The organism is Streptomyces sp. 184, from assembly GCF_045781775.1.
Classification (GTDB): domain Bacteria; phylum Actinomycetota; class Actinomycetes; order Streptomycetales; family Streptomycetaceae; genus Streptomyces.
In genome coordinates this window covers 3,382,171-3,439,369 of the sequence record NZ_CP123230.1, presented here as the reverse complement: position 1 = coordinate 3,439,369, position 57,199 = coordinate 3,382,171, and the positions used below count along the sequence as shown (strand labels likewise).

The following is a 57,199-nucleotide window of genomic DNA, read 5'->3' as shown; positions in this document are numbered from 1 at the left end:
ACGACGAGCTGCTGGACTTCTTCGGCGTGCCGAAGGCGATGCTGCCCGAGATCCGCTCCTCCACGCAGACGTACGGCACGACCACCACCGTCGTCCCCGGCATCCGCATCGCCGCGGCGCTCGGCGACCAGCAGGCGGCGCTCTTCGGCCAGACCTGCTTCGCGCCGGGCGAGGCCAAGTGCACGTACGGCACGGGCAGTTTCCTGCTGCTCAACACCGGCGAGACGCCGGCCTCGTCCCGGCACGGGCTGCTGACCACCGTCGGCTTCAAGATCGGGGACGAGCCCGCGGTGTACGCGCTGGAGGGCTCGATCGCGGTGACGGGGTCGCTGGTGCAGTGGTTCCGGGACGGGCTGCGGCTGATCGGCAGCGCGCCGGAGATCGAGACGCTGGCGCAGACGGTCGACGACAACGGCGGCTGCTACATCGTGCCGGCGTTCTCGGGGCTGTTCGCGCCGCACTGGCACAGCGAGGCGCGGGGCGTGATCGCGGGGCTCACGTCGTACATCACCAAGGGGCATCTGGCGCGGGCGGTGCTGGAGGCGACGGGCTGGCAGACGCGGGAGGTGGTGGACGCGATGAACGCCGACTCGGGGCTGACGCTGTCCGGCCTGCGCGTGGACGGCGGCATGACGGCGGACAACCTGCTGATGCAGTTCGTCGCCGACGTCCTCGACGTGCCCGTGGTACGGCCCATGATGGCGGAGACGGTCTCGCTGGGCGCGGCGTACGCGGCGGGGCTCGCGGTCGGCTACTGGCCGGATCTGGAGGGGCTGCGGCGCAACTGGCACCGGGCGGCGCAGTGGCTGCCAAAGATGGCGGAGAGCCGCCGGAACGCGGAGTACGCCAACTGGCGCCACGCCGTGAGCCTGACGTTCGGCTGGACCAGGCCGGCGGAGAGCCCGCCGCCCGCGGGAGCCGACGTGGTCGACCTGGTGCTCGCCGACCACCGCAGGGCCGAGCACCTGCTGAGCGCGCTGCGCGGCGAGGACGCGGACCGGCAGGCGGTGCTCGGGGAGCTGGCGGCGCTGCTGGTCGCGCACGCCGGGGCCGGCCGGGCGGCGGCGCACTCGGCGGCGTACGCGCCCTGCCCCGACGACGGCGACCACGGGCCGGCGGCGCTCGCGCGCGCCCTGCTGGCGCTGCTGCGTCTGGACGCCCTCGCCGGGCCCGAGTTCGACGCGGCGCTGGACCGCCTGGGCGCGGTCGCCGCCGGGCATATCGCCGCGGGTGAGCGGGTCCAGCTCAACGCGCTGCGGCGCGGCGCCTCCGCGCAGGAGCGCGCCGTCCTCGGTCGGGCGTACGCCGTGGAGCGCGGGCGGCTGCTCGCCTCCGGCGGCGACAGCGCGGCCCGGGCCGGGGTGCTGGCGGGTGAGTCCGGGACGTAGCGGAGGGCCCCGGCGGCGCCCTCGTCAGCCGCCGGGGGTGCCGCGGCCGGTGACGAGGTCGTCGAAGTCCCCTTCCTTGGCGGCCTTCAGGAAGGCGGCCAGCCCGGCGGCCCCGTAGACCAGCGCCGGGCCCTGCGGGTCCCGCGAGTTGCGGACCGCGATCTCCCCGCCGGACAGCCCGGCCAGCTCCACGCACTCGCCGTTGGGGTTGCTGTGGTGGCTCTTGCGCCACTCGACGTTCCCCAACCGGCCCGCGGGCACACCGTTGTCGACCTGCATGGCAGCTCCCTCCGACTGATCTTTTGCGTACTGTACTTGCGTCTGTGCTTGCGGATGCAATTACAGATGAAATTTCATCCAGCTATCACCGAGCGCTCAGAAAGCGTGGGCGCACGGTGATCGAATCGGCCCGAAGTGCCGTACGCCAGAAGGGAGTAGCCCGGCGCGCAGCGGCGGACGGGCGGGTTCCGCCGGGGCCCGGGAGGCCCCGGCGGCCCGGGAGGCCCGGGTGCGTCAGGTGGCGTGCAGCAGCTCGCCCAGGAACGCGTCGGTGCGCGTCTGCTCCGTCACCGGCGCGGCCAGCCGGTCGACGGCCAGCCGGTGCCGCTCGACGTCGTCGGGGTCGTCGAGGTAGAGCGCGCCGGTGAGCTGTTCCAGGTACGCGATGTCCGGCAGGTCCGCCTCGGCGAAGCGCAGCAGCGTCACCGAGCCGGCCAGCGCCGTGGCGGCGGCGGACCGGAGCGGCACGATGTGCACCGCGATCTCCGGGAACTCCGGGCTGTGCAGCCGGATCAGATGCCGGATCTGCTCGCGCATCACCGCCGGGCCGCCCACGCTGCGGAGCAGCGCGCCCTCGTCGATGAGCTGCCAGCAGCGCGGCGGATCGGACCGGGCGAGCACCTGCTGCCGGCGCTCCAGTAGGTCGACGCGGCGGGCGACGGCGCTCGCGCTGTCGTCCGGGTAGGTCAGCCGCGCCAGCGCGGCGGCGTACGCGGGGGTCTGGAGCAGGTCGGGGACGCGGTGCGACTGGTAGCCGCGGATGAGCGTCGCGCCCTCTTCGAGGCCGAGGTACGTCTCCAGCCAGCGCGGCGTCAGATCGCCGTACTGCTGCCACCAGCCGGGGGTGTTGGCGCCGCGGGCGAGCGCGAGGTACGCCTCGCGGTCCCGGAGGTCGCTCACCCCGTACAGCGTCAGCAGGTCCGCTATGTCGCGCTCCTTGCAGCCGCCCTGGCCGCGCTCCAGCCGGCTCATCTTGGGCACCGACGCCCTGATGGCCTGCGCCGCCGCGTCGAGTCCGACGCCGCGCCGGATCCGGAGCCTGCGCAGCCGGGAGCCGAGGACGATCCGGCGGATCGTGGGCCCGCCCCGGCCGGGTTCCGCGCCGCCGGGCAGACGCCGGCCGCCGGCCACCGGTACTGACGCCATCTCCCCTCCCCCGCCGGTCCGTTCAGCATCCCGTCGCCAGCGCGGAATCATACCCCGTCGAACGCCGCTTCCCGAACCTTCGTCCGGATTTCGCCTACCCGACCGATACCTGCGGACCGCCCGGCGGGACGGCGGCGCTCGGCCCGGTATCAGCCGTTGACGCCGGGTTCGTCCACGGACTCGTGCCAGCCCCCGACCACGAGCCGGGCGAGCCGGCCGAAGAACCAGAAGACCAGCACGCCGAAGAGCGAGGAGATCAGCACCGCCGCGAGCAACTGCTCGGACTGGAGCCGCGACTGGTAGAGGTCGATGAGCACCCCGATGCCCGGCTGTCCCTGGCGGAAGAAGAAGTCGCCGACGATGGCGCCGACGACGGACATCCCGGCGGCGATGCGCAGCCCGGTGAAGATGCTCGGCAGCGCGGCCGGCAACTGGAGCTTCCACAGCCGGGTCAGCCGGCCGGCGTTCTGGAGCCTGAACAGGTCGTGGTACGCGGCGTCGGCGGAGCGGATACCGAAGAGCGTGCTGGTCAGGATCGGGAAGAAGGCGATGATCACGCAGACCAGCACCCGGGTGCCGAACCCGTAGCCCCACCAGAAGCCGAAGAGCGGCACCAGGGCGAGGATCGGCGTCACCTGGAGCACGACGAAGTAGGGGAAGAGGGAGCGTTCCAGCCACCGGGCCTGGCTCATCAGGATCGCCATGGCGATCGCCCCGGCCGCCGAGATGAGCAGGCCCAGCGAGGCGACCTGCGCGGACAGCCACAGGGCGTCGAGGAGTTCGGCGCGGTTGTCGCCGTCGAGGAACCCGACGCGCACCACGTCGTGCGGCGGCGGGAACAGGAAGCGCCGGTCCTCGGCCAGCACCACCATGCTGATCAGGTACCACACCCCCACGGCGGCACCGGCCACCAGCACGGCGGGCAGCCTGCGGAGCAACGGCCGCATCTTCATGGCTTGACTGCCACCAGGGTGTAGGCGTTCCCCTCGGCGCGGTTGGTGTCGCGGGGGCGCCAGCGGTGCGCGACCACGATGCCGGGGTCGACCGGCTCCCACCCGTCGATGATGCGCTCCAGCTCGGCGCGGCTGCGCTGCACCATCGGCGTGGCACCGCGCGCCCAGACCTTGGTGAGCCGCTCGACCCGGGAGTCGAGTTCGGCGGAGATCTGGGACACGGCGAGGTGGCTGCCGGACGGCACCCCGCGGCGGATCCGCGCCACCAGGTCCGCCGGGTCGTCCTTGTCGGGCAGGAAGTGCAGCAGCCCCACCATGAGCACGCCCACCGGCCGGTCGAAGTCGAGCACCGCGCGCGCCTCCGGGTGGGTGAGGATCAGCTCCGGCTTGCGTACGTCGCCGGCGAAGGCGACGGTCAGGTCGCCGTCGGACTGGAGTGCCTGCATGTGCGCCACGGCGACGGGGTTGAAGTCGGTGTAGACGATCCGGGTGTCGGGGGCGATGCCGTGCGCGATCTCGTGGACGTTGGGCATGCGCCGCTGCGGCAGGCCGCAGCCGATGTCGAGGATCTGGCGGATGCCCGCCTCCTCGACGAGGTAGCGCACGGCCCGCTCCAGGAAGAGCCGCTGGGCGCGCACGCGCATCTTCACGTCCGGCATGAAGGTGGACTCGACCTCGTCCACCAGCGCGCGGTCCGGGCCGAGGTTGTCGCTGCCGCCGAGGTGGTAGTCGTACGTGCGGGAGGCGTGGGCCGCCGTGGGGTCGGGCAGCGGCGACGTGCCGTGGGGCCCGTCGGCTATGCCGTTGTCGCTCATGAACCTCTCCGCGTCGGCCGCGTGCGGCTGCGGCTGATCCGGCGCGCACCGCGGTACGGGCCGACAGGGCAGCGTACTCCACCGCGCCGCCGGGGCCCGCGGTGCGCGGCCCCGGCGGTCGGGCGGCCGGTCATCCGCCGTGCCCGATCTCGGGGTCGAGGAACTCGTTGGTCACGACGTCGGCCGGTTCCAGGCCGTCCTTGACCGGTTTCTTCTGTTTGTCGAAGATGGGCTTGTCGATGTCGATGATCTCCTGGACCCGCGGGGTCTCGAAGTTCCCGACGGTGGCGTCCTTGCCCTCGGCGTCGTCCGCGGCGATGCCGAGCTTCTTCATCTCGCCGATGCCGTACGTGGCGATGCCCTCGGTGAGCACGTCGCCGCCCTTGTACTGCTCGGCGATGTCGACGATGGTGGCGATGGTCGCGTCCGGGTCGCGGAGGTAGTCGACCTGCGACTGCTGGATGACCGGCACCAGCTTCTCCAGGCAGGGCGCCAGTTCGTCCTTCCGCTCGTTGCGGACGACCAGCGAGGGCCCGTAGATCGGGTAGCCGGCCTCGTAGACGAGCTGGCCCTTGATGGGCTTTCGCCAGTCGTCGATCTCGTGCTCGTACATGTACGGGTCCTCGGCCGCGTAGCCGGAGGAGGCCAGCTTGCCGCCGGACGCCACGAAGCGCGCGGGCGAACCGTCGAAGGAGCCGTCCACCTGGTCCCTGTCCAGGATCCCGGTGCCGGTCAGGTACTCCATGTACGTGTCGCCGCCGAAGTACAGCACCGTGGTGTCCGACTTGCCGACGTCCTCGATGGTCTCGAACTCCGGGTACGTCTCCGGGTCCCAGTAGATCATCGTGGGGTCCTTCTCCAGCAGCGCCAGCACCGCGGTCGTCGGCTGCGTGGCGGAGAGCTGGACGATCTCGTCGAAGCCGCCGACCACCCCGAGGTCGATGTCCTCGTCCGTGTACATCTGCGCGGAGGTGGTGGAGAAGCCGATCGCCGGGCCGCCGGCGCGCAGTTCGAGGGAGATGCCGGTGTCCTTGCCGTCGGCGACCAGCGGCGCGGTGGCCCGTTTGCGGTTCGCGTCCACCTCGGGGGAGTCACCGAGGAGCGCGTACAGCGGGCCGAAGGACGTGGCGTTCGGCAGCCACGAGGTCTGCACGGTCACGGTCTCGGGGCACACGCCGTCCAGGGCGACTGCGCCGCTCTTCGCCGGGAGCGCCGACGGTCTGTCGTCGGCCCCGCCGTCGCCGTCGTCCCCGCAGGCGGCGGCGGTGAGCATCACACCGGCGACGAGCGGCACGGCTAAGGAGCGAAGGTGGTTCTTCACGGGCATCGGGGGTTCCTCCGGAGGGGGTCGGGGGCGGTCGGGTCAGCGCGCGGACGCGCGCATGCACGCGGACACGTCGGCCGCGATGCGGTTCAGCTCGGGGTCGTAGCGCAGGCTCTCGGTCCGCGGGTAGCCGAACGGGACCGTGAACTCGCCGCAGATGCGGCCCGGTCGGGGGGACATCACCACGACCCGGGTGGACAGGTAGACCGCCTCCAGCACGGAGTGCGTGACGAAGACGGCGGCGAACCGCTCGGCGGCGAACAGCCGGAGCAGGTCGTCGTCCAGCCGCTCGCGGGTGATCTCGTCCAGGGTGCCGAACGGCTCGTCCAGCAGGAACAGCTCCGGGCGCAGCGTGAGGGAGCGGGCCAGGGAGACGCGCATGCGCATGCCGCCGGACAGGGCGCGCGGCCGGTGGCCGGCGAAGTCGGTGAGGCCCACCAGCTCCAGCGCGTCGTCGGCGCGCTTGCGCCGCTCGGCGCGCGGGACGCCGCGCAGTTCGCCGAAGAGCTCCACGTTCGTACGCACCGAGCGCCAGGGCAGCAGCGTCGGGTCCTGGAAGACGTAGCCGAGGCGGTCGGCGCGCGCGGCCACCGCGCCGGCGGTGGGCTCGACGAGGCCGGCGGCGATGCGCAGCAGGGTCGTCTTGCCGCAGCCGGAGGGGCCGACGACGGAGACGAACTCACCGGCCGCGACGTCGAGGTCGACGGGGTCCAGGGCGCGGGTGCCGTCGGGGAAGCGCTTCTCGACGGCGCCGAGGGCCAGGACCGGTCCGGCGCCGGGCACGGGTGCGGCCTCGTCGGCGTCCGCGACGGTCATGGGTCCACCTCCCGTGCGCCCCGGCGGGGGCGGCACACCGCGCCGGGCGAGTCCGTGTGCCGCGGCGGGTGCCGCGAACTCGGGGCCACAGAGGCTACGTGACGGGGGTGCGCGCCCGTACGCGGGGTGCCCCCCGGGACGGCGGCCGGTGAGGGGGCGGCCGGTGAGGGGCACCGCGGGCCGGGGCGGGGGTTCAGCGGTGGCCGTGGTGCGGGTGGTGTGGATGATGCGGGTGGTGCGGGTGGACCGTGCGGCGCCAGACGTCGAGCAGGCGGCCGGCCGAGCCGCCGACCGGGCCGACGGCGTCGGCGAGGACGTCCGGCGCGGGCAGCCGCGCGGAGGCGACGGCCGGCACCGCCTCCGCCGGGTCGTCGATGGTCGAGGAGCAGACCGCCAGCAGGTAGTCCGGCACGGTCAGTCCGGCGCCGGTGACGCCGACCAGCGGCACGCCGACGGCGGCGACCAGCGGGAAGACGGTGCCGGGGATGCCGACCGCGGCCTCGGCCCGGGCCGCCGCCCGGATCGACGGCACGTCGCTGATCTCGTACGCGTCCCAGAGTTTGGGGTCCTCGCGCGGGTGCAGGCCCACCAGGATCCGCTTGCCCGCGGCCCGCAGCTTCCCGGCCGCGGCGAGCAGCAGTTCGGTGCCGGGCGCGGCGCCGCCGGTGCCGTCGGGGCGGGTGACGCTGGTCAGTACGAGGACGAGCCCCGGCTCCGGCCGGTGGGCCGGCAGCGCGTCGGTCTGCGGCGAGCCGACCGCCCGGATCCGGCGGCGCAGGCCGAGGTAGCCGGCGAACGCGCGCGCCTCGGCCGGCGAGGAGGAGGTGACCGCGCGCAGCCGGGGCCGCAGCAGCCGGGCGCCCGGGGCCTCCTGCGGGCCGAGGTAGGCGAGGGAGCCGGCCGCCACCGGCAGCCGCGGGAAGCGCGCGAGGCACTCCAGCGGCCAGTCACCGGCGCCGGTGACGACCAGCAGATCGGCGCGCGGCGCGGTCCGCGGGGTGGCGACGGGCACGGGGTCGCCGGGCTGCACTCCGGAGGTGTCGGGCACGAGCTGCGTGATCCGTACGCCGCGCCGTCCGGCCTCCGCGAGCAGCGGCCTGACATGGTACGTACCCCAGGGCTCGTTCGTGGCGACGAGCACCCGCAACGGCCGCCCGGGGCGCCCGCGGTGACCGCCGCCGGCCAGTGCGGGGCCGGCGCCGAGGGCGGCGAGGCCGGCGGCACCGGCGGTCGCGGTGAGGCCGCGGAGCACGCCGCGGCGGGACGGCGAGGACGGGGGGGACGCGTCGGGCGCGGCGGATCCGGCCGCGGCGACGGGGACTTCGGGGACGTTCGGGCCGGCGGGGACTCCCGTGCCGTACGTGGTGGGCATGGGCGGCACGCTAGGCAACGTCACGAACTCGCAGGTGAACGCGGCACGAACAGCTTCCCCGCGCCCGCCTCGCGCGACTTTGGTCCAGACCTCTTGACGAAAGGTCTGGACCAACTTACGTTGTGCCGCAGCGCAACACGTACCTCTCCTGGCAACCCCACAGCCCAGAAGGCGAGCGTGTCATGCAGTCTGCGATCAGCCGGACGCTGCGTCTGTTCGGCATCGGCCTCACGCTGGTGCTCGCCGCCCAGCTCCCCGCCGCGGCGGCGACCCCGCCCGAGGCGCCCGGGCCCGCGGCGGCACAGCCCGCGGCGGCAGCACCAACGGCGGCCGAGACCTGTCCCACCAAGCCCAAGCCCGCGGGCAAGATCCTCCAGGGCTACTGGGAGAACTGGGACGGCGCCGCCAACGGCGTGCACCCGCCGTTCGGCTGGACGCCGATCACCGATCCCGGCATCCGCACCCACGGCTACAACGTCATCAACGCCGCCTTCCCCGTCATCCTCTCGGACGGCACGGTCAAGTGGGAGGACGGGATGGACAACACCGTGAAGGTCGCAACCCCGGCCGAGATGTGCGCGGCCAAGGCGAGCGGCGCGACCATCCTGATGTCCCTCGGCGGCGCCACGGCCGGCGTCGACCTCAGCTCCAGCGCCGTCGCCGACCGGGTCGTCGCCACGCTGGTGCCGATCCTCAAGCAGTACAACTTCGACGGCATCGACATCGACATCGAGACCGGCCTCGTCGGCAGCGGCAACATCAACCAGCTCTCCCCCTCGCAGACCAACCTCATCCGCATCATCGACGGCGTCCTCGCCCGGATGCCCGACGGCTTCGGCCTGACGATGGCCCCCGAGACGGCGTACGTCACCGGCGGCAGCGTGGTCTACGGCTCGATCTGGGGCGCGTACCTGCCGATCATCAAGAAGTACGCGGACAACGGCCGGCTGTGGTGGCTCAACATGCAGTACTACAACGGCAGCATGTACGGCTGCTCCGGCGACTCGTACCAGGCGGGCACCGTCCAGGGCTTCGTCGCCCAGACCGAGTGCCTGAACCGCGGCCTCGTCGTCCAGGGCACCACCATCCGCGTCCCGTACGACAAGCAGGCCCCCGGGCTGCCGGCGCAGCCCGGGGCGGGCGGCGGCCACATGTCGCCGGGGCTGGTCTCGCAGGCGTGGAGCCACTTCGGCGGCGCGCTCAAGGGCCTGATGACCTGGTCGATCAACTGGGACGGCTCGCGGAACTGGAGCTTCGGCAACAACGTCAAGTCGATCCAGGGCCGCTGACCAGCCGCGCCGGCCGGACCCCCGCCGGCCGGCGCGGCTCCCGGAGAGCGAGGGGACCGGGACGGAAGTCCAACCGGTGTCCGAAAAGTCCAACGGATGAGGGCGCGGCGTCGGTTGTGCCGCGCCCCTCGGCGGGATCAGATGGATCTCATGCGCGATCCGGCCCTCCCCGCCCACGAAGACCCCGCACCCGGCACCGGCACCCTGCCGCCGCGCGCCTGGTATGCCCGCTCCGACGCCGCCCGGCTGCCGCTGAACGGGGCCTGGCGCTTCCGGCTCTCACCCGCCGCCGCCACCCACGACACGTCCTTCGCCGACCCCGGCCACGACACCTCCGGCTGGGACGAGATCGCGGTCCCCGGCCACTGGGTGCTCCAGGGCGGCGGCCGGCACGGCGCGCCCGCGTACACCAACACCCCCTACCCCTTCCCGGTCGACCCGCCGCGGGTGCCCGCCGAGAACCCGACCGGCGACCACCTGCGCACCTTCGACCTGCCCGCCGGCTGGCCCGCCGCCCCGCTCCCCGCGGGCGGCCCCGCAGACGGAGAGACCCTGCTGCGCTTCGACGGGGTCGACTCGCACGCGCGGGTGTGGCTGAACGGCACGGAGCTGGGCGAGTTCAAGGGCTCGCGGCTGCCCCACGAGTTCGCCGTCGGCGCGCTGCTGCGCCCCGCGGGCAACGTGCTGGCGGTCCGCGTCCACCAGTGGTCCTCCGGCTCCTATCTGGAGGACCAGGACCAGTGGTGGCTGCCCGGCATCTTCCGCGACGTCACGCTGCTGCACCGGCCCGCGGGCGCCGTGCGCGACTTCTTCGTGCACGCCTCGTACGACCACCTGGCCGGCACGGGCACGCTGCGCGTCGACTGCGCGCCCGGCGGCCGGGTCACCGTGCCCGAGCTGGGCCTCGACCTCGCCACCGGCGAGTCCGCCACGCTGCCGGTCGAGCCGTGGACCGCCGAGACCCCGCGGCTCTACGGCGCCGAACTGGCCACCGCGGGCGAGCGGATCCCGCTGCGCGTGGGGTTTCGCACCGTCGCCGTCGAGGACGGCGTGCTCCGGGTCAACGGCCGCCGCATCCTGCTGCGCGGCGTGAACCGGCACGAGTTCCACCCCGAGCACGGCCGCGCCGTCGACGAGGCGACGATGCGCGCCGACGTGCTGCTGATGAAGCGGCACAACATCAACGCGGTACGCACCAGCCACTACCCGCCGCACCCCGCGTTCCTCGACCTCTGCGACGAGCTGGGGCTGTGGGTGATCGACGAGTGCGACCTGGAGACGCACGGCTTCCACGCCCTCGGCTGGCGCGGCAACCCCGTCGCCGACGAGCGCTGGACCCCGGCGCTGCTGGACCGCGCGGAGCGGATGGTCGAGCGGGACAAGAACCATCCGTCGGTCATCCTGTGGTCGCTCGGCAACGAGTGCGGCTCCGGCGCCGGCCTGACCGCGATGGCCGACTGGATCCGCGCCCGCGACCCCGGCCGGCTCCTGCACTACGAGGGCGACCCCACCAGCCGCGACACCGACGTCTACTCGCGGATGTACGCCGACCACGACGAGGTCCGCCGCATCGGCGAGCGCACCGAGGACCCGCTCGACGACCCGGCGCTGGACGCGCGCCGGCGCTCGCAGCCGTTCGTGCTGTGCGAGTACGCGCACGCCATGGGCAACGGCCCCGGCGGACTGGCGGACTACCAGCGGCTGTTCGAGACGTACGAGCGCTGCCAGGGCGGCTTCGTCTGGGAGTGGATCGACCACGGGATCGCCCACCCCGAGCTGGGCTTCGCCTACGGCGGCGACTTCGGCGAGGAGTTGCACGACGGCAGCTTCGTCTGCGACGGGCTGCTGTTCCCGGACCGCACGCCCTCGCCGGGGCTCACCGAGTTCGCCCACGTGGTCCAGCCGGTGCGCATCGAGGGCGGGGACGCCCCCGGCCAGGCGGTCGTCACCAACCTGCACGACTTCGCCGGCCTGGACCACCTCGCGTTCTCCTGGACGTACGCGGTCGACGGCGCGGAGGTCGAGGGGGGTTCCGCCGCGGTGCCGCCGCTGGCGCCGGGCGAGAGCGCGAAGGTCGAACTGCCCGCGCCCGGTGTGCCCGCCGCGGGCGAGGCGCAGTGGACCGTCACCGCCCGGCTCGCCGCGGACACCCCCTGGGCACCGGCCGGGCACGTGGTGGCGCGCGGGCAGTGGACCGCCGCGCCGCGCCCGCCGCTGGCGCGGCCCTCGGGGGCGGCGCCCGTACGCGACGACGCGCTGATCCGGCTCGGCCCGGCGGTGTTCGACGGGCTGACCGGCGAGCCGCGGACGCTGGCCGGGGTGCCCGTGGAGGGCCTGCGGCTTGCGGTGTGGCGGGCGCCGACGGACAACGACCTCGGCGCCGACTGGCAGCCGGAGACCGAGCTGGCGCGGCGCTGGCGCAAGGCCGGGCTGCACCGGCTGCGGCACCGGACGGACGCGGTGGAGGCCGCGGACGGCGCGCTGACGGTCCGTACCCGGGTGGCGCCCGCGGCCACCGACCTGGGGCTGGCCGCCGAGTTCCGCTGGACCGCCGACGCGGACCGGGTGGCGCTGACCGTGGCCGTGACGCCGGAAGGCGAGTGGCCGGTGCCGCTGCCGCGGCTCGGGATCCGCTTCGCGCTGCCCGCGGCGTACGGCGCGGTGCGCTGGTACGGCGGCGGGCCCGGCGAGGCGTACCCGGACACGGGCACCGCGGCGCTGCTGGGCCGCTGGTCGGCGGGGGTGGACGAACTGCACACGCCGTACGTGCGCCCGCAGGAGAACGGCGCGCGCGCCCGGGTGCGCTGGGCGGAGCTGACGGACGCCGGGGCCGGGCTGCGGGTCGAGGGCGAGCCGGAGTTCGCGCTCACGGCCCGGCGCTGGACCACCGCGGAGCTGGACGCCGCCACGCACCGGACGGACCTGGTGCCGGGCGACCGCGTGCACGTGACGCTGGACCACGCCCGGCACGGCATCGGCTCCGCGTCCTGCGGTCCTGGCGTGCTGCCCCGGTACGAACTGACGGCGCGCCCGGCGGCGTTCACGTTCGTCTTCGCCGCCGCCGGCGGGCGCTGACGCGCGGGGCCCGCCCCGCCCGGGTCGTCCCGGGCGGGGCAGGCCGTGGCGCCGGTCTCCTGGAGGGGTGGCGTCGCCGGCGGGGCCTGCGACGCCGACAAAAGTGTCGGCGCTGTCAGCGCGGTCGTCTCTGCCGGATCTGCCGGATCTGTCGGTTCGGTCAGAACAGCGAGTAGAGCAGGCGGTTCGGCGAGCCGGTGCGCGGGTCCTGCACCTTGTTCGGCGTGGTGTTGTTGACGATGGCCTGGCCGACCTGGGCGGGCGTGGCCGAGGGGTTGCCCTGGAGGTACAGCGCGGCGACGCCCGCGGTGTGCGGGGTGGCCATCGAGGTGCCGGAGATGGTGTTGGTGGCGCTGTCGGAGGTGTACCAGCCGGAGGTGATGCTCACGCCGGGCGCGAACAGGTCCAGGCAGGTGCCGAAGTTGGACCAGGAGGCACGCCGGTCGGTCCGGTCCGTGGCGCCGACCGTGATGGCCTCGGGCACCCGGGCGGGCGAGTAGTTGCAGGCGTTCTGCGGGGTGCCGAAGATGTCGCCGTTGCCGGCGGCGATCGCGTACGTCACGCCGGAGGCGACGGAACGCTTGACGGCGTTGTCGAGCGTGGTGCTGGCGCCGCCGCCCAGGCTCATGTTGGCCACGGACGGGCCGGAGGCGTTGGCGGTCACCCAGTCGATGCCGGCCGCGACGCCCGCGGTGCTGCCGGAGCCGCTACAGCTCAGGACGCGTACGGCGACGAGCTTCGACTGCTTGGCCACGCCGTACGTGCTGCCGCCGACGGTGCCCGCGACGTGGGTGCCGTGGCCGTTGCAGTCCTGGCCGTTCTGGCCGCCGCCGACGGTGTCGGTGCCGACCGAGGCGCGCCCGCCGAACTCGTTGTGCGTGGTGCGGATGCCGGTGTCGATGATGTAGGCGGTGACGTCGGCCGCGGTGGTGTTGTACGTGTACGTGGTGCTCAGCGGCAGGTCGCGCTGGTCGATGCGATCCAGGCCCCAGGTGGCGTTGTTCTGGGTCTCGGCGAGCCGCATGACGGCGTCCTGCTCGACGTACGCGACCCGCGGGTCGCGGGCCAGCTCGGCGGCCTCCGCCTTGCTCATCTCGGCGGAGAAGCCGCGCAGCGCGGTGCGGTAGACGTGCTCGGGCGCCGCGTCCGCGGTGCCGGCGAGGTCGCGGGCCACGGAGCGGGTCTCGGACTTGGTGACCTCGCCGTTCTTCAGCACGACGATCCACTGGCCGTCGATGGCCGTCGCGGCCGGGGCGAGACGGAGGTCGCCGTCGGCGGGAGCGCTGTTCGCGCCGGTGCCGGCGGCCAGTTGGAGACCGGCGGCCAGACCGAGCGCGGTGAGCACCGTCGCCGCGCGGCGCAGGGGTGTGGGGGTGAGTCTCATCTCGTGCACCAGAACCTTTCGTTGACCGGATCACGGGCAATGAGGGGTAGTGCGGTGCGGGTGGCACGGCCCGGGTGCGGGCGGTGCACCGGCAGCGTCTCGCATGCCGGACGCCTCGACAAGTGGCAGGTTCACGCCAAATCGACGGGCGGAAGGCGCCCGTGGCGGCGGTGCGTACGGCCGCCCGGGGGCGGCGGGATCTCAGGTCGGGACGGACCGCGCCGCCGCGGCGCCGGCCGCCAGGGCGTCATGCAACTCCCGGGCGGCGGGCGGGATGACCCGGGTGCGGCTGCGCCAGAGCACCAGGTGCACGGCCGGGGCCGCGGCGCCCGCCAGCGGGCGCCAGGTGACCGCGCCGTGCCGCTCCAGCGGATCGCCGACCACCCCGAAGTCCGGCAGCACCGTCACCCCCAGCCCTTCGGCGACCAGTTGCTTCGCGGCGTCCGGGGAGTCGGCCGCGTACGCGGGCAGCGGCGGGCGGCCGGCGCCCAGGCGGTGCAGCAGCCGGTGCACGAGGCAGCCGGGGCGCACCCCGATCAGCGGCTCGGCGAGCAGTTCCACGGCGCCGATCTCGTCCAGTTCCGCCAGCGGACTGCCCGGGCTCAGGCACACCACCGGCCGGCCGCGCAGCAGTTCGGTGTCGTACAGGTCGGAGTGCGGGTCGTCGCCCGCGAGCCGGACGACGAGGCCCAGGTCGAGACCGCCTTCGACCAGCCCGCGGTGCACGGAGTCCGGCGTACCCGAGACGATTTCCACCCCGGTCTGCGGATGGGCCCCGCGGAACTCCCTGACGGCCGGCGCCAGCAGCGGCGCGGCGATCGCGCCGCCGGTGCCCAGGCGTATCGACCTGCTGACCCGGTGCTGCTCGTCGGCGGCCCGGCGGAGCCGGTCGACGGCGTCGAGCACGGCGGCGATGTGCGGCAGCAGCTCGCGGCCCGCGTCGCTGATCCGGGCGCCGGAGCGGCGCCGGTCCAGCAGGTCGACGCCCAGCTCGCGCTCCAGGTTCCGTACGGTCTCACTGAGCGCCGGCTGCGAGAGGTGCAGCGATTCCGCGGCGCGCCGCAGAGAGCCGAACCGGGTGACCGCGGCCACGTACTCCAGTTGCTGTATGCGCACCCCGACTCCCTGCTCCGCCGCAGGTCGAACACCCTAGCGCGGGCGGCGGGCGGGAATTCGGGCCGCGCCGGGGGCCGTGACCGGAAATCGGCGGAAGGTGCCCCGGAAATGCTTTGGCGGGAGGCGGAAATGCCTTGTCACAAAGGTTTGTGAACACGGTATTTCGAGTCTGTGCAACCTCGGGCCCGCGCCCCGCGCCCCGCGCTCCCGCTCCGTTGTCCGATTCCCCTGCCGGCGGACGCAAGATCGGCGATCCTGGTCCGATGCCCGATCCTCCCGCCGCCGGCACCGAGACGCCCGACCCGTCCGAGGACGAGATCGCGCGGTTCCTACGGCAGCGGTTCCGCTGGCGGATGACCGCCCTGGTGCTGTTGTGCGTCGTGCTGGCGGTATCCGGGGGCCTGCTGGTCCCCGCCCTTGAGCAGACGAAGTTCCGCCTCGCCCGCGCCACCGAACGGCTGGTCCCCCGCGGGCCGGTCGAATCCGGGGGCACGGCTTCCTACACCGCCCAGTTGGCCGGGCCGTCCGACAAGGTCAGGATCGAGCTGGGCGTCAGGCCCGCGGAGTCGCCGGTGACGTGCGAGCCCAGGACGGTGGACCTGGTGGTCCGCGGCCAGGGCGTGGACGGCGGGACCTGGCGGGGTACGTACCCCGGACCGGCAGCCGGCGGATTCGCGGCCGAGGTGCGCGTCTCGGAGCGGGCACGCACTATCTCCTGGGACATCACGCCGCTTGCCGGGGAGCAGGGGGACTCCTGCCGGTACGAGACCGCCGTGTTCGGCGTGAGTTCCGCGCGCGACTCGGACACGGGGACGATCCTGCTCGCCGTGGGCGTGCTCGGCGTGGGCGTGCTCGTCCTGGCCGCCCTGGTGTACCGCAAGCGCCACCTGCTCCGGCGGCCCCCGTGGCTGGCCCCCCTCGTCGAGGTGCAGCAGGCCCGCGCCCGGGAGCGGGCCGCGGAGCAGGGGATCGAGGACGCGCTGCGGCGCGGCCGGGGGCGCCCGGCGGAGCCCTGGCCGCCGGATCTGGACGACGAGGAGGACACCGAGCCCGTGAGCGGGGCGGGCGGGGCGGACCGGCCCGCCCGCCGGCGCCGGCGGCCCGCGCCCGCCGGCGAGCCGGACGCGCTGGTGCTGGCCGACCTGTGGACCGTCACCCACGCGCGGCTCGACAAGTACCACGGGATCGCCCAGACGCAGGCCCGGCACGCCTTCCGCAACGCCCAGGTGGCCATGGGCATCGGCTTCGGCATGCTGGTCGGCTTCACCGTCCTCGCCCTGATCGCCGACAACACCGCGACCAGCATCGTCGCCGGCGTGCTCGGGGCCTCCTCGGCCGCGCTCGCCGGGTTCATCGGCCGCACCTTCGTACGCTCCCAGGAGTCGACGGTCGAGACGCTGCGGGCGTACTTCACCCAGCCGCTGGAGTTCTCCCGCTATCTCGCCGCGGAGCGGCTGGTGGACGGCGCGGACCTCACCCGCGAGCAGCGCGCGGAGATCCTCGGCGCGATCGCCCAGGCCATCGTCGCCCAGCCCGGCGCGGCCCCGCAGGACCCGCAGCAGCAGAACCCCGGCAACGGCCGCTGACGCACGGCGGGTCCCCCTTCCGTACGGCCCCGGCCCCGGCGCGGAAAAGCGCAGTGGTACAGACCTCTTGACGCAATGGTCTAGTCCTTTTAGCCTGCTCCGCAGCCTCAGAGGTGCCGGACCGGGCGTGCACGCCCGGTCGGACGCGCATGCCCCGCTCGATCGACGAACCCCCTACGGGAGGAATGATCGTGCCATTTCCCAGTCGCGCGAGACGCACCCTGGCGGGAGTCGCCGCCGGCCTGGCCGGGCTGGTGCTCGGCCTCCTGTCCCCGCACACCGCCCAGGCCGCCGCGGCGGACGACGCGGCCTGCCGCCCCGACGGGCTCTACCAGACCCCCGGCGTGAACGTGCCGTACTGCACCGTCTACGACACCGAGGGCCGCGAGCTGCTGCCCAACGGCAGCAAGCGCCGCACCATCGGCTACTTCACCAACTGGCGCACCGGCCAGAACGGCCGCGACCGCTACCTCCCCTCCGACATCCCCTGGAACAAGGTCACCCACCTCAACTACGCCTTCGCGCACGTCTCCCCCGCCAACCGGCTCTCCGTCGGCGGGAACACCCCCGCCAACCCGAGCACCGGGATGACCTGGCCCGGCGTGCCCGGCGCGGAGATGGACCCGGCGTACGCGTACAACGGGCACTTCAACCTGCTGAACAAGTACAAGAAGCAGCACCCGGGCGTGAAGACGCTCGTCTCGGTCGGCGGCTGGGCGGAGACCGGCGGCTACTTCGACGACAGCGGCAAGCGCGTCGGCTCCGGCGGCTTCTACACCATGACCACCAACGCCGACGGCTCGGTCAACCAGGCGGGCATCGAGACGTTCGCGAACTCCGCCGTCGACTTCGTGCGCACCTACGGCTTCAACGGCGTCGACATCGACTACGAGTACCCCACCTCGATGAAGGACGCCGGCCACCCGCTGGACTGGCCGATCGCCAACGCCCGCCGCGGCGGCCTCAACAAGAGCTACTCCGTGCTCATGAAGACCCTGCGCGAGAAGCTCGACCGCGCGAGCGCCGCCGACGGCAAGCACTACCTGCTGACCGCCGCCGGTCCCTCCTCCGGCTACCTGCTGCGCGGCATGGAGACGTACGACACGGCGAAGTACCTCGACTACGTCAACATCATGTCGTACGACCTGCACGGCACCTGGAACGAGTTCGTCGGCCCCAACGCCGCGCTCTACGACGACGGCAAGGACGCCGAGCTGGCCCGCTGGAACGTCTACAACACCCCGCAGTACGGCGGCATCGGCTATCTGAACGGGGACTGGGCGTACCACTACTTCCGGGGCCTGATGCCCCCCGGCCGGATCAACCTCGGGCTGCCGTACTACACCCGGGGCTGGCGGAACGTCACCGGCGGTACCGACGGCCTCTGGGGCACCTCGAAGACGTCCACCTGCCCGGCGGGCTCCGGTCTGACCAGTTGCGGGGACGGCGCGGTCGGGGTCGACAACATCTGGCACGACCTCGACGACAACGGCCGGGAGTCCCCGGCCGGGTTCAACCCGATGTGGCACGCCAAGAATTTGGAGCGCGGCATCGTCGGCGACTACCTGCCGGACTTCGGGCTGCCCGCGGACACGAAGCTGACGGGCACGTACGCCCGCAAGTACAGCGCCGCGATGGAGGCGCCGTGGCTGTGGAACGCCGAGAAGAAGGTGTTCATGTCCACCGAGGACGAGCAGTCGATCGCCGCGAAGGCGAAGTACATCGTCGACAAGGGCCTCGGCGGCGCGATGATCTGGGAGCTGGCCGGCGACTACGGCTGGAACGCCGCCAAGGGCCAGTACGAGGCCGGCGACACGCTCACCACCACGCTGCACGACGCCTTCACCGCCGCGCCCGGCTACGGCGCGAAGCGGGCGACCACGCAGCTCCCCACCGAGACCGTGGACATCGGCGTGGACCTGCACGGCTTCGCGCTCGGCGACTCCAACTACCCCATCAACCCCAAGGTCCGGTTCACCAACAACACCAAGGTGACCATCCCCGGCGGCACGGAGTTCCAGTTCGACTACGCCACCTCCGCGCCGAACAACGCCGGCGACCAGTCCGGCTGGGGCGCCCGGGTGATCCGCAGCGACCATCCCGGCACGGGGAACGCCGGCGGGCTGAAGGGCGACTACCACCGGGTCTCGGTGAAGCTGCCGGGCCACCAGTCGCTGGCGCCGGGCGCGTCGGTGGACATGGCCTTCGTCTACCACCTGCCCGTCTCCACCCCGTCGAACTGGACCGTGACGCTCGGCGGCAAGTCCTTCGCGCTCGCCGGCGACCTGGCCCGCGGCACCACGCCCGGCGACCCGGGCGGCGGCGGGGGCAACCCCGGCACCTGCACCGCGCCCGCCTGGGCGGGCGCGACGGTGTACAACTCCGGCGCCGAGGTCTCCCACGGCGGCCGCACCTGGCGGGCGAAGTGGTGGACGCAGGGCCAGGAGCCCGGCACCACCGGTGAGTGGGGTGTCTGGCAGGACCTCGGGGCCTGCTGACCCCGGCCCCGCGGACCGCGGAAGGCCCGGTACCCCTCCGCCCCGGGCCTTCCGCTCCGACCGCGGCGGGCGCGCGTCACCCACCCGCCCCGCGCCCGCCGCTCGCTGCCGCCCGCGCCGTCACCGCGGGCGGCAGCGCCCGTCCTCGCGCACTCCCGAATCCGGGAACACGGGAATACGGGAATACGGAGCCCCCCTCCTGTTGTCGGCATGGTGGGAAACCACAGACATCGGACGACCAGGAGGAACACGTGGCGGCACCGGACGTGACGGCACCCGACGCGCAGGACGAGATACGGGGCCGGGTGGCCGGCTCCGCCCCCGTCCCGCTGTCCGTGCTGGACCTGGCCACCGTGGGGGCCGGGTACACCGCGGGCGACGCCCTGCGCACCGGGGTGGCGCTGGCCCGGCTCGCCGAGGCGCGCGGCTTCCACCGCTACTGGGTGGCCGAGCACCACTCGATGCCGGGCGTGGCCTCCTCCTCCCCCGCCGTGATCCTGGCGCATCTGGCCGCGCACACCCGGACCCTCAGGCTCGGCTCCGGCGGCGTGATGCTGCCCAACCACGCGCCGCTCGTCGTCGCCGAGCAGTTCGGCACGCTGGAGGCACTGGCCCCGGGCCGGGTCGACCTGGGCCTGGGCCGCGCGCCCGGCACGGACGGCGCCACGGCGGCGGCGCTGCGGCGCACGGAGCGGCTGCACGAGGGTGCGGAGGAGTTCCCGCAGCAGCTCGCGGAGCTGATCCGGTTCCTCGACGACGACTTCCCCGACGGCCATCCGTACCGCAGGATCCACGCCGTGCCGGGGCCGGTGCAGGGCAGCGCGCCCGGCGGTGTGCAGTCGGCGCACCGGCCGCCGGTGTGGCTGCTGGGCTCGTCGATGTTCAGCGCCCGGCTCGCCGCGGAGCTGGGGCTGCCGTTCGCCTTCGCCCACCACTTCGCCGGGCAGCACACCGGGCCCGCGCTGGAGCTGTACCGCGAGGCGTTCCAGCCGTCGGCCGCGCTCTCCGCCCCGTACGCCCTGATCGGCGTCTCGGTGCTGGCCGCCGAGGGCGCGCGGGAGGCGCGGCGGCAGGTCACCGCGGGGGCGCTGAGCATGCTGCGGCTGCGCACCGGCCGGCCCGGTCTGGTGCCGGCGCCGGAGGAGGCGGAGGCGTACCAGTTCAGCCCGCTGGAGCGGGAGTTCGCCGACTCCTGGATCGGCAACGTGGTGCACGGCACCCCGGACGAGGTGTGCACCGGCCTGGACGACCTGCGCAAGCGCACGGGGGCCGACGAGCTGATGCTCACCACGAACGTGCACGGGCCCGAGGCGCGGCTGCGTTCGTACGAGCTGATCGCGGACGCCTACGCCATGCCGTCCGCCGCCGCGGCGGACGCGGCCGGCGCCGGCGCGTAACCGGCGGACCGCGGCGGTGCCCGGAGCCTGTGCGGGACGGGCTCCGGGCACCGTCGTCAGACGCGTTCGCCGAGCAGCGCGCCGGGGCGCTCCCGGCCGGCGGTGACGTCCACGCGCTCGCCGGTCTCCTCGTCGACGACGCCGACGCGGATCACCGGCGGACGCGGGCTGTCGAGGCCGGCCCTGGCATCCATGGCGAAGACCACGGACACCGGCCGGCCGGGGCCCTCGGCGCCGGCCTGGCCGGTGTCGTAGAACCCGGTGTAGCGCAGGAAGCGCCAGCCCTCCTCGTCCCAGTGCTCGCGCAGCCCGGAGCGGACGATATGGATCACCGTCTGCCAGGCCAGCGAGCGTTCCAGCAGTTCGACGGAGCCCTCGACGGGCACCGCCTCGGGGTCGCCGCCGGGCCCGTGCAGCGGGTTGCCGAAGAGCCGCAGCCGCAGCCGGCGCAGCGGCAGCCGGACGGCCCGGTCGGGGTCGCCGAAGAGCAGCCAGGCCAGCGCCGTGCCCGCGGCGAGCAGGCCGAGCGCGGCGCCCGGCCGGTCCCGCAGCGCCTCCCACCAGGGCCCGCCGGCCGGGGCCGGGATGCCGTCGGCGGCGGCGCCGTCGGCCAGCACGACCGTCCCGCCGGCGAGCACGAACCCGGCCCTGGCGAAGGCCCGTACCCCGATGGGCGCCTTGTCCCGCGCGGTGCAGCCGCAGGACGAGTCGGGCGCGGTGGCCCTGGCGTAGCCGAGGTACGCCGCGAAGGCGGCGCCGGTGAGCGCCGCGACCGCGCCGGTGACCAGCGGCACCGGCAGGGCCACCAGCGCGAGGGCGACGAGCAGTTCCGCCGCCCCGACCGCGCGCAGCGCGACCGTGGCCCGCGGCAGCCCGCCGAGCTTGCGCTCCAGCACGGTGCCCGACGCCTGCACGGGGGTGTTGCGTCCGAACAGCTTGGTGCTCCCGGTCCAGCCGAGCACGCCGCCGACCAGCAGTGCGATCATGCTGCCTCCGTCCTCGTAGTGGCCGCGCCGGTCAGTGCCCGACGGTGATCCTGGCGATGTCGACCGCCCCGTCCTTGGGGCGCCAGGCGCCCAGCACCAGCGCGTGCTGCCCCATCCGCACCCCCGACAGGTCGTCGGTGAGCGCGGCGCCCGCGTACGAGGCGGTGGAGCGGCCCGGGACGATGCGGCCGATCAGCTCGCCGCCGTGGTAGCCGAGGGCCAGCCGGTCCTTGGAGATGCCGCGGACGGTGACGTCGATGTTGACGATGTTCACCCAGACCGCGTCGGCGGCGATGGTGCCGTCGGGCATCTCCAGGCCGCGGGCGTAGAGCCCGTCGCCGGTCTCGACGTCGTCGGCGGTGGTGGGGTGGAGCTTCCAGATGCTGGTGGCGTTGGTGAGCTGGATGCGGTGCCGTTCGCCGTACGACCCGGTGACGTGCAGCAGGGTGCCGCCGTCGATGCCGGTGATGAGCCCCTCGGCGAACGAGGTGGCGGCGACCGCCGGGTCGAGCGGCGGGGTGGGCGCCGCGAACGCGGCGTCGGGGTCCACGGCGCCCAGCGCCGTGGCGCCGACGACGGTGGCGCCGCCGAGTGCGCTGGCGGACAGGAAGCGCCGCCGGTCGAACGTCGAGCCCGTTGCTTCGTTCATGGCCGCGCCTCCTTCACTCGTAGATCCACACGCCGGTCTTGCCGGAGCTGAGGCTGGCGATCTGGGAGTACGCCGCGGGCGTCAGGTCCAGGATGCGGTTGGTGCGGCAGACGCCGTTGCAGCAGGCCGCCTCGCCGCAGAAGCTCTTGGTGCGCGGGCCGCAGTCGGTGATCGTGATGCAGACGGCCGCCTTGGAGCACTCCTGGACGACGCGCATGACGGCGCCGCAGCCGCGGCGCGGGATGCCGCCCTCGCCGCACAGGTCGGGCCGGGTGATGTCCCAGCAGGCCGCCGAGGCGTTCGGCCAGGCGCCGTGGTTCGAGGCGGAGCGGCAGTTGCCGCAGGCGCCGCCGCCGGCGGAGCCGCAGGGGCCCCAGGCAGCGCCGCAGCAGAACCAGGTGGCCTCGCCGCGCCAGAGGTAGTTCGTACTGCAAGCCATGTGTTCGAGCTCCCTTCAGATTGGCCCGTACATGACAGTCCGAGGTGCCATGTGGGGGTGCCGTACGGGTGCCGAGAGCCCGCCGTGGGGGCACGTGTGGCGGACGGCCCGAGCGTGACGCGCCGTATCCGCACCGTCAAACCGGCGCCGCGGCGCCAGTGGACCGGTCCTCTGGTGTAACCGCGGCGCAAGGGCGGCCGGACCGCCGCGGGCGCTCCCGTGCGCGCCGTGCGCGCCCGCTCCCCGCGTGCCGCCCCGCGCTCCCCGCACGCTGCTCCCCCGGGCGGCGGGACGTGACACGATAGGGGCAACCGGCGGACCGCGCCGGGCAGTTGTGCCGCAGGCACGCGGGATGACGGGAGAGGGGAGCCCGGTGACCGGTCTCAACAAGGGTGTCGGCAAGGTCGAGATCGCGCTGAAGTGGGACCCCAGTCCCCTCGGCGCGCCCTCCCACGACCTGGACCTGATCGCGGCGACGTACACCGCCGACGACCCGCGCGGCGAGCCGGCCTACCTGGTCCACTTCGACAGCCGCGCCCCCGACGGCACGATCACCCTCCAGCGGCACAGCGAGACCGGCCAGGGCTTCGGCGCCGACGAGGTGCTGACCCTGGAGTTCGAGCGCATCGCCCCCAGGTACGCCCGCGTCGTCGTCGGCGTCGCGATCCAGCAGGGCGCCGGGCGGATGACCTTCGGCGCGGTGACGGGCACCCGCGTGTACGTCCGCGACGGCCACGAGGAACTGGCCGCCGACGACTTCGCCTCGGTCGCCGGCGCCACCGCCGCCACCGTCGCCGAGTTCGTCCGCGTGGACTCCGGCACCTGGCAGTTCCGCCCCGTGCTGCACGGCTTCGACGCCGACCCCGCGTCGTTCTCGGCCCTCATGGGGAGCGTGCCCGGCAGTTGACGGCCGGCGCCGGCCCCGGGGGGGTACCACCGCGCCACGCAAGGCTGACGGTGGCACCCCTCCGGGCCGGCGCTAACGCCGCCAGGTGCTGAGCGAGTCGGACAGCTCCGCCGCGGCGGCCACGACGCGCTCCGTGATGTGCCCGGCGCGCTCGTCGTCGATGCGGAAGTGCGGCCCGGCGACCGTGACCGCGGCGACGACCTTCTCGCCCACCCCGATCGGCGCGGCCACCGCCCACACGCCCTCGTCGACCTCCGCCTCGCTCTTGGACCACCCCTGCGCGGCCACGGCCTGCACCTCCGCAAGCACCGCGTCCCGCTCGGCCGGCGACGGCGCGGGGCGCAGCCGCTCGAAGTAGCGCTGGGCCCACGCCTCGCCCATCGCGGCGAGCAGCACCTTGGGCCCGGCGCCGCGGTGCAGGCTCATGATCTGCCCCGGCTCGAACGACAGCCGGATCGTGTGCTCGGGGTGGCTCATCTCCACGCACGTCGCGAAGTCGCCCACGCGCCGGATCACGAGCGCCGCCTCGCCGGTGTCCTTCGACAGCCGCTCGACGAGCGGGCGGAGCACCCGGGAGACCGGGAACGCCTGCTCCGCGCTGCGGGCCAGCAGGAAGATCCGCGGCGAGAGCACGTACGTGCCGCCGCCGTTGTCCTCCACCATGTCCATCTCGCGCAGCAGCGAGACGAACCGGTACGCGGAGGGGACCGAGATCCCGACGGAGTGCGCGATCTCCTCCACGCTCAGCTCCGGCCCCTTCTCCGTGAAGAGAAGAAGGATCTTCAGCACCCTCCTGGCGCTGTCCACGCCGGGGGTCCGCTCCCGCCCTTCTGACACGATGCGCTCGCCCTTCTGTGCTCGTGGTGTGGCCCCGGGTGCGTCAGGCGGAGTACGTGCCGACGAGCCGGTTCTGCTCGATGACGCGATCGCCGTACGCGGCCAGGAACTCCTCGCGCGACGGCTCGCCCTCGACCGGGGTGTCGAGGGCGTACACCCAGAAATAGTAGTGATGGGTGCCGTGCCCGGGGGGCGGCTGGGGCCCCGAATACGCCCTGTCGCCCAGCGAGTTGGGCCCTTCACGGACGGCGGAGCCGTCCTGCCCGGGCGCGGTCACGACGGGCGCGGCCGGGTCGATGCCGTAGACCACCCAGTGGGTGAAGCCGAGTGGCAGCGGCGCGTCGGGGTCGTGGAGGACCAGCGCCAGCTCGGCCGTGCCCGCGGGGACGCCGGTGATCTCGACGACGGGGGCGGCGTTGCCGTGGTCGGCGGCGTGCCGGTCCGGGATCCGCTCGCCGGGGCCGAAGCCGCGGACGGCGACGGCGAGGTCCTTGATGTTCAGTGGCATGGCTCTGAAGTCCTCTCGGTGGGCGTACGCGGGCGGGGTCAGCCCGCCGTCCGGTCGAGCATGCGGACGATCTCGTCCGCGACGGTGTGCGGGTCCTCCTCGGGCACGTAGTGGTCGAGCCCGGGAAGCTGCACGGCACGGAAGTCGGGGCGCAGTTCGCGGGTGGCGGCGAAGGCGCGCGGGGAGACGATCGCGCTGTGCTCGCCGCGCAGCAGGGTGACGGGGACCCGCACGTCGCGGGTCTCGGCGGCGAAGTCGCGGCGCAGTCCGTCGACGGTGCGGACCATGGCCGCGGGGTCGGCGAGCGGGCGCAGCGTGCGGCCGGTGCCGGCCGGGGCGTAGCCGTAGCGGCGCCTGCGGTGGACGGCGTCGGCGGGCAGCAGCGGGTAGCGCTCGCGCAGGTAGGTCTCGACGTCCGTGACGGAGGCGAAGACGCGGTCGCCGCCGCGCACCCGCCGGTCCAGGGCGTCGAGCACCTCGGTTTCGACGTACGGGGTGTAGTCCACGGCGACGACGCCGGCGACCAGGTCCGGGTGGGCGGCGGCGAGCACGACGGCGTTGCGGGCGCCCAGGGAGTGCCCGACGGCCACCACGGGGCCGAGTTCCAGCTCGCGGACGACCGCGAGCACGTCGGCGGTGTACGCGGCGGCGTCGTAGCCGGCGGCGGGCCGGCCGCTGCGGCCGTGGCCGCGCTGGTCGACGGCGACGGTCCGCACCGTCTCGCCGAGCCGCTCGACCACCGCGTCCCAGACGCCGAGGCTGGCGGTCGTGCCGTGCAGCAGCACGACCGCCGGGCCGGCACCGGCGTCGCGTACGCACAGCTCGACCTCGCCGGCGCGCACGTACGCAAGGCCCGGCAGCGCGTCGGGGAGCGCGGCGGGCGGTACGTACGGCGCCGGGTGGCCCGGCTGCGGTTCGCGGTTCACGGTTCTGTGCCCGTCCGCTCAGACCGGCTTGATCGCGGAGAGCGCCTTGCGGACGCTGACCAGGCCGTCGACGATGTCGGCGCGCTTGGCGGCCACCTCGCCCTCGCCGTACTCGTACAGGCCGCCGCCGGTCTTCATGCCGAGCTTGCCCTCGGCGGTCAGCTCGGTGACCAGGGAGGAGACGCCGGTCTCGGTGGACAGGTCGCGGTTGAGGTAGGAGCCCACGGCCTGGTAGATGTCCAGGCCCGCCATGTCGACCAGCCGCATCGGGCCGATGACGGCGAGCTTGTAGCCGACGCCCCACTTCACGACCGTGTCCAGGTCGCGCTGGGAGACCACGCCCTCCTCGACCAGGGCCATGCACTCGCGCAGGACGGCGTACAGCACCCGGTTCTCGACGAAGCCGGGCACCTCCTTCTCGACCACGGCCTCGTAGCCGAACGCCTCGACGATGCCGACGAGCCGGTCCTCGGCGGCGGCGTCGGTGCGCTCGCCCCGGACGATCTCGATCATCGGGATCAGGTGCGGCGGGTTGGACCAGTGCATGCCGATCAGGCGCTCGGGGTGGGCCATGTCCACCGCCATGTCGGAGATCGGGATGCCGGAGGTGTTGGTCGCGATGATCACGTCGTCGCGCACCGCGGCCTCGACCTGGGCCAGCACCGTCTTCTTCAGCTCCAGTTGCTCCGGCACCGCCTCGATGACGAGGTCGGCCCCGTCGAGCGCCCTGGCCTGGTCGCGTTCGAAGGCGACGGAACCGCCGGGCGTCACCGGCACGTCGAGGCGGTCGAGGTGCGCGACGACGCCGGCGCAGGTCCCCTCCGCCCGCGCCAGGGCCTCCTCGCTGACGTCGTAGAGCCGTACGTCGGATCCGTAGCGGGCGAGCAGCGCGGCGATGCCGGGCCCCATGCTCCCCGAGCCGAGGACGGCGCTGGTGGTGGGAATGCTCACGATGGTTCCTCTCGTGCTGTGCTGCTTCGGCTGCGGTTGCGTGGGCGGTCTCAGCGGGCCGCTTCGTGCCGGTCGAGCTTGCGGTTGAAGTACATCCAGTAGTTGTCGCGGGCGCGCTCGGGGTAGATGCGGCGGTTCTTCTCGACGCTCTCGTCCGGGTCCGGCGGGTCGTACGGCAGGCCGGAGGCGGCGAGGGCGAGCTGGAAGGCGGACGCCTTCTCCAGGAAGATCCCGGCGAGCGTCGCGTCGCGGACGTTGCGGCCGACGAACGAGGCGCCGTGGTTGGCCTGGAGCACGGCGTCGGCCTCGCCGAGTACCCGGGCGAGGTCCCTGCCCAGCTCCTGGGTGGTGATGATGTGGCTGGTGGCGTCGAAGCGCGGGACGCCGTGCTCGGCGAACCACACGCCGTGGTTGTTCACCGGCTCGATCCGCGCCCGGCCGGCGCCGAAGACCGTGGCCTGGAACGGGTGCGAGTGGCCGACGACGTTGACGTCGGGCCGGGCGAGCATGATCTCGGCGTGCAGCGGCCATTCGAGGTGGCGCAGGCCCTGGCCTTCGAGTACGGCGCCGTCGAAGTCGATGAGGATGTGGTCGCCGGCGGCCACCTCTTCCATGCCGAGGTTGCCGCGCTTGAGCCACAGCCCGCGGCCGTGCGGGTCCCGGTAGGACAGGTGGCCCATGGACATGTCGCCGTGGCCCTCCATCTCCAGGATCCGGTGGGCCCTGGCGAGGTTGTCGAGCACGTTGGCGACGGAGTCGTCCTGGGCGTACAGCGCATCGCTGGTCTGCATCGGGTCAGCTCCTTCTCACCGGGCGGAGCCGGACGCGGCCCGCTCGCGCGCCTCGGCGACGGTCAGGCCGCCGACGCGCTCGTGGATCCGGCCGCCGCTGGCGACGGCCACGCAGACGAACAGCTCGTCGGGGCGCGGCACATCGGGTACGGAGACGGTGACGGCGTCGTAGTGGGAGCGGACGTAGACCTCGTCCTTGTACGCCAGCGGGACGTCCAGGGAGGCGCCCGCGGCGGCGGTCTTGGTCGCGGAGGAGATCCACGCCGCGCCGCCGCCGACCGCCTCGCGCAGCGCGTTGCCGAAGACGGTGGTGACGCAGGCGACGACGTGCTCCTGCTCGCCGTCGAGACCGGCCAGCCCGCCCTTGCCGTAGCTCTCCACCGGCGCGCCGCCGAGGAGCGCCGCGGCCCGCCGGCCGAGCGCCGTCCCCAGCGCGGCGCTCGGCGCGGTGAGCGCGGACAGGTCGTCGGCGTAGGTGCCGGCGAACGGGTTCTTGACGACGACGCCGCAGACCGCCTTGACCAGCGGCCGGGCGGGCACGGGGCCGTTCTCGTGCAGCGTCTCCTCGACCAGGCCGACCCAGCGCCGTACCCGGTAGTCCTTCGTCACCTGCTCCTCGGGGGTCATCAGGTTGTCTCCTTCTCGTCCTTCTAGCTCCGCACGACGGACAGGGCGTGGCGGTTGGGGTTGGTCGGGTCGTACAGGGCGGTTTCGAGGTTCTCCAGCGTGAACTGGTTGCCCTCGGACATCGCGCGGGAGGCGGCGAAGCCGGCGGAGCGGCGCTGGCAGCGGTCGGTGAACGGCCGCTCCACCTCCTCCCAGCGGGCCAGGGCCTCTTCGAGTTCGCCGTCCGCGGCCTCGGTGGCGGCGACGGCCAGGGTGTAGGCGTTGGCCATCGCGCAGCCGGCGCCCTGCGCGAGCGCGGGGGGCATGGCGTGGGCGGCGTCGCCGACGAGGGCGACCGCGCCGCGGCGCCACTCGGCGACGGCGGTGGTCTCGTAGCCGTAGTAGCGGGGGTCCGCGGCGGTCGCGGCGGCCTGGAGGACGGGGGTCAGCTCGGGGTACGCGGACGTCCACAGGTCCAGGTCGATGGGGGTGCGGCTGCCCTGCTCGTCGGCGCGGGGCGCGCCGAGGGCGAGGTACAGCTCGCGGTCGTTGCAGGGCACGTAGAGCACCCGCAGGTAGCGGGGTTCGAGGTTCCAGAAGTCGATGACGTTGTCCCACTCGCCGGGGCCTAGTTCGGCCTTGCGGCGCGGCACGAGGAACCGGGTGATCCCGTCGCGGGACTTCCAGCGCTCCTGCTCGAAGCCTATGGAGTCGCGGACCTTCGACTTCACCCCGTCGGCGCCGACGACCAGGTCCGCGTAGAGGGTCTCGCCGGAGGCCAGGGTGACCCGGCCGCGCGGGTCGGCGGCGACCACCTCGGAGCCGGTACGGATCTCCACGCCGGCCGCGAGCGCGGCGTCCAGCAGGCACTTGTGCAGAAAGGGCCGGGTCATGGTGCGCCAGGGCAGACCGCCGAAGTCCTCGTGGGACACGCTGGCGTGCTGGAAGCGGGTCTCGTAGTACGGCGGCGTCATCGAGTCGGCCATCACCGCCTCGTACGCGCCGATGGCCTTCAGCACCTTGAGGCTGTTGTGCCACAGGACGATGCCCGCACCCTGCTCGCGCAGCTCGGCCCCCTTCTCGTGCACGCGCACCGACCACCCGCGCCGGGCGAGCGCCGTGGCGGCGGTCAGGCCCGCGAACCCGGCGCCGGACACCTCCGCGTGGCGCCCCCGCCTGTCAACCGTGGATTCCATAGCTCCGCTCTCCGTCGTCGTGCCGGCCGCCCGGGGGCGGCCGGCTGCGCCTTCAGTTGCCGGCGTCGTTCCCGGCACCGGAGCCGGCGCCGGCCTTCGCGGCCTTCTCGACGAACTTCTCCTGGTGGACGTCCTTGACCTCCGGGGCGCCGCCCTTCAGCACGTCCTGGTCGGCGAGGGTGTCGATGGTCGCCTGCCACGTCTGCGGGTCCATCGCCCCGAGGCCGTGCTGCTCGGTGGCGTCGCTGGTGAAGGTGTGGTCGATGTCCGCCTGGATCTGCCGCTCGAACAGGTCGGCCTTGTCGCGGTTCTCGGGGGCGGACTCGGCCAGGATCTGGGCCGTCTTGTCCGGGTTCTCCATCACGTAGCCGAACGCCTTGATGTAGGCGTTGGTGAAGCGCTGCACCAGGCCGGGGTCGTTCTCGACCATCTCGTCGCTGGTGAACAGACCGGAGCCGTAGCCCTCGTAGCCGTGGTCGGAGCCGAGCAGGATGTCGAGCGAGCCCTCGCCGCCGGCGGCGTCCTCCAGCAGCGGTTCCTCGGCGTCGATGTAGCAGGGGACGGTGTCGACCTTGCCCTGGATCAGGTAGTTCTCGTACGGCGGGGTGACGCTGACCTCCTTGAGGTCGTCGCGGTCCAGGCCGTTGGCCGCGAGCAGCGCCTGGTAGAAGAGGAACGTCGAGCCGGCGGCGTGGATGCCGACGGTCATGCCCTCCAGGTCCTCGATGGACGTCAGCCGGTTCTTGTCCTTCACCGAGCACATGGCAAGCGGCGAGGTCTGGTTGACGGCGGCCAGGGTGGTGACGGGCACGTCCTGGGAGCGCGCGGTGACGAGCGACGGCAGGTCGCCGAAGCCGAAGTCGGCGCGGCCGGTGCCGACGATGCGCAGCGCGTCGGGCGAGCCGGTGCCGGTCTTGATGTCCTCGACGTCGATGCCCTCGTCCTCGAAGTAGCCGAGTTTGTCGGCGACGTAGAACATGCCGTGGTTGCCGCGGAGTTGGTAGTCGAGCTGTACGGAGACCTTGTCGAGCCCGCCGTCGGCGGAGTCGTCTCCCGAGTCGCCGCCGCAGCCGGCGAGAAGCAGTGCCGCGGTCGTCGCACCCGCGATACCGGCGGCGGTTTTCCTACTCTGCCTGATTTTCTTTCCGGAGGGGAACATGATGGGCTCCTAGTGCAGGAGAGAGAATGCAAAGCCGGATTCAACGGGTGGTGTCGGCCGTGATGTGCGGGAAACGTTTGCGGAGCACGAACTCCAGCAGCGACATCCCGTAATAGAGGATCAGGCCGAGCAGGGACACGAGGGTCAGGGCCGCGAACATGAGCGGGGTGTCCAGTTGCGTCGAGGCGAACTGGATGAGATAGCCGAGGCCGTTCTCGGCGCCGGAGAACTCCGCCACCACCGCGCCGATGACGGCGAGGGTGATCGCGATGCGCATGCCGGCGAAGAGGTACGGCAGGGAGGTGGGGATCTGGATGCGAGTGAGGATCTGGTTCCGCGACGAGCCCACGGACCGCATGAGCAGCAGCAGGTCCTGATCGATGGCCTTGAGGCCGACGATCATGTTGAGGGTGATCGGGAAGAACGTGATCACCACGATGAGCAGCAGCTTCGGCGCGAGACCGTAGCCGAACCAGAGGATGAAGATCGGCGCCAGGGCGACCTTGGGGACGACCTGGAAGAGCACGATCAGGGGGTAGAGCGCGCGCTCCAGCCAGCCGAAGCGCACGATGAGCACGGCGAGCAGCACGCCGATGGCGAAGCTGAGCAGGAAGCCGTACAGGATCTCCTGGGTGGTGACCCAGGCGGCGTCCCACAGCATGTCGCGCGAGTGCCACATCTCGGCGAGGAACTCGCTCGGCTTGGCCAGTTCGAAGCTGGAGATGCCGAAGACCTCGACGGCCAGCTCCCAGAGCACGAAGCCGGCGACGAAGACCACCAGGCTGGGCCAGACGCGCCAGATCCAGGTGCGCACCGCGCCGCCGCGGGACGGCCCGCCGCCGGGGCGGCGCCCGGCCGGCTTCTTCACGTCGTCCTGTGCGAGCACCATGTCAGACCGTCGCTTTCGGTTCCAGGTGGCCGCGCAGCCGTCCCGTGTACTCGGCGAACACCGGGTCGTCGAGCACCTCGCGGGTGCGGGGCCGGGGCAGGGCGACGTCGAGCGACTCCAGGAAGCGGCCCCGGTCCAGGCCCATCACGTGCACGGTGTCGGAGAGGAAGACCGCCTCGGAGATGGAGTGGGTGACGAAGACGACGGTCTTGCCGGTCGTCGCCCAGATCTCGGCGAGCTTCAGGTTCATCTCGTCCCTGGTGATGGCGTCCAGGGCGCCGAACGGCTCGTCCATCAGCAGGATGGCCGGGTCCATGGCCAGCGCGCGGGCGATGGACACGCGCTGCGCCATGCCGCCGGACAGCTCGTGCGGCAGCTTGTCCTCCGCCTCGGCGAGGCCGACCAGCTCCAGCGCCCGGCGCGCCGCGGGGGCGGCGTCGGCGGCGCGCTCGCCCGCGGCGATCTGCCGCAGCATGCTCGCGTTCTGGAGCGAGGACTTCCACGGCAGCAGCGCGGGCCGCTGCGGTACGAGGCCGATGAAGCGGCCCTTGACCGCGTCGGCGGCCGGCTTCCCACCGATCCGCACGGTGCCGTCCGTGGGTTCGAGAATGCCGCCCAGAATTTTCAGCAGCGTGCTCTTGCCGCAGCCGGACGGGCCGAGCAGCGTGACAAAGCTGCCGGGGGTGATGTCGAGGTCCAGGTTCTCCAGAACCGTCTGTTCCTGCTCGCGCCGAGCAAAACGCATCGCGATACCCTGCGCTGAAATCCCCATGGATTCCATGGAAAGCTCCTCTCCGCGCATCAGAGCGACACCGGAGTTGGCCGATCGGGTTATCACTATCTAAGAATGTGTTATCAAGCACGTTAGGCACGTCACCCGGAGGCCGTCAAGGGATACGACACGCGTTTCCCCCTAACCGACCAGTAGGGACACACGAAGGGGCGGTCGGAGCCCGGTGGTCGACCGGGCTCCGACCGCCCCTTCGGTGCGGCCGGCCCGCGCTCGGGCGCGGGGTGGATCGGGTGGATCGGGTGGATCGGGTGGATCGGGTGGATCGGGTGGATCAGGCGGTCAGGGCAGGTCGCGCTCCAGCTCCAGGACGCCGCTGCGGCAGCCGAAGAAGACGCGCGTCGCCGTCACCTCCGCGCGCCGCGCGTCCGCCGGCCCCGCCGGGCCGGGGAGCAGGCGGGCCGCGCGGACCGGGTAGTCCGTGTCGCCCACGGAGACGAAGGCGCGCGGGTACGGGCCGAGGAGGGCGCGTACCAGCGCGTCCGCCTCCTCCGCGGTCATCGCGTGGTCCAGCCGCCCGTCCGCCGGGCGCCGCCTGGACCACCGCGTCGCCGCCGCCGGGTCCTGCACGTCGCCCCGCACCCGGCGCTCCGCCAGCGCGGGGGCCAGCTCCAGCCCGGCGGTGAAGTGCGTCTGCGCCATCCGGTGGAACAGCGACGACGCCGTCTCCCGGGCCCGTACCTCCATGTCGTACCGCGCGATCACCGGTCCCGTGTCCGCCGCCGGCTCCAGGAAGAACACCGAAAGCGCCGTGCTGCGCAGCCCCTTGATGACCGTCCACGGGATCGGCGCCTGCCCGCGGCCCAGCGGCAGCTTCGTGGGGTGCATGCCGATGCCGCCGTACGGGGCGATGTCCACCACCTCCGGGTGCACCAGCCGCGACCAGCCGACGACCAGCAGGTAGTCCGGCTCGCACGCCCGTATCGCCGGCGCCAGCTCCCGCAGCGTGCCGTCCTTCGCGGCGGCGAACTGCGCACCCTGCTCCCGCGCGAGGCCGGCGACCGGGGCGTAGCCGACCGTGCCGGCGGCCCGCTCCTCGGGCAGCCCGACCATCAGCGGCACCTCGATCCGCCCGTCGAGGTACGCGGAAGAGGCGAACACGCCCTCGTACGCGCGCAGGCCGAAGGTGTGGCCGGTGATCAGGACCAGTCGTGCGGTCATCGTCGGGCTCCTCACAGGGGTGGTGTGTCGCTGCCGTGCCGTACCTCGACGAGCGTCAGCCCGCCGGTCACCGGGTCCACCGCGTAGGCGACGTGCGCGGCGGGCTCCCGGTCGAAGACGTCGAGGAGCCCGGGGCAGCGGCCGGGATCGGCCAGCAGCCCCAGGCCCGCCCTGGTGGCCGCTTCCGTGGCACCGCCGGCGACCACGGCGTACCCGCCGCGCCGGAACGGGTTCTCGATGCGGGCGACGCAGCCGAGATGGCGGCGGGCGCCGCCGCGCAGGAGGCGGCCGGTGCGCAGGTCGCGCAGCCCGCCGCGGCCGGCCCCGTCGGTCTCCGCCGCCCACACGAGCCGCCCGGACGCGCGCAGCCTCGCGGCGATCCGGTTGTCCTCGGGCCCGCAGGTGGTGACGACGCTGCCGGCCGCGGCGACGGTCAGCGCCTCGTCGGTGTCCGCGAACTGCTCGCGCAGCGGGTACGGCGGCGGCCAGCAGTCGATGAACGCCCGGCGCAACTCGTCCTGCGCGGCGTGCCGGTGCACCAGCGACTCCCGGTCCCCGCGGTCCGGGACGCCGTAGAGCAGCGTGACCGTGCCGTCGGCGACCACCGGCTGCCAGAACCGGTGGAACGCCGAGTCGCTGAGGCCCACCGTCCGTAGCAGCGCGTCGGGCGTCCCGTACTGCACGGCGACCTCGAAGCCCTCCGCCCGCCCCAGCCGGGCCGACTGCCCCAGCTTCTCCTCGTACTTGGCCAGCTCCAGCCGCCCGATCCGGCGCGCCTGCGAGCCGTAGCAGGCCAGCGCGCGGCTCTTCGCACGCAGCCGCTCGGGGGTGAGGCGGACGAAGACGCGCGGCGAGAAGCGGTCGCTCTCGGCGGAGATGTGGATGGAGAAGTGCAGGTACGCGGTGTCGCGGAAAGCCGCGTGCGCGAGCCGGCCGGCCTCGGCGTGGTCGTTGTGGCTGTCCGCCTGGGTGTGCGTGACGACCACGTCGGGGCGGATGCCGTACCGCCGCACGAGTTGCCGCACCCGGCCGACCGAGGGGCCGTCGGCCCGCAGCCGGCCGTCCGGGAAGCCCGCGAAGTGCACGTCCCCGGGCGCGACGCCCAGCGCCCCGGCGGCCCGCACCGCCTCGCGGCGCCGCTGCGGGCCGTGCGCGCCCTCGTCGGTGAGGATCAGGAACGCCACCCGGTGGCCCTGCTCGTGCGCCTTGGCGACGAGGCCGCCCGCGCCCAGCTCGATGTCGTCGGGGTGGGCCCCGACGGCCAGCATCCGCAGCCGGCCGCCGTGGGCCGGCTTCCCCGGGGATTCGGCCAAGGCCGCACCACCTTCCGTCCGTTCGTTGCCGCGGGTCGGGCTACAGCGCGATCTCGCGCACGTGCCGCAGCCGCAGGCGCGCGTAGAGGTCGTCGTCGGCGGAGAACTCCGGGTCGTCGTGCGGCCAGAGCCGGCGCGGTGTGCCGCCGGCGGCGCGGCAGGCCGCGGGAAGGGTGACGGTGGCGCCGTCGCCGGCGGCGAAGCGGCGCTCGGCGTCGTCCACCGCCGCGGTCAGCGCCGCGCCGCGCAGCCCGGCGGCGCGCAGCCGGGCCGCGGTGGCGGCGCGGGTCTCGACGGTGCCCTTCCAGCCGCCGTCGATGAGCGCGGCGAGGCCGGCGAGCGGGCGGGGTTCGAGGCGTTCGCAGGCGAGGACGGCGAGCGTGGAGTCGCCGGCGACCTCGCTGAGGTGTTCGCCGAGCCAGCGCACCGGCAGGTCGCGGGTGGGCAGCGCCGGGTCGGCGGCGGGGTGCTCCGGGCAGGGCACGACCTTGAGCCGGACGTCGGGCAGTTCCTCGGGCGCGGGACCGAGCAGGAGGCTCGCCTCGCGGCGGGCCATCCGCGCCACGGCGGCACGGTGGGCGGTGGCGCGGCGGGTGGCGTCGGCGGCGCCGTCGCGGTCCGCCGTGCGGTACGCGCCGGGCGCGTCCTCGTACGGCGTGGCCGCGTCGTACGCCGCGGGGGTGTCCCCGTACGGCGCAGGCACCACGCCCTCGTACGCCGCGGGCACCCTCTCGTACGTCCCCGGCGTGTCCGTTCCGTGCGCCGGTGCCTCGCCCGCGTCGCGCGCCGCCCGGCCCGCGGCCACCGCGCGCGCGGCCCACCCGGCCGCCGCCGCGCATCCCTCCTCGCCCAGCTCCGCCCGGTCGTCGGCGCGCAGCCCGGAGGTGATCCAGCTCCGCAGCGCCGCCGCGCGGGCCTCCTCGCGGACGCGCCGGTGCCCGGGACGCTCGTCCCCGCCGTCCGGGGTGAGCGCCCCGAGCAGGTAGCCCGCGGCCCACACCTCGCCGGCCAGCTCCGCGGGCAGCGCCCCCGGCGCGGGTCCGGCGGCGCGGGCGGCGGCGGTGACGGTCTCGTGCGCCACGCCGAGCAGCGCCGACCAGGGCCGCCACGGCCAGGTGAACGGCTGCTCCGCCGCCTCCTGCGCGCCGCTGCGGCGGATCCGTATGTGGCAGCGGGACGCGACGAGTTCGACGGCGTAGCCGAGGCCGCCGTGGTGCGCGGGGTCGGCCAGTTCGGGGCCCGCCCAGTGGCCGGTGCCGACGGGCCCGTCCGCGCAGGCGACGGCGAGGCGGATGCCGTGGTGGTCGTTGCCCGCCACCGAGGGCCCGACGCCGTGGTCGAGCACGTGCGGCACCGGCGCGACCACCGGGATGCCGCGCTCGGCGCAGAACACCGCGATGTGCTCGTCGTCGTCGCGGGTGACGTCGGGGAACTCCGCGAGGAACGCGGCGAGTTCGCGGGCGGTCTCCGCGGGCAGCGCCAGGGCCAGCGACGGCACCCACTCCCACGGCGCCAGCCGCACCGAGGCGTAGCCGCCGACGGCGCCCTGCCGCACCCGGTAGGAGTTGTACGGCGACACCCACAGCACGCTCAGCGACACCGCGCGGTCCGGGTGGCGTTCGAGCAGCGCGGTGACGTGGTCGGCGAAGCCGGGGACGAGGCTGACGTCGTCCTGCACCACCAGGTGGTGGGTGGCGCCGGGCGCGATCGCCGCCCACGCGACCTTCGCGGTGCGCAGCGGGCTGGGGAAGCCGTCGGGGTCCGGGTCCCGGACGATACGGGCGGGCAGCGGCGCGCACTCGGCGGCGACCCGCTCGGCGCCGGCGAGGCGCGAGGGGTGGCACATGACGACGGTGCTGAGCCGGACGGCCGGTCGCGTCATGCGAGCGCCGCCCGGCTACGGCCCGTGGCACCCGCGTCCGCAGCACGCCCGGGGACGTCGCCGGCCGGCGGCCCGGCGGCCTTGGCCGCCCGCGCCGCGTCGACGATCAGCGCCTCGAACCCCGTGAGCATCGCCTCCGCGGCGGGCTCGTCGATCAGGCCGGTGTCGATGGTCAGGGACACCGGCATGAAGTGCCTGCTGCTGTACACGTGCCAGGCCACCGACGTCTCCGACTGCCGGCCGAGCGTCTGCCACTCGATGACCGACTTCTCCGGCCGCACGCCCTCGTGTTCGCGCCGGTCCACCGAACGGGCGTCGGTGATCATGTCGCGCAGGTCGTTGTACCAGCAGGTCCTGTCCACCGGCCGGCCGCGCCGCTCGTCGAGCCGGCGCAGGTCGTCCAGGAGCGCGGACTTGTCGTAGTAGGCGTGGTAGTACGTCTTCATCGCCGCCTGCGCCGCGCGCCGGGCGAGCGCCTCGAAGGCCGCGGGCCCGGCGTCGGGTCCGAGCCCCGCGTCGAGCGTGAACAGGCCCTCCAGCGTCACCGTGCTCACCGCCTCCCGCAGCGCGGGCTGGAACCGGTTGCTCACCATCACCTGGAACACGGCGCGGTCGTGGCGCGACTGCCGGGCCACCACCGCGGAGGCGGCGGCGAGCAGGATCGCCGAGGAGCTGATCCGCCACCGCTCGTCGAGGGTCCGCAGCGCGCCCGGCAGGCTCGGCGAGGCGAGCACCGCCTGCCGGAACTCCGGGCGGGCGCCCGGCCTGCGCGCGAACAGCCGCTCGGGGGCGTCGCGCAGGGACTCCACCCAGTGCCGCCGGGCCGCCCCGTCGCGCTTGCGGCCCTTCTCGGACGCCTGGAACCCGGCCTCCGCCAGCGGCTGGAGCCCGCGGCTCGCGGCGCGCAGCTCCGCGGGATCGGCGCCGTGCAGCAGCTCGGTCAGCGCCCGGTGCAGCAGGGTCAGGCCCATCGCGTCGGTGGCGATGTGCGCGAGGACGAGCACGGCGCGCACCACCGCGCCGTCGACGCACACGAGCGCGGCGCGCACCGGCCACTCGCGGTCGTACGCGAACCGCACGGTGCGCCAGTGTCGTTCGACGGCGTCGGCGAGCGCGGCGGCGCCCGCGGCGTCCGCCGCGTCGAAGAGGTGCACGTCGAACGTGCCGTCGCCGTCCAGCTCCTGCCGCATCGCGCCGTCGCCGGCCACGTGGACGCGGGTGCGCAGCGAGTCGTACACGGTGAGCAGCCCGCGGACGGCCTCGACCGCGCGGGCGGCCGGGACGGCGGGCGCGACGGGCACCACCACCTTGACGTTGGTGCCGTGGTCGTCGGGCTCGGTGTCGAGCATCGCCCGCCGGATGGCCCACTGGCCCCAGGTCACGGGCCCCCGGCCCGCGGGCACCTCGGCGATGCCGACGGTGACCACGCGGGCGGTGTGGCCCGCCGCCTCGCTCAGTTCCGTACGCACAGATCCCTCCAGTCACAACTGCGGTAGTCGATGCGGCCGGTCGTGCGGCCGGTGGTGGCGACCGCGGCGGCGTACCCCGGTCCGATCGTGAGGTCGGCGACGGCGTACTCGACGCCGCCCAGCCGGCGGGGCGCCGGGCCGTCGGCGCCGTCACCGGCGTCGCCGACGTCGCGGCGCAGGAAGTCCAGCAGCCGCCCGCCGGCGGCCTTGGCCCACGCCTCCTTGCGGGACAGCAGCAGGCACAGCCGCCGCACCCGGGCCCCGCCCGGAGGCAGCGCGGCGAGCCGCGCCGCCTCGGCCGGTGCGAAGAACCGCCGGGCGAGCGCCAGCGGGTCGCCGTGCGGGTGTTCGGCCTGGAGGTCGACGCCGACGGGCCCGGCGCCGCCCACGGCGACGAGGGCGCGCAGCCCGGAGCGGGACAGGTTCCACTCGCAGCCGCGGCCCGCGCCGGTCAGCGCCGGCTTGCCGGCCGGGCCCGGGGTCCAGCCGATCCGCTCGGGCGGCAGCCGCAGGTGGTCGGCGAGCAGCCGCCGGGCGGCGGCGTGCGAGCGGAGCAGCGCCGTGCGGCGTACGGGGTCGGCGAGCCGTGCGGCCCGCGCCCGTTCGGCGTCGGTGAGCAGCCCGGCGGCCGGGCCGGCCGCCCCCGCCGCACCGGCGTCGCCGGACAGGTCGACGTCCCAGACCCGTACCGCGCCGCCGTCCCCCTCGCCGGCCGTGCCCCCGTCGCCGGCCGCACCCGCGCCCACCTAGGCCGCCTCCGCGGCGCGGCCGAAGCGCTGCCACGCCGTGGCCAGCAGCAGCCCGGCGATGACGACGTTGCCGACGGCCAGGGCGACGAAGTACGCCTCCGCGTGGTCCACGGCGCGCGCGATCAGCCCGCCGCCGACGTTGACGGCGGCGAGGTAGACGATGTCGGAGGCGATGGTGATGTGCCCGTTGCGTACCTGCTGGAGGCTCATCGTCACCATGTTGAGCAGCCCGAACGCCAGCCAGCTCGGCGCGACGATCGTCAGGTAGTCGTCGGTGAACGCGGCGGTGCCGCCGTCGTCGCTCATCAGCCTGCCGAGCGGCCCGGCCAGCGCGAAGCCGGCGACGGCCAGGAGTGCGTACACCATCAGCACGTACCGCACGCCCTCGCGCAGGATGGGCCGCAGCAGATGGCTCTCGCCGGCGCCGAGGGACTGGTTCATGGTGATGGCCACGGCCGAGCCGAGCGCGATCGCGGGCGACAGGGACAGCACCTGGACGGCGTGCGCGCCGCCGTAGCCGGCGACGGCGTCGGAGCCGAAGTCGGACAGTACCCACAGCGAGGTGTAGTTCATGCCGGCGATGAAGAGGTACGAGACGGCCACCGGCACCCCGACGGTGACCAGGACCGCCACCGTCTGCCTCAGCGGCTCCGCCGGCCCGCCGAAGCGCAGCAGCCCGGTGCGCGCCAGCAGGATCAGCCCCGACGTGAGGCCGACCACCGAGGCGCCGGCGATGGACGCGGGCACGGCGAAGACCCCCATGTCGGCGTAGAAGCCGAGCAGCCACACGCCGAGCACCTGCATCCCGGCGACGGCGATGGTGATCACCGACGCCGACCGCGCGCTGCCCCAGCCGCGCAGGGTGCCCGCGACCACCGAGGTGAGGACCGCCAGCAGGAACGAGGCGGCCACCAGCCGGGCGAAGAGCACGAAGTCGTCGTGCGAGTCGGCGTCCACGTCGAGCGTCGCGGCCATCTGCGGCGCGGCCAGCGCGATGACCGCGGCGGCGACGGCGAAGCAGCCGAGCGCGATGGCCCCGATGCGTACCAGCGGCGGCTGCGAGTCGTCGCCGGCGTCCGCGCCGCGGCGGCGGGCGGAGACGACCTGGCTGCTGATCTCGATGCCCTCCTCCAGCGCCAGGAAGAAGAAGGAGATGGGGATGAACAGGGCCCTGATGTACAGCGCGTCGCCGCCCATGTTGCCCAGCAGCGCCGAGATGGCGAACTGGGCGCCGAGGCCGGTGACGACGCCGAGGCAGATGGGGACGGCCAGCGCACGCAGCCGGACCCGCAGGTCGTCGGGCGGGGCCGGGGCGGGCCCCGGGGCCGGGTCGCCGTGCTCCTTGACGTCAGTCATCGAGGATCCTGCCTTTCCGGTGGCCCAGGGCCAGGTTGAGCCGCTGCATGGTGCCGGTGCCCTCCATGAACTCGAAGGCCCGGGCGTCCCGGTGCAGCTTGTCCAGCAGCGGGTGCTCCAGCCGGGCGCCGGGGCCGAAGAGGCCGAGCGCGTACTCGGCCGTCTCCAGGGCCAGTTCGGCGGCCCGGTACTTCGCGGCCGAGGCGACCGTGCCGTCGCCGGGGTCGCGGTCGGCCTGTTCGGCGGCGGCCAGGACCAGCCGCCGGGTGCCGGCCAGCCGGCGCCGCAGCCCTTCCATCGCGTACGACTCGTCGGCGCGCAGCGCGCGGCGGTGAGTGGCGGCGTAGTCCCAGGCGGCCTGGGCGATGCCGAGGGCCATGGCGGCGACGACGGGCCGGGCGCGGTTGAAGGTGCGCATCGCGCCGACGATGCCGCGGCGGGTGGCGGACAGGTGCATGCCGAGGATGTCGGAGCGGGCCACGGGCACGTCGTCGAGGCGGACTTCGCCGAGCCCGATGGCGCGCATGCCGGTGGTGGGCAGCGCGGTGGCCGTGAAGCCGGGCCGGGTGGGCTCGACCAGCACGGCGACGACGCCGACGGGGCCCGGTTTGATGCGGGCGAAGACGACGCCGAGGTCGGCGCGGACGGAGTTGCCGATGTACTTCTTGACGCCGCTCAGCCGGTACGAGCCGGGGGTGCCGGCCTCGGCGAGCGCGGTGGTCAGCGCGGTGGCGTCGGAGCCGGCGTGCGGTTCGGTGAGCGCGAAGAACGTCCAGGTGGGGCGGGCGGCGAGGGTGGAGTAGTAGCGCTCCTTCTGGTCGTCGTCGCCCAGTTCCTCGGTGAGTACGCCGGAGAGCGAGGGCCCGGGGGCGGCGACCATCAGCGCGGCGTCGCCCCAGGCGAGGCGCTCGTAGACGACGACGCGCTCGACGCAGGTGTGCAGATGGCAGGGGCGGCCGTCGACGATCAGCGGGTCTGGGTTGTACGCGGGCGGCAGGCCGAGGAGGACGGGGAAGTAGGCGTCGTGGACGACGGGGTTGAGGGTCCTGGGGTCGGCGCCGGGCTCGTCCATGGCCAGCGCGGTGGCGCGGAAGGCCCGCGCGTACTCCTCGACGGCGGCGCGCAGCCGCGCGGGGTCGGGGGGCGGCGCGGCCGGCGGCCGGTGCCGCGCGGGGGGCGGGGTGCGGGTCGGGGTCGTGGTCATGGGCTCACCTCGGTGGCGTGGCGGCCGGCCGCCGGGTCTGCGGCGACGGGATGGACGTCGGCCAGCAGGTCGACGGCGCGGGCGAGCCGGCCGGGGCCGTCGTCGAGATAGCCGGCGGCGCCGAGCAGCCGCAGCGCGGCCCGCTGGGCACGCACGAGCGCGTCGGCCGCGACTGCGGCGGAGCCGGGCGGGATGCCGGCGACGGGTTGTGCGGCGCCGCCGGGCCGGCGGCCGGGCCCGGACGCGCCGGTGCCGGCGGCGCCCGCCGTTTTGCCGGTGCCCGGTCCTTCCTCCGGTTCGTGGCCGGCCGCGCCGTCGTCCGCGCCGTGCTCCAGCAGCAGCCGGGCCTCCACCAGGTCCGCGGCGGCTTCCCCGAGCCTGGTACGTACGGACGAGATCTCGGCCAGCACCTCGCCGCCCACCCGGCGGCCCGCCAGGTGGTCGGCCGCGGTGCGCAGCAGTTGCTCCGTGAGGCCGAGCCGGATCCACAGCACCCCGGCGGTCCAGGGCCCGGTGGTCCCGTCGCGGTGGCGTTCGTCCCGCCACACCCCGAGGTCGCCGGAGGCGAACTCCAGGGTGGCGACGGGCGCACCGCCGGGCGCCTCGGCGGCGGCCAGCGGCAGCAGGGCGTGCCCGCCGGGGCCCCAGGCGCGGGCGTCCGGGCCGAGCCCGGCGCGGAGTTCGGCGAGGGCGGGGGCGGGGCCCTCGGCCTTGGCGCGGGCGCGGCAGCGCAGCCCGAGCGCGGTGTCGAACACCGGGGCGCCGACCGGGCCGAGGGCCGGGCCGGCGGCCGGTTCTGCGGCTGGTTCTGCGGGTGGGTGCCGGAGTGGTTGTGCGGTCACGTCCGCGCCTCCATTGCGCTCTGCTGCGGATGCGGGGCGGTGAGCCCGCCGGATGCCGCCGCGGCCGGAGCCGGGGCGGCGGGCCCCGGCGCCGCGTACGGGCGCACGCGCTCGTACGCGGCGCCGCCCGCCTCGGGCGTCTCCCCCGGCGCGGCGTACGGGCCGGCCGCGGCGGGCGCGAACAGCACCCGGCAGTCGTAGCCCAGGGCCTCGTCCCGGTCGGCGAGGGCGAGTTCGCCGCCGGGCCGCGCGGCGTGCCGCAGGGCGGCCTCGTACCAGGGCCGCAGCCAGCCGCCCGGTCGCGCCCCTCCCGGGCGCCGGTCCGCCGCGGGCAGCCGGCGGACCGTCAGCTCCGCCAGCCGGAGCCCGGTGCCGGGCCCGGCGCGGTCCGCGCCGACGACCACGACCGCGGCGCCGGTGCCCGGCGGCAGCGCGTAGCCGGGTTCCGGCGGCAGCGTGGACTGCTCCATGACGACGACCGCGGCCCGCCGCGCCTCGCCGCCCGCGATCCGGGCGCGCGCCAGGCGCAGGGCGGTGAACGCCCCTGCCGCGCCCTGGTCGTTGACGCCGATGACCGGCGGCCGGCCGCCCAGCAGCTCGGCCAGCAGGCAGCCGGGCAGCACCCGGGCCTGGCAGTCCGGCACCGGCGTGACGGTGAGCAGCAGGTCCACGCCGCTGTCCGGGCCGCCGAGCGCGCCGGCGACGGCCGTGACGAGGTCCGCGTACGAGACGCGCTCACCGTGCTCCAGCCAGGTGCGGTCGGGCAGCGGGCCGTAGACCGTCTCCAGGTCGCGGGCGTACTCCCGGAGGTCGGCGGCCGTGGTGCCGCCGTGGCCGGGCGCCGGCGGCCCGACCGCGGTCAGCCGCTCCAGTGCGACGGGGATCGCCACCGCCTAGCCCTCCGCGCCGGAGACGGCGGACACCTCGATGAACGCGCACACCGCGCCGACCGTCTCCAGGTGCTCGGGCTCCAGGGTCTCGGGGTCGATCTCGATGCCGTGGTCGTCCTCCAGCGTCATGAGCAGTTCGAGGACGCTGGTGGAGTCCAGGCCCAGTTCCTCGAAGAGCTTCGTCTGCGCGGTGGCCTCGCCGAGGTCCTTGCGCAGCACGACCTCCAGGGACTTGATCACCTTGGCCTCAAGGTCGGACCGGGCCTCGTCGACGTGCGTGGTCATGCTCTGCCTCCTGTGCGGAACGGTGGTGCGTGCGGTGCGGTGGTACCTGCGGTGGCCGGGGCTACGGGACCGGGGCGGCGGGCGCCGCGGGCCCGGTGTCGAACTGCCGCTCCAGCAGCTCGTCGACGGTGTCGCGGCTGCGTACGAGGTGGGCGCGCCCGTCGCGGACCAGCACCTCGGCGGGGTGGCCGTGGCTGAGGAACAGCACGGGCGAGGCGCTCGGCCCGTACGCGCCGGAGCGGGTGACGGCGACGAGGTCGCCGGGCGCCAGGTCCGCGGGCAGGTCGACGCCCTTGCCGAGGGTGTCGTTGGGGGTGCACAGCGGCCCGGTGACGTTCCACGCGGCGGTGGGTGAGCCGCCGCCGACGCGGTGCATCGGGAAGTTGCGGCGGAAGGGCGAGCCGATGCCGACGGCGGCCATGTGGTGGTTGGTGCCGCCGTCGCAGACGGCGAAGCGCTCGCCGCGCGACTCCTTGGTGTAGCGGACCCGGGTGAGGTACGTCCCGGCGGGCGCGGCCAGGTAGCGGCCCAGCTCCATCACCAGCCGGGTGTCCGGGTGCGCGGTGTGGAAGTCGGCGATCACGGGGTTGACGCCCGCGGTCAGCTCGTCGGCGTCGAGGTCGCTCTCGGCCGCGTGGTACGCGACGCCGAGCCCGCCGCCGACGTCGACCGTGCCGAGGTCGAACCCGAGCCGCCCGGCGAGCCGTTCGGCCAGTTCGAGGATGCGCCGGGTGTTCTCCACGATCGCGGCGGCGGCCAGGATGCGGGTGCCCATGTAGGCGTGCACGCCGGTCACCCGGACGTTGCCGTACCGCCGCAGGTCGGCGGGGTCGAGCGCGTCGAGCGTCTCCTCGTCGATGCCGAACTGCCGCGGCTTGCCGCCCATCGTCAGCCCGCCGCCCTTCAGCTCGAACGCCGGGTTGACGCGGAGCAGCACCTCGGCGGTGACGCCGCGGTGCCGGGCCTCCTCGTCGATGACGGCCAGCTCGGGCAGCGACTCGGCGATCAGCCGGGCGCCGGCCTTGAGGCAGGCGGCGATCTCGTCGCGGCTCTTCCCGGGGCCGAGGAACAGCATCTCCTCGCCGGCGGCCCCGGCGCGCTGCGCGGTCGCCAGTTCGGCCAGCGACGACAGCTCCAGACCGGCGCCCAGCTCGCGCATGGTGCGGGTGACGGCGATGTTGGGGTTGGCCTTGAGGGAGTAGAAGAGGCGCAGCGCCGGGTGCAGCCGCTGCCTGAGGCCCGTGTACTGGTCGCGGAGCCGGTCGGCGTCGTAGAGGTACAGCGGCGTGCCGAACTCGGCGGCCAGGTCGGTGAGCGCGAGGCCCTGGCAGTGGGTGGCGGGCGTGGCGTCGGTCATCGTACGTCTCCGAACTCGGTCAGGCGCGCGGCCACTTCGGCGTCCAGGGCGTCCGCCTCCGCCTGGCCGGGGGCGACGAGCAGGAAGTAGAAGCGGCCGTCCGCCGGGGCGGCGGGGGGCGCGTCGGCGCCGGCGAAGGCGGCGTTCACGGTCGCGTGGTTGTCGGGGAGCGCGCCGCGGCCGGCGGCGCGGTCGAAGAGCAGCGGGCCCAGCGCGGCGGCGAGCCGGTCGAACGGGACGGGGCCGGGCAGCCGCACGTCGTACTGGCGCGCGACGACGACCGCGCCCGCCGGGACGCAGCGCTCCTGGAGCCGGGTCTGGTACGTGGACATGTTGTTGCGGGCGTTGATCTCCAGCACGGGCAGCAGCGAGCCGTCGGTCCGTACGAGCGCGTCGACGCCCACGGGCCCGTGGTAGCCGTCGGCGGCCAGCCGGCGGCCGAGGAGCCGCGCGGTGTCCGCCACGACCGCGTGCTGCTCGGGGGTCAGCCGGGCCGGGAAGCGGTGGCCCTTGTGGACGCCGCCGGCGGTCAGCGCCTCCTTGACGAAGTCGAAGCGCACGGAGCCGTCCCGGCCCACGGTGAGGTGGTAGTTGAGGTCGGCGGCCTTGTCGGCCCACACCTCCACGACCACGGCGAGCCGGTCGTCCCCGGTACGTTCCGCGCGCCGCCGCACCATCCGCACCACCTGCTCAAGGCGCCGCGCCCGGTCGGCCACGACGATGCCCTTGCCGGAGACGCCGTAGGCGTCCTTGACCCCGACGACGGCGCCCTCCGCGATCCTGGCCGCGGCCTTCTCCGCCACGGCCTCGAACTCCGCGACCGACTCGCACTCCCAGCCCTCGGCCAGCGGCACGCCCAGCTCGGCGGTGACGCGGCGGCTGTAGATCTTGCTGTTGACCCGCTTGGCGAGCGCCGCCGGCGGCAGCGCGGCGGCCAGCCCGGCCCGCCGGCCCAGCTCCTCCTCGGCGGCGGAGATCCCGTGCGGCAGCAGCCGCACGCCGGCGGCGCCGAGCGGCCGCAGCCGCGCGAGCAGCCCGGGCGAGTCCAGCGCCTCTTCGGTGACGGGCACGCCGGGCCGGCAGCGGTCGGTGACCTGCACGTGCGGCAGGTCGAGGCCGATGCCGCGCAGGTGGTCGAGATAGCCGGGGTCGGGCGCGGACTTGAGGACCACGTGGTCGCCCGCGCCGCCGAGCAGCAGCGCGAACTCGTCCATGCGCGCGACGACCGGGGAGGGCGCGTTGTCCCCGACGGCCGGCACGCCGGGCTCGCCGTGCGCCCAGTCGCGCTCGACCTCGATGTTGCCGAGCAGCACGAGCGGTGCGGCCGGGTCGCCGGTGCAGGCGCGCCGGACGCCGCTCATGAAGTCGTCGGCCGGCGGGTTGCCGGTCATGTCGTCCCCCATCTCGTCCCCCTTCTCCTGGCGTTCTTCTCCTGGCGTTCACGGCGGTGTCGGCGGGTGCGCCCGCCGTCAATGGCGGAACACCGCGGCCGCGAAGGTGGCGCCGAGCCCCACCGCGGCCATCAGATAGCAGTCGCCCTTGCGGAGCCGTCCGGCGTCACGCAGGGTCACGTAGTTGATGAAGGAGTCGGCGCCGAAGCAGTGCCCGAGCGAGGCCACGTTGTCCAGGCAGATGCGCGAGCGCGGGAAGTCCAGCAGTTGCGCGGCCTTCGCCCAGGAGATGCGGTTGACGTTGTGCGGCAGGATCCACGCCAGGTCCTCCATGCCGATCCCGGCCGCGGCCACCGCCTCGCGGATCACGGCCGTCAGCCGCTCCGCGTAGCGCCGCTCGAACTCCTCGCCGCGCGGCGGCGGCAGCTTCACGTCGTGGTACTCGCCGAACGTGCGGGTGACGTAGCTGCGCAGCACGTCGCCGCTGCCGCCGGCGGACACCAGGCAGGCGGCCGACGACTCGCCCATCACGGTGGTGCCGGGGATGAGCTGGGCGGTGGGCCAGTCGGCCTTCTCGCCGGCGACGACGAGCGCCAGCGCGTCGGGGTCGCCGTCCTCGGCGAGGAGCCGCCCGGCGAGGTCCACGGCGGCGAGCCCGGAGGAGCACGCCTGCTGGGTGACGGTGAACACGGCGGCGTGCCCCACGCCGAGTTCGTCGGCGGCGTCGTGCACCGGGTTCTGCGAGGCGCGGGAGCCGATGGGGATGGTGCGGGCGCTGACGACGTACGACACGCGGTGCTCGTTGCCCTTCAGCGCGGTCAGCTCGCGGCCGGCGGCGACGGTCATCTCGCGCAGTCCGGCGCCGGGCGACATGCGCACGTCGCGCAGGCCGAAGTAGCGGTGGAACAGGGCGAGGTCGCGGTCGCCGACGCCGAGGCGGGGGGCGAGGTCGGCGATGGGCACCGACACGGGGGCGACGTGGGCGGCGACGTCGTACAGCGCGGTCATCGGGCGCTCCTTGCGGCGGTGGCTGCGGGGCGGACGGTGAGCCGGGCGGACTCCCGCTTGTCGCGGGTGGTGAGCCCGGTGAACGCGAACAGCACCCGCCCGCCGTCGCCGACCGCCTCGCAGCCGGCCACCGTGCCGTCGCCCGCGGTGCGGTGGCGCAGGTCGACCGGCGCGGGTTCCGCGGCGAGCGCGGCGTCGTTGCCGGGGGCGTACAGGTCGAACCGGTCGATGCGGACGGGCACGGGGACGGGTGCGTCGGCGGCGTCACCGACGGCAGCGGTGGCGGGGGTGGCGGCGGTCGCCCGCAGCAGGCTGTCCATGGCCAGTGCGGGGAGGAGGAAGTCCCGTAGCGCACCGAGGTGTCCGGGCGCCGGCAGGTGCAGCCGGGCGGTGCCGCAGGCGGCGCCCGTACGGGGCTCGCGGAGCGAGTCGAAGAGCCCGCCGAGCCGGACCGGTGAGCCGGCCAGGGCGTAGGCGTCGCGGGCGGGCGCAAGGGTGCCGGGCAGGGGCCGGGGGTCGGGCGGCGGAGCGTACGCGCCGTCGAGGACGACCGTCATCCGGCTGTACTCCTGCGCCGGGATGGGCCCCCGCGGCGGGCTGGCGACGACCACGTCTACCCGCCCGGGCCGCTCGGCGCGCGCGGTGACCACGAGCCGCCGCGGCCACTGCTCCTCCGCCGCGCGCACGAACCGCGCGAACACGGCGTCCTCGATCGCCACCGGCCGCCCCGCCCCGACCGCGGCGGCGGCTTCGGCGGCGATCTCCATGATGAACGTCCCGGGCAGCGTGGGCCGTTCGTCGACCCGGTGGTCGCGCACGTACCCGTGGTCGTCGAGGCCGAGCCGTACCTCCCAGGCCGTGCCGCCGCCCTCGGCGGGCGCGCCGGGCCCGCGGACGAACGCCCCGGCGGGCTGGTGCGGCCGGGCGCCGGCGGCGCGCAGCTCCGGCGCGACGGCGCCGAGCATGCGCCACTCGGTCTCGCCGAGCCACACGGAGGTGCGGTGGTCGCGGCGGCGGTGGCGCAGTTCGGTGCGGAAGTAGCGGCGGCCGAGGGCGTCGTCGAGGTGGGTGAAGTTGTCCTCGCGGGCGAGGTAGGCGTCCTGCACCTGGGTGTGCGTCACCATCCCGCTCTCCGTCCACAGGCCCGAGACCAGGGCGTGCACGTCGGCGCCCGCGGTGGCGCGGGCGTGGGCGGCGGCGTGGGTGAGGAACTCGTTGGCGGAGATGTAGTCGGCCTCGCCGGGGCGGGCCACGACGGTGGTGACCGAGCTGATCGCCAGCCACAGCGCGGGGTCGTGGGCGGCGAAGGCGGCGCGCAGGTTGAGCCAGCCGCGGACCTTCACGTCCCGTACGGCGCAGAACTCCGCGGGCGTCTTGCGCCGCAGCGCGGTGGCCCGCTCGACGCCGGCGCCGTGCACGACGACGTCGGCGCCGCCGGCCGCGGCGATCTCGGCGGCCACGGCCCGCAGCGCGGCGGGGTCGAGCACGTCGCACTGCCGGTAGTGCACGCGGTCCGCGCCGTGGCGGGCGGCGAGGCGGCCGAGGGTGCGGGCCCGCTCGGCGGCCTGCCGCGCGCGGTTGTAGCGCCGGTTCAGCTCGGCGAGCTTCGCGCCGGGGTGCTCGGCCATCAGCCGCCGCAGGGCGGCGGGCCGGTCGGCGGGGAGGCCGTCGGCTGAGGCGCCGGCCGCGGCGTCGGGAGCGGGCCCGGAGCCGAGCAGCCAGATCGCGGCGGGCCGGGACAGCGCGGCGAGCTGGTCGACGAGTTCGGCGGTGATGCCGCGCCCGCCGCCGGTCGCGACGACGACGGGCCCGGGGGGCAGTGGCACCGGCGGGCGGGGGTCGTCGGCGGGCTCCAGCACGGCTTCGGCGCGTACGCCGCGGCGGTAGTGGGCGACGGCGAGATGCCGCTCGACGGCGGACTCCCGCCCCAGCAGTTCGAGCCCGCCGCCCAGGTCGCCGGCGTCGGCCACGACGGCGTAGACGAGCCCGCCGGGCAGATCGGCGCCGAGCGCCCGCACGAGGCCGGTGAAGAGCCCGGCGGCGGGACCGGGCACGGGGCCGCCGGGGTCGAGGACCAGCACGGCGAAGGATCCGCCGGCATCGACGGCGTCGGCGAGCAGATGCGCGGCGGCGAAGGCCAGCTCCTGCAACTCCAGGCAGGCGGTGGGGAGGTCCGCGGTCCCGGCCGGGTGGCGCCTCGCGTCGAAAAGGACGCGCACGTGGCGGAGGCGGTGCTCCGCCAGGACGGCGGCCAGGTCCTCCGGGGTGCCGAGCACGTGCACGTCCGGTGCCGGCTCCGCGTGCGCCGCGCGCGGGACCGCGACGGTGCAGCCGGGCGGCGGGGTGATGCCGGCCAGGTCCTCCGGGGCGTTCGTCAGCACCAGGGTGTCCGGCGGCAGCGCGGGCAGCGGGGGGCGTACCGCGGGGCGCTCCAGCCGCTTCAGGCGCAGCGTGTGCGGGCGCAGTTCGCCGAGCCGATCCGGGGCCTCGGGCGACTCCGGCGCGTAGGTGAGCGCGGGGGTGCCGGGTGCCACGGGCGCCAGCTCCGCCGCCGCGTCGTTCGCGCGGACGGCGCGGTGCAGGGCGACGAGCCCTTCGGCGGCGTGGAAGTAGGGCCGTACCCCCACCGCGTCGGCACCCGCGCCGGGGCGGGGCACCGCCCCCGGCGGGGCCGTCGCGCCCGGCCCCGGCGGCTCCACGACCAGTTCCCCCAGCACCCGCAGCCCGCGCGCCTCGGCCTCGCCGCGGCGCATCAGCACCGCCGCTGCCGCCGTCTCCGTCGTCACCGCGCCCGGCGGCGGCGCCACCAGTTCGGCCGCCGCCGTCGCGCCGATCACCACCGCCGCGTCCAGCTCGCCCGTCGCGAGGTGGCGGCAGGCCGCCGCCAGGGCCGCGTGGGAGGAGTCCGGGCCGGCGTCGAGCGTCATGTTCGGGCCGTGCAGGTCGAGGAGCTGCGCCACCCGGGACGCGATGATGTTGGGCATCAGGCCCGGCAGCGAGTCGCTGTTGCTCTCGGGTGCCAGCGCCCGTACCCCCTTGGTCAGCGCGGCCGTGTCCACCGCCGTCCCCGCCCGGCCCGCGATGTCGTCCAGGTACGCGCGCAGCGTGCACGCCAGCGCCTGCCGCACCTGGCCGCTGTGCCCGACGAACACCCCCGTACGCCCCAGGAGTCCGGCGTCCGGCGCGCCCCAGCCCTCCCGCAGCGCCAGCGCGCACCGCAGGGCCATGAGCTGGCTGCGGTCCAGCCGCTCCAGCACCGCCGGCGGCAGCCGCACCTCCAGCGGCGCCGGCGTGGGGAACGACGTGCCGAACACCGGGCCCCGCTCCGGCTCCAGGGCGGTCGTCGCGACCACCACGACGGGCTCCGGGGCGGCGGCCACGGGCGCGGGGCCCGGGCGGTCGCTGACGACCAGGTGCGCGTTGGTGCCGCCGAACCCCATCGCCGAGACCCCGGCGGTACGGGCCCTGCCTCCCGGCGACGGCCGCCACGGCAGGGTCCGTACGGGAACGGTGGCCGCGCCCGCGACCGGCTCGGTGTACAGGTGCTGGGCGGGGATCGCCTCGTGGCGCAGCGCGAGGAGCGCGTGGATGACGTTGACCGCGCCCGCGGCCCAGCCGGTGTGTCCGATCAGCGACTTGTTGGACGTCAGCGTCCACCGCCTGCCGGGCGCCGCCGCGGCCAGCGCGTGCAGCTCCGCCTGGTCGCCGGCGGCGGTGCCGGTGGCGTGGGCGACGATCCAGTCGACGTCGTCCGGGGCCACGCCGGCCGCCGCCCAGGCCCGTTCGAGGGCGATCCGCTGCCCGGCGGGGTTCGGCGCGTACACCGCCTTGCCGCGCCCGTCGGAGGAGCCGCCGAAGCCGCGGACGAAGCCGAAAACCGGATCGCCGTCCGCCAGGGCCCGCGCGTACGTCTTGAGGGCCACGACCGCGGCGCCGTCGGAGAAGAGCACGCCGTCCGCACCGCGGTCGAGCGAGCGCACGCGATCGCCCCTGGCGAGCCCGTCGAGCTTGGCGAAGAGCACCATGGTCTGGGCGTTGACGGAGTACGTGCCGCCGCAAAGGGCGACGTCCGCGCGGCCCTCGCGCAGCGCGCGCATGCCGAAGTCGAAGCTGTAGAGGGACGAGGAGCAGGCCGTGTCGACGACGACGGTCTCCACCGGGTCCGCGAGCCCGGCCAGCGCCTCGCGCACGACGCGGTACGGCGCGGTGTCGGCGAGGTCGGGCGAGCCGGCCGGGTAGAGCGCGGCCAGCGGGTCGGCGTCCGCGCCTCCCGGCCCGGCCAGCAGCCGGGCGCCGTGCCGCAGCAGGCTGTGCTCGGCGGCGTGGCCGCCGTCCGCGGTCATGCCCACGGCGGCGAAGGTGCGCGTACCGGCGTCGATCCGGACGCCGTCGAGCGCCTGGAGGACGCTGTGGCGCAGCCACCGGCCGCTCGGCTCCCGCTCCGGCGCGCGGCCGGCGGCGAGTTCGGCGCGCAGCCGCGGGTGGGGGTCGAGGTCGTGGATGAAGCCGGAGGTGCGGGCGTACGTCTTGTCCGGCGCGGCCGGGTCCGCGGACCACAGCGCGTCGATGTCCATCCGGTCCCCGGGCTCGCTGAACTGCGGTACGCGGTCGCGCAGCAGGTGCCACAGCTCGTCGGGCGAACCGGCGCCCGGCACCGCGAGCCCCATGCCGACGGCGACGACCGCGCCGGGGTCGACGTGCCCGAAGCCGTCGGCGCCGGGCGCCGCCGCGAGCGACGGCAGCGACCCCGCGGTGCGTACGGCGGCGTCCAGGCCCTGTGCGCGCAGCGCCGCCACGGCGGCCTCGGCGGCGGCGCGGTCGGCGGCGCCGGCCTCGACGCGGTAGCGCGGCGGGCGGGGGTCGCCGCCTGCGGTGCCGTCAGCCATCGGCCCGTACACCGGCGGCGGGAGCGGTGCGGCCGGTCTCGTCGATGAGCCGGGCGAGGCCGCCGAGGGTGGACTGGAGGGCGAAGCGGGTGTCGTCGGCCACGTGGTGCAGGCCGAAGCGGTCGATCAGCGTGCTGAGCACCTCCATGCGCTTGAGGGAGTCGATGCCGAGGTCGCCTTCGAGGTCGGCGTCGGGGTCCATGGCCTCGACGGGGTAGCCGAGGCGGTCGGCGTAGACCTGCTGGAGGGTGGCGAGGACGCCGGGGCCGGCCGGCGCGGGAGCCGTCGCCGCGGGCTCGGTTGCGGGTACGGGAACGGGGCCGGGGTCGGCCTCGGGCAGGTGCACGGAGGCCGGTACGGGGCCGGGCCCGGCCGTCACGACGGCCCGCGCCGCGGGCACCGGCGGCGCGGTCGGCGCGGTCGGGGCCGCGACCGGCGCGGGTTCGGTCCCCTCCCCCGTACGTCCGTCGAGCCACCGCTCCGCCGTCTCCGCCCGGCACCCCACCGCGCGCCGCACCAGCTCCCCGAGCCCGGCGCGCCCGCACTCCACCACCGACTCCAGCCCGTACGTCTGCAACTCGCGCAGCGCGGCGAGGAAGTCGACGGGCCGGGTGAGCTGCGCGACCAGCGACGCCTTGACGTCGGTGTCGTCCGTGACGAGCCCGCCGAGGGCCGGCGAGTACAGCCGCCGCTGCGCCGGCCGCTCGGCGATGCCCTCGACGGCGGCGGCGAACTCGGCCTGGGCGGTGGCCAGCAGCGGGTTGTGGAAGGGGTACGGCGCGGTGAGCCGGACGGCCCGTACGTCCAGCACGTCGGCGAGGGCGGCGAGCCGGCCGAGGGCGGCCTCCGGTCCCGAGACGACGACGTGCCGCGGCGCGTTGACGACGGCGAGCCGGGCGCCGGGCAGTTCGGCGGCGGCGAGCAGCGCGGTGGCGCGGCGGGCCGGCAGGGTGAGGGCCAGCATGCCGCCGGAGCCGGCGGCGGTGTGCTCCAGCGCCCGGGCGCGGTGGGCGGCGATGCGGGCGCCGTCGGCGGCGGTGAAGCAGCCGGCGTGGGCGGCGGCGGCCATCTCGCCCATGCTGTGGCCGAGGACGACGTCGGCGGGCTCGCGCAGGTCGACCTCGCGGGCGTGCACCAGTGCGGCGGCGTAGATCGCGAGTTGGAGGGCGAACGGGTCGGTCTCGGACAGCCGGCGGCCGTCGGCCGCCTCGGTGTCGGTGAGCAGCGGCGAGATCGCGGTGTGGCCGAACTCGGCGGCGACCGCGTCGACGACGTCCAGCAGGTCGGCGACCGGTGCGCTGCGCGGCCCGGCGAACGCGCCGGGCCGGTAGGCGCCCTGGCCGGGCAGCAGCAGTGCGGTTCTCAGGTCCATCTCCGCCTCCCCTTCGCGTGGCGTGAGAACGACAGCCGTGGCCGCGGGCCCCGTGGGTACGGGGGCGGCGGGTACGGCCGGGTGGTGGTTCAGTCGGCGGTGACGGAGAGGGCGCCGAGGCCCGCGATCCGGTGGCCGTGGACGGGGCCCGGCGGTCCGGCGACCGCGAGCGCGGGCATGCCCGCGGCCCGGGCGGCGCGCAGCCCGACGTCGGCGTCCTCGATCACCAGACAGCGCGAGGGGGGCGCACCGACGCGGGCGGCGGCGGTGAGGTACCCCTCGGGGCTGGGCTTGCCGGCGGCGACGTCCTCGGCGCAGACCAGGACGTCGGGCAGCGGCAGTCCCGCGGCCGCCATCCGGCTGCGGGCGACGCTCCGGGTCGCGGAGGTCACCAGTCCCCAGCGGCGCGGGGGCAGGGTGGCGAGCAGCCCCGGGGCACCGGGTGCGGCGTGTACGCCGGCGGCGTCGGTGCAGGACAGGTGGTCGAACCAGGCCAGCTCGGCGTGCGGGTCGGCCTGCGGAGCCAGTTCGCGGATGACGTCGATGTCGCGGCGCCCGTGGGAGGCGCGGATGACCGCCTCGGGGTCGAGGGAATGGCGCCTGGCCCACATGCGGGTATGGCGGTCGATTGCGGCCGCGGATTCCACGAGGGTGCCGTCCATGTCGAACAGCACGGCGTGTACGTCGAGCGAGCGCGGCCGACCGGGGTCGCCGACGTCGCGGAATCCTACATTCAGGAGGGAACGCGTCCTGTTCACGCCCGTCTTGGGGGTTTCTGTGAACAACTTGTCAGTAACGGTACGCGCCCCCGCGGGCAACGTCGTCGGACCTTCGTAGAGTTCGTCGTTGCTTCGTACCGGCTGATGTGCGGAGTCCACCGGAATCTCCACACGGGCCGCCTTCCACATAAGTACCTGTCCGTTCGGTGAAAGCTAAACTTCAGGCCGTGCAGCGAGGGTTATGTGGTGCCGTGTCCAGGGGGTTACAAATGGTAGTTGCGCGGTGACTGGACGCCATCACGCATGCGGTTCTGCGTTCGAGCGAGCGTCATCGTACATGCAGTCGGATGGTCTGAACCATTCTTTTTTCGCAAAACATTTGTCGGACATGTCCCTACTCGGGGGGCAACGGCGGATGTTGCCCTTTTAGGTGTCTCAACTGCCCTCTGCACAGGTGATGTTGCCGACACGGCGGACGCTCTACGATGACGGGCGACCGGCTCGGCGAGCGCGACGCCCCTCGGAAAGGACCCGGACGACATGCCGCGGATAGAGCAGGGCAGGGTAAATGTCGACACCGGCCACGGATTCGTGCTCTTCCTGGTGGGAATGCGCATCAATTACCTGTGGAAGGTGCACAGGTGGTGGCCCGCGTTCACCGCGATGCCCAAGCTGCTGGTCGAACTCGGCGAGGATCCGGAACTCGGCCTGCTGGGCAGCAGAATGAGCCGCCAGGGCCGCACGATCACGGTCGTGCAGTACTGGCGGTCGGCCGAGCACATTATGGAGTTCTCGAAATCGCAGGAGCACCGGCACAGGTCGTTCTGGAAGTGGTTCAACCGCGCCGTCGGCAGCGGCGGGGACGTCGGTATCTGGCACGAGCTGTACCACATACAGCCGGGCTCCTATGAGGCCCGCTATATCAATATGCCGGAGTTCGGACTCGGCGCCGCATTCGGTGGCGAACCGGGCCGCAGGGCGGAACCGGAATGACCCGCCAAAACAACCGGAGGCACCGGATCAGGGTAATTCGCCGCCGCGTTCACGGATTTCCCGGATCGTCTCCCGGACGCCCGCGGACTCCACGGCCAGCGCCCCCGCGTGGCCGTTCCCGGGGGCCAGATCGACCAGGTGCCAGCCCGGTACGGCGGTGGAGACGTCGTCCGCGTCCAGGGCGCGGCCCAGGCCCACGCCGAGCCCCTTGAGGTACGCCTCCTTGCGCGTCCACAGCCGCGTGAACGCGGCGGACCGCAGCGCCTCCGGCGCCGCCAGCACCACCGCGCGCTCCGCCGGGTGCAGCCGCTCCACCACGCTCGGCTCGGGCGGCGCGCCCCTGACCGGCTCCACGTCGACGCCCACCCGGCCGGGTGCGACCGCCACGAGCACCAGCTCGCCGCCGTGGGAGAGCGAGAACTCCGGCCCTCCGGCGGGCGATTCGAGCACCGGCCGGCCGTGCGGGCCGCCGCACCGGGGGCACGCCCGCCGTCCGAAGCGCAGCGCCGCGGGCGCGGTGCCGGTCAGCTCGCCGAGCAGGCGGCGCAGCGCGGCGTGCGCGACGCCGTAGCGGATCCGGTCGGCCCGGCGCAGGAAGCTCGCGTGCCGCCGCCGCTCCCCGGCGTCGAGCGCCGCGAGGTCCGGCTCCACGCCGGGCCCGGCGTCGAACGTCCACAGCCGCGCTCCCCCGGGCAGCCCCGGCGGGGCGCCCGCGGCCGTGCTCCCGGCCGGTTCCGGCGTCCGTCCGCGCACCTGCTCCGCCACGCCGTCTCACCCCCGTTTCGAACGGTCTCTCCACCGGCCCCGTACGCGCCCGCCGGCGCTCGGACGCTGCTCGGGCGTTGCTCAGGCGTTGCTCAGCGCAGGCCAGCGTATACGGGTCGTACACAGCGAGACGAGCAGTGCGGACGCGGCGACGGCGCCCATGCCCCACGCCAGCCCGGCCGCGCCCGCGACGAAGCCGATCACCGCGGGCCCGCCGAGCAGCCCCGTGGTGCCCATGGACGCCACCAGGGACAGCGCGTCGGGGCCCTCGCGGGCCGCCGCGACGTACACGCACGGCGTCACGGCCGCGACGCCCAGCCCGACGCACGCGAACCCGAGCAGCGCCGGTACCACCCCGCCCGCCAGCACCGCGGCGGCGAGCCCCGTGCCGGCCAGCAGGCTGCCGAGCATGACCACGGGCCCGTCGCCCCAGCGGGTGCGCCAGCCGTCGGCGAAGAGGCGGGCGACGACCATCATCACCGAGACCACCGCGATGCCCAGCGGCGCCACCTCGGGCGCCGCGTCGGCGACGTCCTCCAGGTAGAGCGTCGACCAGTCGTTCATGGCACCCTCGGTGATCGTGCCGAACGCCATCGCGCACCCCATCCACAGCGTCAGCCGGGACGGCAGCCGCCACCGGCGCCGCTCCTTCTCCGGCCGCTGCCGGAAGCCGTCCTCGGCCGGCAGCCCGGTGCGGGCGACGGCGAGCATGGCCACGAGCAGCACGGCGGCCACCGCGAAGTGGACGGCGAGCCGGGAGGTCGCGGTCTGGACGAGGGAGGCCAGCAGCGCGGCGGCCAGCGAGCCGGCGCTGAAGGTGGCGTGCATCTTCGCCATCGCGGTGCGCTCGTGCATCTCCTCCAGCGCGGCGCCCTGCGCGTTCATCGCCACGTTCAGGCAGCCGACGGCGACGCCGTCGGCGGCGACGACGACCAGCGCCGCCGGGTAGTTGGGCGCGGCGGCGAACGCGGGCAGGAACAGCAGCAGGGCGCCGGCCGAGGCGAACGCGAGCCGCTTGGCGCCCATCGCCTTCATCAGGTGGGCGACCAGCGGGAAGGACGCCGCCGCGCCCGCGCCGCAGGCCATGAGCAGCAGCCCCAGCTCCGTCGCTGTCAGGTCCAGCTCGTCCTTGACCCGCGGCAGCCGGGACACCCAGGTGACGTACTGGAAGCCCAGGAAGCAGAAGAGCGCCGCGATGGCCACCTGGGCCCGGCGGAAGTCGTCGCGTATCGGCGGCATCGCCCTCAGCCCTCTTCCTTGGACATGGACACCGCGCGGGACATGTAGACCGCCCGCGGGCCGTAGCCGGCCGGGGGCGGCACGTCGGGGTGCGGCCGGTAGCCGCGGCGCGACCAGAAGCCCGCGGTGCCCGCGACGGCGACGAGCGAGATCCGCCGGTAGCGCCGGGCGCGGGCCGTGGCGGTGAGCCGGGCGAGCAGGCGCTTGGCCAGCCCGGCGCCGCGCAGGTGCTCGGCGACGACGATG

General features: G+C 74.7%; 49 protein-coding genes (2 of these 49 running past the window's edge). 8 read left to right on the top strand and 41 right to left on the bottom strand.

Annotation, left to right across the window (positions count from 1 at the left end; genetic code table 11):
* Positions 1-1,388, top strand: partial view of a glycerol kinase GlpK gene (gene glpK / locus QBL21_RS14515; protein ID WP_407566421.1) — the 3' portion only. It extends 589 nt beyond the left edge of the window; only the last 1,388 of its 1,977 coding nucleotides appear in the window; the start codon falls outside the window, past its left edge; its stop codon occupies positions 1,386-1,388.
* A 24-nt stretch (positions 1,389-1,412) separates the two neighbouring features.
* On the opposite strand, the gene QBL21_RS14510 is transcribed toward glpK, so the two are convergent.
* From QBL21_RS14510 to QBL21_RS14480, 7 genes are all read right to left on the bottom strand, one after another.
* Positions 1,413-1,667 (bottom strand): DUF397 domain-containing protein, encoded by a 255-nt coding sequence (locus tag QBL21_RS14510; protein WP_407562594.1) that lies wholly within the window; start codon positions 1,665-1,667, stop codon positions 1,413-1,415.
* A 234-nt stretch (positions 1,668-1,901) separates the two neighbouring features.
* The gene (locus tag QBL21_RS14505) at positions 1,902-2,813 is read right to left on the bottom strand and encodes a DUF5753 domain-containing protein (protein WP_407562593.1); all 912 of its coding nucleotides are present in this window, start codon (positions 2,811-2,813) and stop codon (positions 1,902-1,904) included.
* 149 nt (positions 2,814-2,962) lie between these two features.
* Positions 2,963-3,766 (bottom strand): ABC transporter permease, encoded by an 804-nt coding sequence (locus QBL21_RS14500; RefSeq protein WP_407562592.1) that lies wholly within the window; start codon positions 3,764-3,766, stop codon positions 2,963-2,965.
* Positions 3,763-4,581: an SAM-dependent methyltransferase gene (locus tag QBL21_RS14495; RefSeq protein ID WP_407562591.1), complete on the bottom strand. Its 819-nt coding sequence runs from the start codon at positions 4,579-4,581 to the stop codon at positions 3,763-3,765. Before QBL21_RS14495 ends, QBL21_RS14500 begins: the two co-directional genes overlap by 4 nt.
* A gap of 130 nt (positions 4,582-4,711) precedes the next feature.
* Positions 4,712-5,908 (bottom strand): hypothetical protein, encoded by a 1,197-nt coding sequence (locus QBL21_RS14490; protein WP_407562590.1) that lies wholly within the window; start codon positions 5,906-5,908, stop codon positions 4,712-4,714.
* A gap of 36 nt (positions 5,909-5,944) precedes the next feature.
* On the bottom strand, positions 5,945-6,721 hold the full coding sequence (locus QBL21_RS14485) for an ABC transporter ATP-binding protein (protein WP_407562589.1): 777 nt from the start codon (positions 6,719-6,721) through the stop codon (positions 5,945-5,947).
* Positions 6,722-6,914: 193 nt separating this feature from the next.
* Positions 6,915-8,093, bottom strand: coding sequence for a hypothetical protein (locus QBL21_RS14480; RefSeq protein WP_407562588.1), 1,179 nt, complete (start codon positions 8,091-8,093; stop codon positions 6,915-6,917).
* 182 nt (positions 8,094-8,275) lie between these two features.
* Here QBL21_RS14480 and QBL21_RS14475 point away from each other — a divergent pair, with 182 nt between their 5' ends.
* Both QBL21_RS14475 and QBL21_RS14470 read left to right on the top strand, forming a co-directional pair.
* Positions 8,276-9,382, top strand: coding sequence for a chitinase (locus tag QBL21_RS14475; RefSeq protein WP_407562587.1), 1,107 nt, complete (start codon positions 8,276-8,278; stop codon positions 9,380-9,382).
* 141 nt (positions 9,383-9,523) lie between these two features.
* Positions 9,524-12,457, top strand: coding sequence for a glycoside hydrolase family 2 TIM barrel-domain containing protein (locus QBL21_RS14470; protein WP_407562586.1), 2,934 nt, complete (start codon positions 9,524-9,526; stop codon positions 12,455-12,457).
* A gap of 160 nt (positions 12,458-12,617) precedes the next feature.
* Here the strand turns inward: QBL21_RS14470 and QBL21_RS14465 are convergent, their stop codons facing one another.
* On the bottom strand, positions 12,618-13,850 hold the full coding sequence (locus QBL21_RS14465; protein WP_407562585.1) for a S8 family peptidase: 1,233 nt from the start codon (positions 13,848-13,850) through the stop codon (positions 12,618-12,620).
* Positions 13,851-14,042: 192 nt separating this feature from the next.
* Positions 14,043-14,957 carry a LysR family transcriptional regulator gene (locus QBL21_RS14460; protein ID WP_407562584.1) on the bottom strand — a complete coding sequence of 305 codons (915 nt, stop codon included), beginning with the start codon at positions 14,955-14,957 and terminating at the stop codon, positions 14,043-14,045.
* Between the two features lie 263 nt (positions 14,958-15,220).
* Here QBL21_RS14460 and QBL21_RS14455 point away from each other — a divergent pair, with 263 nt between their 5' ends.
* From QBL21_RS14455 to QBL21_RS14445, 3 genes are all read left to right on the top strand, one after another.
* Positions 15,221-16,543, top strand: coding sequence for a TRADD-N-associated membrane domain-containing protein (locus QBL21_RS14455; RefSeq protein ID WP_407562583.1), 1,323 nt, complete (start codon positions 15,221-15,223; stop codon positions 16,541-16,543).
* A 185-nt stretch (positions 16,544-16,728) separates the two neighbouring features.
* Complete coding sequence (locus QBL21_RS14450) at positions 16,729-19,041, top strand: chitinase C-terminal domain-containing protein (protein WP_407562582.1); 2,313 nt, start codon at positions 16,729-16,731, stop codon at positions 19,039-19,041.
* A 251-nt stretch (positions 19,042-19,292) separates the two neighbouring features.
* On the top strand, positions 19,293-20,438 hold the full coding sequence (locus QBL21_RS14445; protein WP_407562581.1) for an LLM class flavin-dependent oxidoreductase: 1,146 nt from the start codon (positions 19,293-19,295) through the stop codon (positions 20,436-20,438).
* Between the two features lie 56 nt (positions 20,439-20,494).
* Here the strand turns inward: QBL21_RS14445 and QBL21_RS14440 are convergent, their stop codons facing one another.
* Genes QBL21_RS14440 through QBL21_RS14430 form a run of 3 tightly spaced genes read right to left on the bottom strand, consistent with a single transcriptional unit; the run spans position 20,495 to position 22,512 of the window.
* Positions 20,495-21,424: a MauE/DoxX family redox-associated membrane protein gene (locus QBL21_RS14440; protein WP_407562580.1), complete on the bottom strand. Its 930-nt coding sequence runs from the start codon at positions 21,422-21,424 to the stop codon at positions 20,495-20,497.
* Positions 21,425-21,455: 31 nt separating this feature from the next.
* Entirely contained in the window at positions 21,456-22,073 is a 618-nt protein-coding gene (locus tag QBL21_RS14435; RefSeq protein ID WP_407562579.1) for a cell wall protein, read from the bottom strand.
* Positions 22,074-22,086: 13 nt separating this feature from the next.
* The gene (locus QBL21_RS14430; RefSeq protein ID WP_407562578.1) at positions 22,087-22,512 is read right to left on the bottom strand and encodes a hypothetical protein; all 426 of its coding nucleotides are present in this window, start codon (positions 22,510-22,512) and stop codon (positions 22,087-22,089) included.
* A 373-nt stretch (positions 22,513-22,885) separates the two neighbouring features.
* On the opposite strand from QBL21_RS14430, the gene QBL21_RS14425 reads away from it, so the two are divergent.
* Positions 22,886-23,419 carry a TerD family protein gene (locus tag QBL21_RS14425; RefSeq protein WP_407562577.1) on the top strand — a complete coding sequence of 178 codons (534 nt, stop codon included), beginning with the start codon at positions 22,886-22,888 and terminating at the stop codon, positions 23,417-23,419.
* A 72-nt stretch (positions 23,420-23,491) separates the two neighbouring features.
* Here the strand turns inward: QBL21_RS14425 and QBL21_RS14420 are convergent, their stop codons facing one another.
* The 26 genes from QBL21_RS14420 to QBL21_RS14295 form a co-directional block, all read right to left on the bottom strand.
* Entirely contained in the window at positions 23,492-24,226 is a 735-nt protein-coding gene (locus QBL21_RS14420) for an IclR family transcriptional regulator (protein WP_407562576.1), read from the bottom strand.
* Between the two features lie 73 nt (positions 24,227-24,299).
* The gene (locus tag QBL21_RS14415; RefSeq protein ID WP_407562575.1) at positions 24,300-24,764 is read right to left on the bottom strand and encodes a YbhB/YbcL family Raf kinase inhibitor-like protein; all 465 of its coding nucleotides are present in this window, start codon (positions 24,762-24,764) and stop codon (positions 24,300-24,302) included.
* A 38-nt stretch (positions 24,765-24,802) separates the two neighbouring features.
* Complete coding sequence (locus tag QBL21_RS14410) at positions 24,803-25,690, bottom strand: alpha/beta fold hydrolase (protein ID WP_407562574.1); 888 nt, start codon at positions 25,688-25,690, stop codon at positions 24,803-24,805.
* Between the two features lie 18 nt (positions 25,691-25,708).
* Positions 25,709-26,641, bottom strand: coding sequence for a 3-hydroxyacyl-CoA dehydrogenase NAD-binding domain-containing protein (locus QBL21_RS14405; RefSeq protein ID WP_407562573.1), 933 nt, complete (start codon positions 26,639-26,641; stop codon positions 25,709-25,711).
* A 50-nt stretch (positions 26,642-26,691) separates the two neighbouring features.
* On the bottom strand, positions 26,692-27,432 hold the full coding sequence (locus QBL21_RS14400; RefSeq protein WP_407562572.1) for a class II aldolase/adducin family protein: 741 nt from the start codon (positions 27,430-27,432) through the stop codon (positions 26,692-26,694).
* Between the two features lie 15 nt (positions 27,433-27,447).
* A complete protein-coding gene (locus tag QBL21_RS14395; protein ID WP_407562571.1) occupies positions 27,448-28,059 on the bottom strand; it encodes an amino acid synthesis family protein in 612 nt (203 codons plus the stop codon).
* A gap of 23 nt (positions 28,060-28,082) precedes the next feature.
* Positions 28,083-29,234 (bottom strand): FAD-dependent oxidoreductase, encoded by a 1,152-nt coding sequence (locus QBL21_RS14390; protein WP_407562570.1) that lies wholly within the window; start codon positions 29,232-29,234, stop codon positions 28,083-28,085.
* Positions 29,235-29,286: 52 nt separating this feature from the next.
* On the bottom strand, positions 29,287-30,393 hold the full coding sequence (locus QBL21_RS14385) for an ABC transporter substrate-binding protein (RefSeq protein WP_407562569.1): 1,107 nt from the start codon (positions 30,391-30,393) through the stop codon (positions 29,287-29,289).
* Between the two features lie 40 nt (positions 30,394-30,433).
* On the bottom strand, positions 30,434-31,282 hold the full coding sequence (locus QBL21_RS14380; protein ID WP_407562568.1) for an ABC transporter permease: 849 nt from the start codon (positions 31,280-31,282) through the stop codon (positions 30,434-30,436).
* A 1-nt stretch (position 31,283) separates the two neighbouring features.
* Positions 31,284-32,027, bottom strand: coding sequence for an ABC transporter ATP-binding protein (locus QBL21_RS14375; protein ID WP_407562567.1), 744 nt, complete (start codon positions 32,025-32,027; stop codon positions 31,284-31,286).
* A 327-nt stretch (positions 32,028-32,354) separates the two neighbouring features.
* Positions 32,355-33,233: a methionyl-tRNA formyltransferase gene (locus tag QBL21_RS14370; protein ID WP_407562566.1), complete on the bottom strand. Its 879-nt coding sequence runs from the start codon at positions 33,231-33,233 to the stop codon at positions 32,355-32,357.
* 11 nt (positions 33,234-33,244) lie between these two features.
* The gene (locus QBL21_RS14365; RefSeq protein ID WP_407562565.1) at positions 33,245-34,546 is read right to left on the bottom strand and encodes a PIG-L deacetylase family protein; all 1,302 of its coding nucleotides are present in this window, start codon (positions 34,544-34,546) and stop codon (positions 33,245-33,247) included.
* A gap of 40 nt (positions 34,547-34,586) precedes the next feature.
* On the bottom strand, positions 34,587-36,428 hold the full coding sequence (locus QBL21_RS14360; RefSeq protein ID WP_407562564.1) for a hypothetical protein: 1,842 nt from the start codon (positions 36,426-36,428) through the stop codon (positions 34,587-34,589).
* On the bottom strand, positions 36,425-37,897 hold the full coding sequence (locus QBL21_RS14355; RefSeq protein ID WP_407562563.1) for a condensation domain-containing protein: 1,473 nt from the start codon (positions 37,895-37,897) through the stop codon (positions 36,425-36,427). The genes QBL21_RS14360 and QBL21_RS14355 overlap by 4 nt, the downstream gene beginning before the upstream one ends.
* Entirely contained in the window at positions 37,882-38,643 is a 762-nt protein-coding gene (locus QBL21_RS14350) for a 4'-phosphopantetheinyl transferase family protein (protein ID WP_407562562.1), read from the bottom strand. The genes QBL21_RS14355 and QBL21_RS14350 overlap by 16 nt, the downstream gene beginning before the upstream one ends.
* Positions 38,644-40,002, bottom strand: a complete 1,359-nt coding sequence (locus tag QBL21_RS14345; RefSeq protein ID WP_407562561.1) for an MATE family efflux transporter — start codon at positions 40,000-40,002, stop codon at positions 38,644-38,646. It lies immediately after the preceding gene.
* On the bottom strand, positions 39,995-41,206 hold the full coding sequence (locus QBL21_RS14340) for an acyl-CoA dehydrogenase family protein (RefSeq protein ID WP_407562560.1): 1,212 nt from the start codon (positions 41,204-41,206) through the stop codon (positions 39,995-39,997). The genes QBL21_RS14345 and QBL21_RS14340 overlap by 8 nt, the downstream gene beginning before the upstream one ends.
* Positions 41,203-42,048 carry an acyl-CoA dehydrogenase family protein gene (locus tag QBL21_RS14335; RefSeq protein ID WP_407562559.1) on the bottom strand — a complete coding sequence of 282 codons (846 nt, stop codon included), beginning with the start codon at positions 42,046-42,048 and terminating at the stop codon, positions 41,203-41,205. Before QBL21_RS14335 ends, QBL21_RS14340 begins: the two co-directional genes overlap by 4 nt.
* Positions 42,045-42,938 (bottom strand): hypothetical protein, encoded by an 894-nt coding sequence (locus QBL21_RS14330; protein ID WP_407562558.1) that lies wholly within the window; start codon positions 42,936-42,938, stop codon positions 42,045-42,047. Before QBL21_RS14330 ends, QBL21_RS14335 begins: the two co-directional genes overlap by 4 nt.
* A 3-nt stretch (positions 42,939-42,941) precedes the next feature.
* Positions 42,942-43,223, bottom strand: a complete 282-nt coding sequence (locus QBL21_RS14325; RefSeq protein WP_407562557.1) for an acyl carrier protein — start codon at positions 43,221-43,223, stop codon at positions 42,942-42,944.
* Positions 43,224-43,284: 61 nt separating this feature from the next.
* The gene (locus QBL21_RS14320; RefSeq protein ID WP_407562556.1) at positions 43,285-44,580 is read right to left on the bottom strand and encodes a type III PLP-dependent enzyme; all 1,296 of its coding nucleotides are present in this window, start codon (positions 44,578-44,580) and stop codon (positions 43,285-43,287) included.
* Positions 44,577-45,971: a hypothetical protein gene (locus QBL21_RS14315; RefSeq protein ID WP_407566420.1), complete on the bottom strand. Its 1,395-nt coding sequence runs from the start codon at positions 45,969-45,971 to the stop codon at positions 44,577-44,579. Before QBL21_RS14315 ends, QBL21_RS14320 begins: the two co-directional genes overlap by 4 nt.
* A gap of 78 nt (positions 45,972-46,049) precedes the next feature.
* Positions 46,050-46,979 (bottom strand): 3-oxoacyl-[acyl-carrier-protein] synthase III C-terminal domain-containing protein, encoded by a 930-nt coding sequence (locus QBL21_RS14310; RefSeq protein WP_407562555.1) that lies wholly within the window; start codon positions 46,977-46,979, stop codon positions 46,050-46,052.
* A complete protein-coding gene (locus QBL21_RS14305) occupies positions 46,976-51,865 on the bottom strand; it encodes an SDR family NAD(P)-dependent oxidoreductase (RefSeq protein WP_407562554.1) in 4,890 nt (1,629 codons plus the stop codon). Before QBL21_RS14305 ends, QBL21_RS14310 begins: the two co-directional genes overlap by 4 nt.
* A complete protein-coding gene (locus tag QBL21_RS14300) occupies positions 51,858-53,237 on the bottom strand; it encodes an acyltransferase domain-containing protein (RefSeq protein WP_407562553.1) in 1,380 nt (459 codons plus the stop codon). The genes QBL21_RS14305 and QBL21_RS14300 overlap by 8 nt, the downstream gene beginning before the upstream one ends.
* A gap of 89 nt (positions 53,238-53,326) precedes the next feature.
* Positions 53,327-53,995 (bottom strand): HAD-IA family hydrolase, encoded by a 669-nt coding sequence (locus QBL21_RS14295; protein ID WP_407562552.1) that lies wholly within the window; start codon positions 53,993-53,995, stop codon positions 53,327-53,329.
* 501 nt (positions 53,996-54,496) lie between these two features.
* Here QBL21_RS14295 and QBL21_RS14290 point away from each other — a divergent pair.
* Positions 54,497-54,949, top strand: a complete 453-nt coding sequence (locus QBL21_RS14290) for a DUF4188 domain-containing protein (protein ID WP_407562551.1) — start codon at positions 54,497-54,499, stop codon at positions 54,947-54,949.
* A gap of 27 nt (positions 54,950-54,976) precedes the next feature.
* Here the strand turns inward: QBL21_RS14290 and QBL21_RS14285 are convergent, their stop codons facing one another.
* The 3 genes from QBL21_RS14285 to QBL21_RS14275 all read right to left on the bottom strand — a co-directional run.
* Positions 54,977-55,714, bottom strand: a complete 738-nt coding sequence (locus tag QBL21_RS14285) for a 4'-phosphopantetheinyl transferase family protein (protein WP_407562550.1) — start codon at positions 55,712-55,714, stop codon at positions 54,977-54,979.
* Positions 55,715-55,795: 81 nt separating this feature from the next.
* The gene (locus QBL21_RS14280; RefSeq protein ID WP_407562549.1) at positions 55,796-56,953 is read right to left on the bottom strand and encodes an MFS transporter; all 1,158 of its coding nucleotides are present in this window, start codon (positions 56,951-56,953) and stop codon (positions 55,796-55,798) included.
* A gap of 5 nt (positions 56,954-56,958) precedes the next feature.
* Positions 56,959-57,199, bottom strand: partial view of a GNAT family N-acetyltransferase gene (locus QBL21_RS14275; protein WP_407562548.1) — the 3' portion only. 302 nt of this gene lie beyond the right edge of the window; the window shows 241 of its 543 coding nt (coding positions 303-543); its start codon lies beyond the right edge, outside the window; it ends in the stop codon at positions 56,959-56,961.

Bases quoted from the DNA above. Each gene is read 5' to 3' on its own strand.
- QBL21_RS14510 (WP_407562594.1), bottom strand. From the start codon at position 1,667: ATGCAGGTCGACAACGGTGTGCCCGCGGGCCGGTTGGGGAACGTCGAG.
- QBL21_RS14505 (WP_407562593.1), bottom strand. From the start codon at position 2,813: ATGGCGTCAGTACCGGTGGCCGGCGGCCGGCGTCTGCCCGGCGGCGCG.
- QBL21_RS14500 (WP_407562592.1), bottom strand. From the start codon at position 3,766: ATGAAGATGCGGCCGTTGCTCCGCAGGCTGCCCGCCGTGCTGGTGGCC.
- QBL21_RS14495 (WP_407562591.1), bottom strand. From the start codon at position 4,581: ATGAGCGACAACGGCATAGCCGACGGGCCCCACGGCACGTCGCCGCTG.
- QBL21_RS14490 (WP_407562590.1), bottom strand. From the start codon at position 5,908: ATGCCCGTGAAGAACCACCTTCGCTCCTTAGCCGTGCCGCTCGTCGCC.
- QBL21_RS14485 (WP_407562589.1), bottom strand. From the start codon at position 6,721: ATGACCGTCGCGGACGCCGACGAGGCCGCACCCGTGCCCGGCGCCGGA.
- QBL21_RS14480 (WP_407562588.1), bottom strand. From the start codon at position 8,093: ATGCCCACCACGTACGGCACGGGAGTCCCCGCCGGCCCGAACGTCCCC.
- QBL21_RS14475 (WP_407562587.1), top strand. From the start codon at position 8,276: ATGCAGTCTGCGATCAGCCGGACGCTGCGTCTGTTCGGCATCGGCCTC.
- QBL21_RS14470 (WP_407562586.1), top strand. From the start codon at position 9,524: ATGGATCTCATGCGCGATCCGGCCCTCCCCGCCCACGAAGACCCCGCA.
- QBL21_RS14455 (WP_407562583.1), top strand. From the start codon at position 15,221: ATGCCCGATCCTCCCGCCGCCGGCACCGAGACGCCCGACCCGTCCGAG.
- QBL21_RS14450 (WP_407562582.1), top strand. From the start codon at position 16,729: ATGATCGTGCCATTTCCCAGTCGCGCGAGACGCACCCTGGCGGGAGTC.
- QBL21_RS14440 (WP_407562580.1), bottom strand. From the start codon at position 21,424: ATGATCGCACTGCTGGTCGGCGGCGTGCTCGGCTGGACCGGGAGCACC.
- QBL21_RS14435 (WP_407562579.1), bottom strand. From the start codon at position 22,073: ATGAACGAAGCAACGGGCTCGACGTTCGACCGGCGGCGCTTCCTGTCC.
- QBL21_RS14430 (WP_407562578.1), bottom strand. From the start codon at position 22,512: ATGGCTTGCAGTACGAACTACCTCTGGCGCGGCGAGGCCACCTGGTTC.
- QBL21_RS14415 (WP_407562575.1), bottom strand. From the start codon at position 24,764: ATGCCACTGAACATCAAGGACCTCGCCGTCGCCGTCCGCGGCTTCGGC.
- QBL21_RS14400 (WP_407562572.1), bottom strand. From the start codon at position 27,432: ATGCAGACCAGCGATGCGCTGTACGCCCAGGACGACTCCGTCGCCAAC.
- QBL21_RS14395 (WP_407562571.1), bottom strand. From the start codon at position 28,059: ATGACCCCCGAGGAGCAGGTGACGAAGGACTACCGGGTACGGCGCTGG.
- QBL21_RS14390 (WP_407562570.1), bottom strand. From the start codon at position 29,234: ATGGAATCCACGGTTGACAGGCGGGGGCGCCACGCGGAGGTGTCCGGC.
- QBL21_RS14385 (WP_407562569.1), bottom strand. From the start codon at position 30,393: ATGTTCCCCTCCGGAAAGAAAATCAGGCAGAGTAGGAAAACCGCCGCC.
- QBL21_RS14380 (WP_407562568.1), bottom strand. From the start codon at position 31,282: ATGGTGCTCGCACAGGACGACGTGAAGAAGCCGGCCGGGCGCCGCCCC.
- QBL21_RS14375 (WP_407562567.1), bottom strand. From the start codon at position 32,027: ATGCGTTTTGCTCGGCGCGAGCAGGAACAGACGGTTCTGGAGAACCTG.
- QBL21_RS14370 (WP_407562566.1), bottom strand. From the start codon at position 33,233: ATGACCGCACGACTGGTCCTGATCACCGGCCACACCTTCGGCCTGCGC.
- QBL21_RS14360 (WP_407562564.1), bottom strand. From the start codon at position 36,428: ATGACGCGACCGGCCGTCCGGCTCAGCACCGTCGTCATGTGCCACCCC.
- QBL21_RS14345 (WP_407562561.1), bottom strand. From the start codon at position 40,002: ATGACTGACGTCAAGGAGCACGGCGACCCGGCCCCGGGGCCCGCCCCG.
- QBL21_RS14340 (WP_407562560.1), bottom strand. From the start codon at position 41,206: ATGACCACGACCCCGACCCGCACCCCGCCCCCCGCGCGGCACCGGCCG.
- QBL21_RS14325 (WP_407562557.1), bottom strand. From the start codon at position 43,223: ATGACCACGCACGTCGACGAGGCCCGGTCCGACCTTGAGGCCAAGGTG.
- QBL21_RS14320 (WP_407562556.1), bottom strand. From the start codon at position 44,580: ATGACCGACGCCACGCCCGCCACCCACTGCCAGGGCCTCGCGCTCACC.
- QBL21_RS14315 (WP_407566420.1), bottom strand. From the start codon at position 45,971: ATGACCGGCAACCCGCCGGCCGACGACTTCATGAGCGGCGTCCGGCGC.
- QBL21_RS14310 (WP_407562555.1), bottom strand. From the start codon at position 46,979: ATGACCGCGCTGTACGACGTCGCCGCCCACGTCGCCCCCGTGTCGGTG.
- QBL21_RS14305 (WP_407562554.1), bottom strand. From the start codon at position 51,865: ATGGCTGACGGCACCGCAGGCGGCGACCCCCGCCCGCCGCGCTACCGC.
- QBL21_RS14300 (WP_407562553.1), bottom strand. From the start codon at position 53,237: ATGGACCTGAGAACCGCACTGCTGCTGCCCGGCCAGGGCGCCTACCGG.
- QBL21_RS14290 (WP_407562551.1), top strand. From the start codon at position 54,497: ATGCCGCGGATAGAGCAGGGCAGGGTAAATGTCGACACCGGCCACGGA.
- QBL21_RS14280 (WP_407562549.1), bottom strand. From the start codon at position 56,953: ATGCCGCCGATACGCGACGACTTCCGCCGGGCCCAGGTGGCCATCGCG.